At 68.0% G+C, this 55,881-nt stretch carries 50 protein-coding genes and 1 pseudogene (2 of these 51 running past the window's edge); 14 read left to right on the forward strand and 37 right to left on the reverse strand.

Features of this window, described 5'->3' with window-relative positions:
- From J2Y49_RS18145 to J2Y49_RS18195, 11 genes are all read right to left on the reverse strand, one after another.
- Window positions 1–1,314 carry the 5' portion of an FAD-binding oxidoreductase gene (locus J2Y49_RS18145; protein ID WP_310116276.1) on the reverse strand. 120 nt of this gene lie to the left of the window's left edge, so only the first 1,314 of its 1,434 coding nucleotides appear in the window; its start codon is at window positions 1,312–1,314; its stop codon lies beyond the left edge, outside the window.
- Between the two features lie 4 nt (window positions 1,315–1,318).
- A complete protein-coding gene (locus J2Y49_RS18150) occupies window positions 1,319–2,026 on the reverse strand; it encodes an ABC transporter ATP-binding protein (protein ID WP_149224188.1) in 708 nt (235 codons plus the stop codon).
- On the reverse strand, window positions 2,019–2,804 hold the full coding sequence (locus J2Y49_RS18155; RefSeq protein WP_310116277.1) for an ABC transporter ATP-binding protein: 786 nt from the start codon (window positions 2,802–2,804) through the stop codon (window positions 2,019–2,021). Before J2Y49_RS18155 ends, J2Y49_RS18150 begins: the two co-directional genes overlap by 8 nt.
- Entirely contained in the window at window positions 2,801–3,820 is a 1,020-nt protein-coding gene (locus J2Y49_RS18160) for a branched-chain amino acid ABC transporter permease (RefSeq protein ID WP_310116278.1), read from the reverse strand. The genes J2Y49_RS18155 and J2Y49_RS18160 overlap by 4 nt, the downstream gene beginning before the upstream one ends.
- Window positions 3,817–4,695: a branched-chain amino acid ABC transporter permease gene (locus tag J2Y49_RS18165; protein ID WP_310116279.1), complete on the reverse strand. Its 879-nt coding sequence runs from the start codon at window positions 4,693–4,695 to the stop codon at window positions 3,817–3,819. The genes J2Y49_RS18160 and J2Y49_RS18165 overlap by 4 nt, the downstream gene beginning before the upstream one ends.
- 162 nt (window positions 4,696–4,857) lie before the next feature.
- On the reverse strand, window positions 4,858–6,000 hold the full coding sequence (locus J2Y49_RS18170; RefSeq protein WP_310116280.1) for an ABC transporter substrate-binding protein: 1,143 nt from the start codon (window positions 5,998–6,000) through the stop codon (window positions 4,858–4,860).
- 90 nt (window positions 6,001–6,090) lie between these two features.
- Window positions 6,091–6,951: an isocitrate lyase/PEP mutase family protein gene (locus J2Y49_RS18175; RefSeq protein ID WP_310116281.1), complete on the reverse strand. Its 861-nt coding sequence runs from the start codon at window positions 6,949–6,951 to the stop codon at window positions 6,091–6,093.
- Entirely contained in the window at window positions 6,935–7,477 is a 543-nt protein-coding gene (locus tag J2Y49_RS18180; RefSeq protein WP_310116282.1) for a 3-isopropylmalate dehydratase, read from the reverse strand. The genes J2Y49_RS18175 and J2Y49_RS18180 overlap by 17 nt, the downstream gene beginning before the upstream one ends.
- A 29-nt stretch (window positions 7,478–7,506) precedes the next feature.
- Window positions 7,507–8,763, reverse strand: coding sequence for an aconitase family protein (locus J2Y49_RS18185; RefSeq protein WP_310116283.1), 1,257 nt, complete (start codon window positions 8,761–8,763; stop codon window positions 7,507–7,509).
- A 26-nt stretch (window positions 8,764–8,789) separates the two neighbouring features.
- Window positions 8,790–10,379 (reverse strand): FAD-binding oxidoreductase, encoded by a 1,590-nt coding sequence (locus tag J2Y49_RS18190; protein ID WP_310116284.1) that lies wholly within the window; start codon window positions 10,377–10,379, stop codon window positions 8,790–8,792.
- A 21-nt stretch (window positions 10,380–10,400) separates the two neighbouring features.
- Entirely contained in the window at window positions 10,401–11,297 is an 897-nt protein-coding gene (locus J2Y49_RS18195) for an MBL fold metallo-hydrolase (protein WP_310116285.1), read from the reverse strand.
- Between the two features lie 370 nt (window positions 11,298–11,667).
- Here J2Y49_RS18195 and J2Y49_RS18200 point away from each other — a divergent pair, with 370 nt between their 5' ends.
- Window positions 11,668–12,516: an IclR family transcriptional regulator gene (locus tag J2Y49_RS18200; protein ID WP_310116286.1), complete on the forward strand. Its 849-nt coding sequence runs from the start codon at window positions 11,668–11,670 to the stop codon at window positions 12,514–12,516.
- Between the two features lie 36 nt (window positions 12,517–12,552).
- Here the strand turns inward: J2Y49_RS18200 and J2Y49_RS18205 are convergent, their stop codons facing one another.
- Window positions 12,553–14,169: an alpha/beta hydrolase gene (locus J2Y49_RS18205; RefSeq protein WP_310116287.1), complete on the reverse strand. Its 1,617-nt coding sequence runs from the start codon at window positions 14,167–14,169 to the stop codon at window positions 12,553–12,555.
- Window positions 14,170–14,624: 455 nt separating this feature from the next.
- Between J2Y49_RS18205 and J2Y49_RS18210 the strand changes: the two genes are divergently transcribed.
- Window positions 14,625–16,232: a class I adenylate-forming enzyme family protein gene (locus J2Y49_RS18210; RefSeq protein ID WP_310116288.1), complete on the forward strand. Its 1,608-nt coding sequence runs from the start codon at window positions 14,625–14,627 to the stop codon at window positions 16,230–16,232.
- 7 nt (window positions 16,233–16,239) lie between these two features.
- Here J2Y49_RS18210 and J2Y49_RS18215 read toward each other — a convergent pair whose 3' ends face one another.
- The 6 genes from J2Y49_RS18215 to J2Y49_RS18240 form a co-directional block, all read right to left on the reverse strand.
- On the reverse strand, window positions 16,240–17,322 hold the full coding sequence (locus J2Y49_RS18215) for an alpha-hydroxy acid oxidase (RefSeq protein WP_310116289.1): 1,083 nt from the start codon (window positions 17,320–17,322) through the stop codon (window positions 16,240–16,242).
- Window positions 17,319–17,999 (reverse strand): tetratricopeptide repeat protein, encoded by a 681-nt coding sequence (locus tag J2Y49_RS18220; protein WP_310116290.1) that lies wholly within the window; start codon window positions 17,997–17,999, stop codon window positions 17,319–17,321. Before J2Y49_RS18220 ends, J2Y49_RS18215 begins: the two co-directional genes overlap by 4 nt.
- Window positions 17,999–18,685 carry a Fe2+-dependent dioxygenase gene (locus tag J2Y49_RS18225; RefSeq protein ID WP_310116291.1) on the reverse strand — a complete coding sequence of 229 codons (687 nt, stop codon included), beginning with the start codon at window positions 18,683–18,685 and terminating at the stop codon, window positions 17,999–18,001. The genes J2Y49_RS18220 and J2Y49_RS18225 overlap by 1 nt, the downstream gene beginning before the upstream one ends.
- A 111-nt stretch (window positions 18,686–18,796) precedes the next feature.
- A complete protein-coding gene (locus J2Y49_RS18230) occupies window positions 18,797–21,094 on the reverse strand; it encodes a TonB-dependent siderophore receptor (protein ID WP_310116292.1) in 2,298 nt (765 codons plus the stop codon).
- A 355-nt stretch (window positions 21,095–21,449) separates the two neighbouring features.
- Window positions 21,450–22,889 (reverse strand): glycosyl transferase family protein, encoded by a 1,440-nt coding sequence (locus J2Y49_RS18235; protein ID WP_310116293.1) that lies wholly within the window; start codon window positions 22,887–22,889, stop codon window positions 21,450–21,452.
- A 176-nt stretch (window positions 22,890–23,065) separates the two neighbouring features.
- Window positions 23,066–23,503 (reverse strand): EamA family transporter, encoded by a 438-nt coding sequence (locus J2Y49_RS18240; protein ID WP_310116294.1) that lies wholly within the window; start codon window positions 23,501–23,503, stop codon window positions 23,066–23,068.
- Window positions 23,504–23,800: 297 nt separating this feature from the next.
- Here J2Y49_RS18240 and J2Y49_RS18245 point away from each other — a divergent pair, with 297 nt between their 5' ends.
- From J2Y49_RS18245 to J2Y49_RS18260, 4 genes are read left to right on the forward strand one after another with little or no spacing between them, the layout of a single operon-like run.
- A complete protein-coding gene (locus tag J2Y49_RS18245; RefSeq protein WP_310116295.1) occupies window positions 23,801–24,754 on the forward strand; it encodes a siderophore ABC transporter substrate-binding protein in 954 nt (317 codons plus the stop codon).
- A 43-nt stretch (window positions 24,755–24,797) separates the two neighbouring features.
- Window positions 24,798–25,757 carry an ABC transporter permease gene (locus J2Y49_RS18250; protein ID WP_310116296.1) on the forward strand — a complete coding sequence of 320 codons (960 nt, stop codon included), beginning with the start codon at window positions 24,798–24,800 and terminating at the stop codon, window positions 25,755–25,757.
- Window positions 25,747–26,715 carry an iron chelate uptake ABC transporter family permease subunit gene (locus tag J2Y49_RS18255; RefSeq protein WP_310116297.1) on the forward strand — a complete coding sequence of 323 codons (969 nt, stop codon included), beginning with the start codon at window positions 25,747–25,749 and terminating at the stop codon, window positions 26,713–26,715. The genes J2Y49_RS18250 and J2Y49_RS18255 overlap by 11 nt, the downstream gene beginning before the upstream one ends.
- Entirely contained in the window at window positions 26,712–27,470 is a 759-nt protein-coding gene (locus tag J2Y49_RS18260; protein WP_310116298.1) for an ATP-binding cassette domain-containing protein, read from the forward strand. The genes J2Y49_RS18255 and J2Y49_RS18260 overlap by 4 nt, the downstream gene beginning before the upstream one ends.
- Window position 27,471: 1 nt before the next feature.
- Here J2Y49_RS18260 and J2Y49_RS18265 read toward each other — a convergent pair whose 3' ends face one another.
- A complete protein-coding gene (locus J2Y49_RS18265) occupies window positions 27,472–28,125 on the reverse strand; it encodes a DUF6655 family protein (protein WP_310116299.1) in 654 nt (217 codons plus the stop codon).
- Between the two features lie 370 nt (window positions 28,126–28,495).
- On the opposite strand from J2Y49_RS18265, the gene J2Y49_RS18270 reads away from it, so the two are divergent.
- Complete coding sequence (locus tag J2Y49_RS18270; RefSeq protein WP_310116300.1) at window positions 28,496–29,035, forward strand: sigma-70 family RNA polymerase sigma factor; 540 nt, start codon at window positions 28,496–28,498, stop codon at window positions 29,033–29,035.
- 84 nt (window positions 29,036–29,119) lie between these two features.
- A complete protein-coding gene (locus tag J2Y49_RS18275; protein WP_310116301.1) occupies window positions 29,120–30,124 on the forward strand; it encodes a FecR family protein in 1,005 nt (334 codons plus the stop codon).
- A gap of 12 nt (window positions 30,125–30,136) precedes the next feature.
- On the opposite strand, the gene J2Y49_RS18280 is transcribed toward J2Y49_RS18275, so the two are convergent.
- Together J2Y49_RS18280 and J2Y49_RS18285 are read right to left on the reverse strand one after the other, a co-directional pair.
- A complete protein-coding gene (locus tag J2Y49_RS18280; protein ID WP_310116302.1) occupies window positions 30,137–30,505 on the reverse strand; it encodes a helix-turn-helix transcriptional regulator in 369 nt (122 codons plus the stop codon).
- Entirely contained in the window at window positions 30,498–30,629 is a 132-nt protein-coding gene (locus J2Y49_RS18285) for a type II toxin-antitoxin system RelE/ParE family toxin (RefSeq protein ID WP_310116303.1), read from the reverse strand. The genes J2Y49_RS18280 and J2Y49_RS18285 overlap by 8 nt, the downstream gene beginning before the upstream one ends.
- Window positions 30,630–30,852: 223 nt before the next feature.
- Between J2Y49_RS18285 and J2Y49_RS18290 the strand changes: the two genes are divergently transcribed.
- Both J2Y49_RS18290 and J2Y49_RS18295 read left to right on the forward strand, forming a co-directional pair.
- Window positions 30,853–33,366 (forward strand): TonB-dependent siderophore receptor, encoded by a 2,514-nt coding sequence (locus J2Y49_RS18290; protein WP_310116304.1) that lies wholly within the window; start codon window positions 30,853–30,855, stop codon window positions 33,364–33,366.
- Window positions 33,367–33,392: 26 nt separating this feature from the next.
- A complete protein-coding gene (locus tag J2Y49_RS18295; RefSeq protein WP_310116305.1) occupies window positions 33,393–34,310 on the forward strand; it encodes an alpha/beta hydrolase-fold protein in 918 nt (305 codons plus the stop codon).
- A 9-nt stretch (window positions 34,311–34,319) separates the two neighbouring features.
- Here the strand turns inward: J2Y49_RS18295 and J2Y49_RS18300 are convergent, their stop codons facing one another.
- Window positions 34,320–34,892 carry a histidine phosphatase family protein gene (locus J2Y49_RS18300; RefSeq protein ID WP_310116306.1) on the reverse strand — a complete coding sequence of 191 codons (573 nt, stop codon included), beginning with the start codon at window positions 34,890–34,892 and terminating at the stop codon, window positions 34,320–34,322.
- A 101-nt stretch (window positions 34,893–34,993) separates the two neighbouring features.
- On the opposite strand from J2Y49_RS18300, the gene J2Y49_RS18305 reads away from it, so the two are divergent.
- From J2Y49_RS18305 to J2Y49_RS18315, 3 genes are all read left to right on the forward strand, one after another.
- Entirely contained in the window at window positions 34,994–35,377 is a 384-nt protein-coding gene (locus tag J2Y49_RS18305; protein WP_310116307.1) for a DUF6152 family protein, read from the forward strand.
- Window positions 35,377–35,880: a DUF6644 family protein gene (locus tag J2Y49_RS18310; protein WP_310116308.1), complete on the forward strand. Its 504-nt coding sequence runs from the start codon at window positions 35,377–35,379 to the stop codon at window positions 35,878–35,880. Before J2Y49_RS18305 ends, J2Y49_RS18310 begins: the two co-directional genes overlap by 1 nt.
- Before the next feature lie 93 nt (window positions 35,881–35,973).
- Entirely contained in the window at window positions 35,974–37,635 is a 1,662-nt protein-coding gene (locus tag J2Y49_RS18315) for a caspase family protein (protein ID WP_310116309.1), read from the forward strand.
- Window positions 37,636–37,729: 94 nt separating this feature from the next.
- Here J2Y49_RS18315 and J2Y49_RS18320 read toward each other — a convergent pair whose 3' ends face one another.
- From J2Y49_RS18320 to J2Y49_RS18385, 15 genes and pseudogenes are all read right to left on the reverse strand, one after another.
- Entirely contained in the window at window positions 37,730–37,975 is a 246-nt protein-coding gene (locus tag J2Y49_RS18320) for a hypothetical protein (RefSeq protein WP_310116310.1), read from the reverse strand.
- Window positions 37,976–38,021: 46 nt separating this feature from the next.
- On the reverse strand, window positions 38,022–39,029 hold the full coding sequence (gap, locus tag J2Y49_RS18325; protein ID WP_310116311.1) for a type I glyceraldehyde-3-phosphate dehydrogenase: 1,008 nt from the start codon (window positions 39,027–39,029) through the stop codon (window positions 38,022–38,024).
- A gap of 117 nt (window positions 39,030–39,146) precedes the next feature.
- Window positions 39,147–39,890: a phosphoglycerate kinase gene (gene pgk, locus J2Y49_RS18330; protein WP_310116312.1), complete on the reverse strand. Its 744-nt coding sequence runs from the start codon at window positions 39,888–39,890 to the stop codon at window positions 39,147–39,149.
- Window positions 39,891–39,997: 107 nt separating this feature from the next.
- Window positions 39,998–40,969, reverse strand: a complete 972-nt coding sequence (locus J2Y49_RS18335) for a DMT family transporter (protein WP_310116313.1) — start codon at window positions 40,967–40,969, stop codon at window positions 39,998–40,000.
- A gap of 224 nt (window positions 40,970–41,193) precedes the next feature.
- On the reverse strand, window positions 41,194–42,420 hold the full coding sequence (locus J2Y49_RS18340; RefSeq protein WP_310116314.1) for an acetate/propionate family kinase: 1,227 nt from the start codon (window positions 42,418–42,420) through the stop codon (window positions 41,194–41,196).
- Window positions 42,421–42,432: 12 nt separating this feature from the next.
- Window positions 42,433–43,875, reverse strand: a complete 1,443-nt coding sequence (locus J2Y49_RS18345; RefSeq protein ID WP_310116315.1) for a bifunctional enoyl-CoA hydratase/phosphate acetyltransferase — start codon at window positions 43,873–43,875, stop codon at window positions 42,433–42,435.
- A gap of 418 nt (window positions 43,876–44,293) precedes the next feature.
- The gene (eno, locus tag J2Y49_RS18350; protein ID WP_310116316.1) at window positions 44,294–45,571 is read right to left on the reverse strand and encodes a phosphopyruvate hydratase; all 1,278 of its coding nucleotides are present in this window, start codon (window positions 45,569–45,571) and stop codon (window positions 44,294–44,296) included.
- Between the two features lie 190 nt (window positions 45,572–45,761).
- Window positions 45,762–46,643, reverse strand: a complete 882-nt coding sequence (locus J2Y49_RS18355; protein ID WP_194913489.1) for a formate/nitrite transporter family protein — start codon at window positions 46,641–46,643, stop codon at window positions 45,762–45,764.
- A gap of 274 nt (window positions 46,644–46,917) precedes the next feature.
- Window positions 46,918–48,312: a diguanylate cyclase domain-containing protein gene (locus tag J2Y49_RS18360; protein ID WP_310116317.1), complete on the reverse strand. Its 1,395-nt coding sequence runs from the start codon at window positions 48,310–48,312 to the stop codon at window positions 46,918–46,920.
- 69 nt (window positions 48,313–48,381) lie between these two features.
- A pseudogene (locus tag J2Y49_RS32430) lies at window positions 48,382–48,573 on the reverse strand (hypothetical protein); the annotation flags it as partial.
- 203 nt (window positions 48,574–48,776) lie between these two features.
- Window positions 48,777–50,093 carry a four-carbon acid sugar kinase family protein gene (locus J2Y49_RS18365; protein WP_310116318.1) on the reverse strand — a complete coding sequence of 439 codons (1,317 nt, stop codon included), beginning with the start codon at window positions 50,091–50,093 and terminating at the stop codon, window positions 48,777–48,779.
- Window positions 50,094–50,098: 5 nt separating this feature from the next.
- On the reverse strand, window positions 50,099–51,379 hold the full coding sequence (locus J2Y49_RS18370) for a ribulose-bisphosphate carboxylase large subunit family protein (RefSeq protein WP_310116319.1): 1,281 nt from the start codon (window positions 51,377–51,379) through the stop codon (window positions 50,099–50,101).
- Between the two features lie 179 nt (window positions 51,380–51,558).
- Window positions 51,559–52,098 (reverse strand): VOC family protein, encoded by a 540-nt coding sequence (locus J2Y49_RS18375; protein WP_310116320.1) that lies wholly within the window; start codon window positions 52,096–52,098, stop codon window positions 51,559–51,561.
- A 44-nt stretch (window positions 52,099–52,142) separates the two neighbouring features.
- The gene (locus J2Y49_RS18380; RefSeq protein WP_310116321.1) at window positions 52,143–54,041 is read right to left on the reverse strand and encodes a TRAP transporter large permease subunit; all 1,899 of its coding nucleotides are present in this window, start codon (window positions 54,039–54,041) and stop codon (window positions 52,143–52,145) included.
- A 51-nt stretch (window positions 54,042–54,092) separates the two neighbouring features.
- Window positions 54,093–55,133 (reverse strand): TRAP transporter substrate-binding protein, encoded by a 1,041-nt coding sequence (locus J2Y49_RS18385; RefSeq protein ID WP_310116322.1) that lies wholly within the window; start codon window positions 55,131–55,133, stop codon window positions 54,093–54,095.
- Between the two features lie 155 nt (window positions 55,134–55,288).
- Here J2Y49_RS18385 and J2Y49_RS18390 point away from each other — a divergent pair, with 155 nt between their 5' ends.
- On the forward strand, window positions 55,289–55,881 hold the 5' portion of the coding sequence (locus J2Y49_RS18390; protein WP_310116323.1) for a LacI family DNA-binding transcriptional regulator. It continues 484 nt past the right edge of the window; the window shows 593 of its 1,077 coding nt (coding positions 1–593); the start codon lies at window positions 55,289–55,291; its stop codon lies off the right edge, out of view.

Below are 55,881 nucleotides of genomic sequence, written 5' to 3' on the forward strand. Positions count from 1 at the left end.
GCGCACGCTCTGGCCGATGCCATGCTCGGCGCTGATGGTGCCGTCGAGGTCAATGGCGACGCGGTGTACGGCGGCACTGACGGCATGGCCGGTGACTTCCAGCGGTTGACTTTCCGTCCGCGCGCTGTCCGGCAGGATGACGACCAGATGGATGTTGCCGTCGCCGATATGGCCGACCGCCACCACGCGGGCATCCGGCCGCAGCGCCTCGACGGCGGCGGTGGCGCGGGCGACGAAATCGGGGATGCGGGCGACCGGCACCGCCGTGTCGTGGCCGATGACGATGCCGCTCTTGCGATTGGCCTCCGACACGCTGTGGCGCAGCTTCCACAGGGCGTCCGCCTGGGCATGGCTGCGGGCGACGGTCGCGTCGGCGACGCTGCCGTCCTCCAGCCCTTCGGCCAGCAGGTCCTCCAGCGCGGCGGCTAGGTCCAGGCCGGCCATGGGATCGGTGACCTCGGCCAGCAGATACCAGGGCATGGCGGTGGCGAGCGGCCGGACTGTGCCTGGAACATGGGCGAGCACGGCGGCGAGCTGCGCTTCCGACAGGATTTCCGCCGTGGTCACCCGGTCGCCCAGCGTCCCGCGCATCCGGGCGAACACCCGCAGCGCCGCCTCCAGCGAGGGCAGGGCAAGGAAGGCGGTGGCGACGCTGCGCGGGCGCGGGAACAGTTTCAGCGTCGCCGCGGTGACGATGCCCAGCGTTCCTTCCGCGCCGATGAACAGATGCTTCAGGGCATAGCCGGTGTTGTCCTTGCGCAGCGCGCGCAGGCCGTTCCACAGCGTGCCGTCGGGCAGCACCACCTCCAGCCCGAGCACAAGGTCGCGCATCGGGCCATAGCGCAGGACGGCGGTGCCGCCGGCATTGGTGGCGATGGTACCGCCGATCTGGCAACTGCCCTCGCTGCCCAGGCTCATCGGGAACAGCCGGTCGGCCTGTTCTGCGGCGGCCTGGACGGCGGCCAGCGTGCAGCCGGCCTCCACCGTCAGGCTGTCACCGATGGAATCGACCGCACGGATGCGGTTGAGGCGCGACAGGCAGAGCACGAGGCTGCGGCCGGAGGCGTCGGGAATGGCGCCGCCGACCACGCCGGTGTTGCCGCCCTGCGGCACCAGCGGCGTGCCGGTGTCGGCACACAGCCGGACGATGGCCGCCACCTGCGCCGCGTCGGCCGGGCGGACGACGCCAAGCGCTTCACCGCGGTAGCGGCCGCGCCAGTCCGCCAGGAAGGGCGCGGTGTCGGCCGGGTCCGACAGGACATGCGCCGGCCCGACGATGGCGCGCGCCCGCTCCAGGACATCGCTGCTCGCCATGCCCTCACAGCCCCAGATAGGCGGTCTTGATGCGCGGGTCGGCCAGAAGGGTCTGGGCCGCGTCCTCCATCACCACCCGGCCGGTTTCCAGCACATAGGCGCGGTCGGCCAGACGCAGGGCCAGATCGACCCGCTGTTCGACCAGCAGGACGGTGATGCCGGATTTGTGCAGGCTTTTGATCGTGTCGGCCAGCGTGTCGACGATGATCGGCGCCAGACCCAGCGTCGGTTCGTCCAGCATCAGGCATTTCGGGTTGGCCATCAGGCCGCGCCCGAAGGCGACTAGCTGCTGCTGGCCGCCGCTCATGGTGCCGGCGCGCTGGGTGCGGCGTTCGGCCAGGATGGGGAACAGCTCGTAGACCCAGCGCAGCCGCTCGGCGAAGCCCATGCTGCCGGGCCGGCCGCGCAGGGCGCCCAGTTCCAGATGCTCCAGCACCGTCATGTCGGGAAAAAGCTGGCGGCCTTCCGGCACATGGACCAGCCCGCGTTCGATCACCTGATGCGGCGCCATGCGGTCGATGCGCTCGCCGTCGAAGGTGATCGTCCCGCCGCTCGGCCGCAGCAGGGCGGAGATCGCCTTCAGCGTCGTCGTCTTGCCGGCGCCGTTGGAGCCGACCAGCGTGACCAGTTCCCCTTCCTCCACGGTCAGGGAGACGTTGTGGACCGCCTCGCGGTGGCCGTAGCTGACCTTCAGACCTTCGACCTTAAGCATCGACCGGCTCCCGTCCCAGATACACTCGGATCACTTCAGGGTCGTTCAGAACCTTGGCCGGCGGCCCTTCGGCGATCTTCACCCCATGGTCCAGCACCACCAGCCGGTCGCAGACGCTGGCGACCACGCGCATGTGGTGCTCCACCAGCAGCACGGTGACGCCGCGGGCGCGGATGCGGCGGATCATCTCGACCAGCCGCTGGCCTTCCTCCGGGTTCATGCCGGCGGCAGGCTCGTCGAGCAGAAGCAGGCGCGGCTCGGCGGCCAGCGCGATGGCGATCTCCAGCCGGCGCTGCTCGCCGTAGGACATGGAGTCGGCCAGGGTGTCGGCGCGATGGTCGAGATCGCAGAAGGCCAGGATCTCCAAGGCCTTGCGCCGCAGTTCCGCCTCTTCCCGGCGATAGGCGGCGTTGCGCAGGATCGCGGCACCCCAGCCGGCCCGCGTGGTGCGGTATGCGGCGCTGCGCACATTGTCGAGCGCGGTCAGGCTGGGGAACAGGCTGGTGATCTGGAAGGTGCGCGACACGCCGCGCTGGCCCATGACGTGCGACGGCGCCCCGGTGCAGTCGGTGCCGTCGAAGCGGACACTGCCCGACGAGGGCGGCAGCGAGCCGCCCAGCATGTTGAACAGCGTCGTCTTGCCGGCGCCGTTCGGTCCGATCAGCCCGACCACCTCGCCGGCCTGCACCGACATCGAAACGTCGCGCACCGCGGTCAGGCCGCCGAAGATGCGGGTCAGGTTGCTGACGGACAGGATCTCTTGAGCCGCGGGGTTCATTTCGCACCTCCTTCGGCGCTTGGCAAACCGGTGGGGGGCAAACCGGTGGGGGCCGCCGGCTGGGTGTTCTCCGACTTGTGGCTGTTGCGCCAGCGCTGCCACAGGCTGACCAGACCGCCCGGCAGGAAGACGACGGTGCCGGTGAGCAGGGCCGCAAAGATGACCATGCGCAGCGGGCCGGCGACGCGCAGCGATTCCAGCAGGCCGATATAGACCAGCGCCCCCAGGATCGGTCCCAGGATGGTGCCGCGCCCGCCGATGATCACGACGATGATGAGGGCGGCGACATTGTGGACGCCCATGATGTCGGGGGTGATGACGCGGATGTAGTGGGCGTAGATGGCGCCGCCGATGCCGGCGATGGCGGTGGCGGCGACGAAGCCCAGCAGCTTCGTATGGAAGACGTTGATGCCGAGCGAGGCGGCGAGCGGCGCGTTCTCCCGCACCGCCAGGAAGGCGCGGCCGGTGCGGCTGCTGACCAGCGCATGGCAGAGATAGGCCGTCGCCAGCACCAGGGCCAGCACCAGGTAATAGGTCTCGCGCGCGGCGGTGAAGGTGAGCGGGCCGATCGCCATCGGCGGGATGTCGGTGATGCCCATCGGGCCGCGCGTCAGGTCCACCCAATGATTGGTGATGGTGAACAGGATGGCGCCGAAGCCCAGCGTCAGGATGGCGAACTGCGGCCCGACCACCCGCAGAGCGGCATAGCCGATCACCAGCCCGAACGACGCCGCCACCAACCCGGCCAGCGGCAGCCCCAGCAGCGGCGGCAGGCCGAACTGGGTGGAAAGGATGGCGGAGGTGTAGGCGCCGACGCCGACGAAGGCGGCATGGCCGAAGGTGAGTTCGCCCAGATACCCGATGACGATGTTGAGGCTGAGCGCCAGCAGCGCATACAGCATCCACAGCACCAGCAGATGTTCCAGATAGGCGTTGCCGGACAGGAAGGGCAGGACGGCCAGCGCCGCCACGCCGCCTGCAATCGCCAGGGTCTGGCCGTGGGAGTTGGTGTTCATCGCAGACCCCTTGCCGTGCTGAACAGGCCGTTGGGGCGCCACAGCAGGACCGCGATGATCATCGCGTAGCCGATCGCCTCCATGAAGCCGAGGGAGATGTAGCCGCCGCCCAGCGATTCGATGACGCCCAGCAGCAGGCCGGCGAACAGGGCGCCGGTGACGCTGCCCAGACCGCCCATGATGACCACGATGAAGCCCTTCAGAACCGCCCAGTTGCCGATGGTCGGGAAGATCATCACGGTGGGGCCGACCAGGGCGCCCGACAGCGCCGCCAGCCCGCAGGCCAGCGCGAAGGTGTAGGCATGGACCAGCTTGATGTTGATGCCGGTCAGTGCCGCGCCGTTCGGATTCTGCGCCGTCGCCCGCATCATCTTGCCGAAGCGCGAATAGCGGATGAACAGGTAGACCGCGATCAGCGCCACCACCGCGGCGGCGAAGACCAGCACGCGCTGCTGGGTCAGCGTCACCGTGCCGATGTCCAGCACCTCGTCGGCGAAGGGGCTCTCGACATATTTCGGATCGGCGCCGAACAGCAGCTCGCCGCCGTTGGCGATCAGCAAGGCAAGCCCCAGGCTGGACAGCAGGATGGTGAATTCATGGTCGCGCCGCAGCGGCCAGAAGATCAGCCTGTTGGCGGCGATGCCGAGCCCCGCCACCACCACCGCCGAGATGGCCGCAGCCGCGATGTAGTCGAGCCCGAGCAGGGTGCCGACGAAATAAGTGATGTAGGCGCCGAGCATGTAGAACTCGCCATGGGCGAAGTTGACGATGCGCAGCACCCCGAAGACCAGCGTCAGCCCGGTGGCGATGAGCACATAGGCCATCCCGTTGACCAGGCCGTTCGCGATCTGCTGGGCGAAGACGGTGAAATCCATATCGAATCTTCCTGTCGGGGGGCAGTTGTTCCCTCTCCCCCCTGGGGAGAGGGTTAGGGTGAGGGGGGAGCGTGGCGGCCCGTCACCGAGAATCCACCCTATGCATCCCCCTCACCCCGACCCTCTCCCCGGGGAGGAGAGGGAGACCCTCGTGGCAGCCCCTCAGTCCCGGACGCTGACGATCTGCTTCTTCTGGATCTGCACCAGATGGATCGCCTGGTTCGCCTGGCCCTTGTCGGAGAAGCGCAGGTTGCCCATCACCGTCGGCACTTCCTGCGACTTCAGGGCGGCTGCGATCTTGTCATAGGCGCGCGGGTCGCCGCCGGCGGCATCGACGCCGAAGGCCAGGGTCTGGACCGCCTGGGCGCCGAGGGCGGCGATGAAGGACGGCTCGTTCTTGTAGGACTTGCGGTACTGCTCCAGCCACGGCTTCAGCGACGGGGCGCTGCCGTCCTCGGTGAAGGGCGAGGCCGAATAGACCTGCTCCAGCGAGTTGCCGGACAGCTCGACCAGCTTCGGGTTCATGTTGCCGGCCGACGCGATGACCTTGCCGCGATAGCCGGTCTGCTTGATCTGCCGGTAGATGGTGGCGCCCTGCGAGGTGTTGATCGCCGCGACATAGATCGCGTCGGCGTTCAGCGACTTCAGCTTGGTCAGCGCGGTGGTGAAGTCCGTGTCGGTGCGGTTGTAGAACTCGTGCCCCTTCACCTCGATGCCGCAGCCGGTCAGCAGCTTGGTGTAGTTGTCCAGCTCCAGCCGGCCCCAGTCGTCGTTGACGTTCATGAAGGCGATCGACTTCGGCTTGATGCGCTCGCAGATCGCCTTGGAATAGAACTCCGACATCATCGCTGAGGTGGCGTTCAGGCGGAACAGGTACTTGTGCCCTTCCTCCGTCACCTTCGGGTGCTGCGAGCTGGTCATGACGGTGATGATCTTGTCGCGCGTCACTTCCTTCATCGACAGGGCGACGGCGCTGAACCAGCCGCCGACGATCATGTCGACGTTGTCCTGTTCCATCGCCCGCTTGGCGGCGCTGACGCCGTCCTCGGGGGAGCCCTTGTCGTCGTAGGTCAGCAGTTCCAGCTTGCGGCCGCCGGCGACGCCGCCCTTGGCGTTGATGACCGCGACCATCGCCTGCGCGCCTTCCAGGCCGAGCTGGCCTTCGAAGGCGCCGGTGCCGCTCATCGGGCCGATCAGGGCGATGCGGACCGGGGGCTGCTGCGCCTGGGCGCCGGTGGTGCCGGCGACGGGGATGGTCAGGGCCAGGGCCGCCGCGGCGGCAAGGAGAGTGCGCCTACCGAACATGGGGTTCCTCCGTGGATTGGTCGTCTTTTGCTTGGGCGTCTTTTGATTTGCCCTTGGATCCGGCGGGTGGTGCGCGCCGGCAAAGGATCGTCAGGCGGTCTTCAGGTAGCGCTTCTGCAGCTCCTCGATCTGCGGGAAGCCGATGAAGTCGATGAACTCGTTGTGGCCGGTGACCGGGCGCGGCAGGCCGCTGGTGGAGCGGCGTTCCGCAAGCGCGGCCAGATTCTCCTTCAGCGCCGAGGCGACGGTCATCAGCGGCACCAGCGCGTAGGTCGCCATGCCGGCCACCTCCTCGACCTCGTCGGCCGACAGCTTTTCCAGCCAGCCGAGCAGCTGCAGCGACAGCGGCACGCCGACCGCCTCGCGCATGGCGCGCAAGCCGTCGATATCCTTGAAACACTTGCTGATCGGCTGGATCATGTCGGCACCGGCGGCGACATAGGCGCGCCCGCGCTCCATCGCGGCGGCCGGATCGACCACGTCGGTGCGGGCGATGATCAGCATGTTGGGATCGCGCCGGGCCTCGACCGCCGCCTGGATCTTGGCGACGCCCTCGTCCATCGGGATCACCTCGACCCCGCCGACGCAGATCGGGCAGCGCTTAGGCGCGACCTGATCCTCCATGATGACGGCGGAGACGCCCGACGCCTCGAACTCGCGGATGGTGCGCATCACGTTGATGGCGTTGCCGTATCCGGTGTCGATGTCGGCGATGACCGGGACCTTGACCGCCGACACCACGTTGCGGACCACGGTCAGGTTTTCCGACATGGTGTACAGCTCGGCATCCGGCTGGCCGAGGAAGGAGGCGGAGACGCCGAAGCCCGAGGTCATCAGCGCATCGAAGCCGGCCGCTTCAATGAAGCGGGCGGACAGGGCATCGTAGGCGCCGGCCGACCAGACGGTCTTCTGCGCCAGCACGCGGTTGCGGAATTCAGGTCCCCGAGACATGGGCATGGTCCTTTTGTTCGCGTTGCTGGGCCGCCTGCCGCTTCAGGAAGGGGACGAGGCCGCCGGCCTCGATCATCTCGGCATCCGCCTGCGGCAGCGGCTCATAGGGAATTTCGGTGCCTTGGCTGTGGTTGCGGACCACGCCGGCCGCCCAATCCACTTCGATCTCGTCCCAGCGCCGGACGAAGCCGAGGATTCCGGGGCAGCTGACCTGCGGGAAGCCCATGCTGACCTCCCCACGCCAATAGCCGGGAGAGAAGGACTCCGCGATCACCCCGGTGATGCCGAGATGGCGCATCGCCTTCATCGGCGGGTAATGCGGGTGGCCGTAGCCGAAATTGTCCGCACCGACCAGCAGGTCGCCCGGCCGCACCGATTTGGCGAAGTCGGGGTCGTAGCTCTGCATGGCGAGCTGCGCCAGTTCGGCTACGTCGGTGATCTTGATGTTCTTCACGCCGACGATCTGGTCGACGTCGAAGTTCACCTCGTCGAAGATGAAGGCGACGCGGCCCCGCATGATTGGCATTTGCAAGCTGGGTTGGGCCATGGCGGCTCTCACAGGTAGGGGCGCGGATCGGCGATCCGGCCCTCGATGGCGGAGGCGGCGACCACCGCGGCGTTGCACAGGTAGATCTCGGAATCCGGGCTGCCCATCCGTCCGCGGACGTTCAGCGTGCCGGTCGACACCGCGCGCTGGCCCGCCGTCATCGTCGCGATGCGGCCGAAGCAGTAATCGCAGCTGGGCGAGGAGACGAAGGCCCCGGCCTCCACCAGCGTGGACACCAGCCCTTCGCGCGCCGCCGCCGCCATCAATTCCTGGCTGGTCGGCACGATGTGCAGAGAGACGCCGGTCTTCACCCGCCGGCCGTCCAGCACCTTGGCCGCCGCCCGCAGATCCTCCAGCCGGCCCGACGCACAGGAGCCGAGATAGCCGGCATTGATCTCCAGCCCGAGGAACTCGGTCAGGTCGCGCGTGTCGGCCGGAGTCGGGGGCACGACGACGATCGGCTCCAGATCCGACAGATCGATGTCGTGAACGGCGGAATAGCGCGCGTCCGGATCGCTCGATACCGGCTCCAGCTTCTTCCGGGCGCGCGGCAGGGCGTAGTCGAGCCGGACGGGATCGGGGTTGACGATGGCGGTCAGCGCGCCGGTGAACATGGCGAGCCCGGTGATGGTCTGCAGCCCCTCCGTCGACATCGCCGCCACTGACGGCCCGCCGAGTTCCAGAACCTGGAAGCGGCAGGAGCTCGGCCCCAGCCGGCGCACCAGATGGTGGAAGACGTCGCGCGCCATCACGCCGGGCCGCAGAGAACCGCGCAGGTTCACCCGCACGGTGTCGGGCACGCGGATCGACACGGTGTCGCTGACGAAGGCTTCCATCACGTTGCGGCGCAGACCGATGGCGAGCGTGCCGAAGGTGCCGAGCTGGCTGACATGACCATCGAAATGGACGACGAAGGCGCCCGGCGTGGCATAGCCGACCTCCGCCGCCACCTGATGGCCGATGCCATGGCGTTCGAACAGCGGCACATCGTTCTCCGCGCACCAGTTGCGGGTGTTGATGTGAAGCTCTTCCTCCTTGGCGGTGGCGGTCGGCACCATGTGGTCGATGAAAATGCCGAAGCGTTCCGGCTCGGCCACCCGCTCGATGCCGAAATCCTCCTTCATCGTCTTGAAATAGACGTCGGTGTAGCCGGGGAAGTCGTAGGCCAGCACGAAGTCCGGCTTTGCCTTGATGTCCTGTCCGGCGCGGACAGCGGGCAGCCCCGCCGCGCGCGCCAGGATCTTCTCGGTGATGGTGTAGCCCATGGCGTGGATCTCTCCGCTCCCGTCCGTCAGCCGCCGAGGCCGAGGGAGCCGGGATTCATCAGCCCCTGCGGATCGACGGCGCGCTTGACGCCCTCCAGCAGCGACCAGGTTTCGGGGGTCATGATCTCGCGGAACGGATAGTCGCGGGCGACCTGCCAGCTGACGCCGCCCAGGCTGCAATACAGTTCCTGCGTCGCGCGGCGCAGTTCGGCCACCGCATTGCGCGCCTGCGGGTTGGCCGGGCGGTCGCGCCAGGGCTTTACCACGTCCTCGCCCAGGCTGGCGGCGTGCAGCGGCGTGATCTCGTCGTTCCAGTAGAAGGCCGGCTCCAGGAAGAAGTCGTTGCCGACCGTCATGGTCATCACCGAATAGATGATGCCGTGCTGTTCCATGAAGCCGCGCTTCTCCGCGAAGAAGGCGTCGTTGGCGGCGACCACCTTGTCGGCATCGCCCAGCGGGAAGATGGCGTGGATCGGAACCCAGCGCTGGCCCTCGCGCCCCAGCATGCCGCGCACCGGCCCGAAGGGCTTGGAGCGCATGACCTTCGGCACGCTGTTCTCGATTTCCTTGCCGTGGCGGGCACCGATCTCGCGCACGGTCTGCATCGCCTCGCGCAGTTGAGCTTCGCTGCGCCCCTCGACCACCAGATGGAGGGTGAAGTTGTGGTCCTTGAGGAAGGCGGTGCCGGCGGTGGCGACGCTCAACGCCTCCTTGGCGCCCTGGAACAGCGACTTACCGGCCTTCGCCACGTTGCCCAGAGTCTTCAGCCCGTCCGACAGCTTGTTGACGCTGGCCGAATGCTCGACCTTGGTGCGGTCGATGCCGAAGCCTTCCGACACGCAGCGCGCCCGCGCCATCTCCACCTGGGCGGCGGCCATCGCCTGCATGGTGGCGAAGCCGAAGGACAGGAAATCGCTGTGTTCCGGCCGGCGGTGGAGGCGCAGCGTCGCCGCCACCTTGAAGCCCATGGCGCCGTTGTCGCCCAGGAACAGGCCGGTCAGGTCGGGACCACCGGAGCGGGTGAAGGGCTTGGTCCCGACGCGCCCGCCCGATCCGGTGGTGACGACGCGCCCGTCGGCCAGCACCACGGTGACGCCCAGCACGCTTTCCGCCACGGTGCCGTGCAGGGCGGAACCGAAGAAGGCGCTGTTCTGCGACAGGGCGCCGCCGATGGTGGCGTTGATGCCCGACAGCGGCCCCCAATAGCCGGTGCGTAGGCCGGTGCCCTCCAGCGCCTCGTTCAGCGCGGCCCAGGTGCAGCCGGTCTCCACCGTCACATAAAGGCTGTCGGTGTTGAGTTCGATGACGCGGTTCAGCCGGCGGCTGTCGATGACGACCGAATCCGGCCGCTTGGGCAGATAGCCCTTGGTGTAGGACATGCCGCCGCCGCGCGGCACCACCGCCACGCCGGCGTCATGGGCGGCGCGGATGGCGGCGGCGACCTGATCGCGGTCGCGCGGCAGGGCGATGGCGAGGGGCGGAATGCCCGGCTGCCAGAACACGTCGTTGGCGTAGAAGTTGCGGCTCTTCTCGTCATCCAGCAGGCCGTCGGCGCCGAGTGCGGCGCGCAGGGCGTCAAGCAGGGTGGCCGTGCCTTCGAGGGCGGCGATGCTCATGGAATGTCCCTCTGGGTATGGTCAGGCAGCGTCGGTGAGCGGCTCGAACCGGAAATCCTCGGCCGTCCGGCGCACATAGCCGGTGTGGGGAGCGCCGAAATGGGCGGGGAACACCAGGGCGTTGCGGTCGGCGGCATGGTCCAGCAGCCGGCGGCGGGTCGCCACGGCCTGCGCCTGGTCCTCGCAGAAGCGGCTGTTCCAGTCGGGGCGGCACACCTGCATCGGCTGGTGCAGGCAATCGCCGGTGAAGTAGGCGGCGTGGTGGCCGGACTCCAGGCGGACGAACATCTGCCCGGCGGTGTGGCCGGGGGCCAATTCGACCGACAGCCCGTCGAGGATGCGGTCGCCGTCCTCGATCAGGTCGACCTGTCCGGCTTCCCACACCGGCATGACGCTGTCCTCCATCACCGGGCCGTTGCCGGGCATGCCGACCAGACCGCCTTCGGGGCTGCGCCAGTGCTTGAACTCTTGCGCGCCGTAGATGTAGCGGGCGTTCGGGAAGGTCGGGACCCAGCGCCCATCGACCAGCTGCGTGTTCCAGCCGACATGGTCGATGTGCAGATGGGTGTTGATGACCAGCGTCACGTCCTCCGGCCGCACGCCGGCATCGGCGAGGTGGCGCAGATAGGGCTTGTCCAGCATGTGGAAGCGCTCGAAGCCCGGCGTGTGGCGTTCCTTGTGGTTGCCGCAGCCGGTGTCGACCAGGATCACATGGCGGTCGGTGCGGATCAGCCAGCTGTGCATGCTCGACATCAGGCGCCGCGACGCCGGGTCGAGGAAATTCGGTTCGGCCAGATCGGGGTTCCGGGTCAGGATCGCCTCGTCATAGGCTGGAAACAGGAAGCCGGGGTCGAAACCCGGCGTCAGCATTTCCTCGATCCGCGTGACCGTGAACGCACCCAGGGCGATGGTTTGCATTGTCCTCCCCTCGTGCAGGGTGCCGGCGGCCGGGTCTCGAAACACTGAAAGACCGCGGCGGGCCGGAGCATGGGGCGCCGGCCATCTGCCGGGGCGATGGCGGCGCGCTTGTTCTGTTTGTTCGCTAAGGAAACCATTTGCGCTCTACAGTGTCAACAGGCAAAAATGGTGTCACTGTTTGACACGGGCGGTCGACTGCGTCAGGGATGGTGGAAAGGGGTTGCGCAACCGCGCGGGCACCTTCAATGCTACCGGCGCACTGCACCTGTGACGGGATCAGCGCGACTGCGCCGCCATCCACCGGCTGTGCCGGACACCGGGGCTTCCGCCTGGCATCGGGGCACGCGACATCCATAAGGGGCTTGAACGTATGGACACCGAACAGGACGACAACCAGGGCGCGGAAAAGAACGGCCTCAGCGTTCGCGCCGTGTCGCGCGCTCTGGCCGTGCTGCGCAGCTTCTATCAGGAAGGGCCGACGCTGACCCTGACCGAGGTCGCGAGCGCCGCGAAGCTCGACAAGGGGACGGCGCGGCGCATCTTGCTGACGCTGGTGCAGGACGGCTTCGCCGCCTTCGATGCGCAGAGCCAGAAATACAGCCTGGGTCTGGAGATCCTGAAGCTGGCGGGGGCGGTGCCGGAACGCCGCGACCTGCGCCAGATCGCCTCCACCATCCTGTCGCGGCTGGCGAAAACCACCGGCAGCACCGTGTTCCTGTCGGTCTACCATGACGGATCGGCGGTGTGCCTGGACCAGTTCCACAGCGACCGCTCGGTGGAGGTGCGCTGGTGGATCGTCGGCGGGCAGTTGCCGATGAATTGCGGCGCGGCCCCGCGCGTGCTGCTGGCCTATCTGCCGGAGGCGGAGGTCGAACGGGTGCTGGCGCGCGGGACCACCCGCCTAACCCCCCACACCACCACCGATCCCCGCCAACTGGCGAAGGAACTGGAGGGGGTGCGGGAGCGCGGATGGTCGATGGCGGTCGACGACGTGATCGAGGGGCTGGCCGCCATCGCGATGCCGTTGTTCGACCCGGACGGACGGCTGATCGCGGCGGTCAGCCTGACCGGCCTGACCCCCCACATCGTCCGCAACGGCCAGCCCAATTTCCTGGACGACATGCGCGGCGCGGTGCGGGAGATCTCGTCCAACCTCTATTCGCTGTCGGCCCCGCCGCTGCACCGGGCTGCCCGCGCGCAATCCGTGCTCGGGGGGTGATGGCGGGGCCGATGGCGGTTGGGGTGCTGTGTCGCTCTATGCTACCGGGTGCGAATTGGCGGCAGAGTCGCCACGCAGGAAGGCGGCGTAGCGGGCGATGGTCGCGGCCACGGCGTCCGCCGCTTGGCCGGGATACCAGACCGTGGCCGGGGTCGGCGTGACCTCCGTGCCCGCCGGCGCCAGTTGCTTTGCCTCGGCCAGCCCTTCGACCAGCATGTCGGCAGGACCGGCGCAGATCAGCGCCGGCCGGGTCAGGAGCGGCAGGCGGGCACGGGTGTCATAGTGGAAGGCGGCGCGGTAGGAGCGGTCGTAATGGGCGCCGCTCGCCAGCAGGCCCATGGTCCAATCATGCAGCACCGCCGCGTCGGGAACGCCGATGGCGCGGGCGGCGGCACGCTCCTGCCTGTACCACGGCCAGAACAGGAACATGTCGCGCCGCATGTTCCAGGCCTGGAGCAGGTGCAGGCCCCAGCGGTCGGCGACCAGCGGCGGGAAATAGTGGGTCAGGATGTCGGCGCTGAAGTCGGGCGGAATCAGCACCGGCGCCTCCAGCACCGCGCGGCCGACGCGATCGGGATGGCGGACCGTCAGTTCCAGCGCCACCAGCGCGCCCGTGTGGGTGCCCCACAGATCGAAGCGGTCGAGGCCGAGCGCATCGGCAACCGCCAGCGCATCCTCGGCCAGCATGCCGATATCGACCGCGCGGTCGGGCTTGTCGGACTCGCCGTTGCCGAGATAGTCGGGGGCGATGACTTCCCATCCCGGCGCCAGCCCGTGCAGCAGCGGCAGCAGCGGCTTCGAGGATCCGGGGGCCGATTGCAGTGCCAGCAGCGGCCGGCCGCGGCCGGCCCGGCGCAGATGGACGCGGCCCTGCGGCGTGTCGGCATAATCGTGCCAGACCCGCAGCGGATCGGAGAAGGGCTGCGTCGGCGGCAAGGCTTTGGCATCGGGCCGGCCTGACACCATGGCCGACAGGGCTTTGGCCGCCACGTCGAAGTCTTCGACACAGACGATGCCGGCCCGGTCGGTGAGTTTCGGCATGGCGTCGAGGCACAGGTTCCACAGCGCCTCATAACGATGAGGCGCTGCCGAGGCGGTGCGCAGCATCGCGTCCAGTGCGGCGGAGTCGGGCAGGGGGGCGCCCTGTGCGGCCGGATGACGGGCGTCGCGCGGCTCCAGAACATGGGCATCGCGCAGATGCGCCCACAGCACGGCCAGGTGGGTGCCGTCGTCGCGCGCAGCCAGCGGGGCGGGCGTCAGGCGGCGTTGCGTCCAGCCTTCGGCGGCCGCAGCATCGGCGAGCAGGATCGCATCGGGGCGCCAGTTCGATTCGCTGTTCTGCAGCGCGACGGCCAACGGTGCCGCAAGGTCGAAGACGAGCAGGGGGCAGGGGGGAAGGCGCAGCGCGCCAGCGGCCTCCGCGATGACGCGCGCCAAGCCGGTGGTGTCCTCCGCCCACACGCCGCTCGACCCGCCGGTTCCCGGCAGATCGACCGCGGTGACGGTCCAGCCCGGCAGGTCGCGGGCCAACTGGTCGGCGCGGGTGGAGGCGGCGGCGATCAGGCCGGGCAGCACCAGCAGGTCGGGGCCGGACCCGCTGCGCCAGACGCGCAGCTGGCCTTGTCCGATGGTCACGTAATGGGGTGTCGACATGGATGTCCTCCCGGTCGGCAGGCGGCGAATGCCTGCATTTCTTGGTGCGAAGGGGATGGGAGTGCCGCGGGGGCCGCTGCCGGCAATTTGTTGCCATCGCGGACTGTGCCGCTGTTTGACACTCAGTTCATAGAATGACATAGTCTGACGAAGATCGACAAGGGCGGTGCCGGTTCATGGAGGGTTGCAGCACGTAGGTCTGATCGGCTGCTGAAGCCCCTCTCCCCTTGCGGGAGAGGGGTTGGGGTGAGGGGATGCAAACTTGAACTTGCACCGGCCTTGCGGCCGGCCACCCCTCATCCCAACCCTTCTCCCGCAAGGGGAGAAGGGCTTCCGTGAAGGAAAGCGGCTGCTCCGGCGCTAGGCGCGGTAACCCTGCTCTTCATGCGCGGAGTTCCGCGGCTGCGGCACCGGCCCGTTCTTGGAATCCAACGAAATTGTCAGGGAGGAACGGCATGGCCTGGCCGGAAGGAACGGGCATTCCCAAACGGCGCGAGCTGCTTTTCGGCACGCGTCTCGTACCATGCTACAGCGAACGTCCGGCGACCATCGACGCCATGTTCCGCGACGCCGTGTCCCGCCGGCCCGATGGCGAGGCCTTGGTGGATGGCGAACGGCGCTACAGCTATGCCCAGCTTGACGGATTGGTGACGCGGGCTGTTGCCGGGCTGGCGGCGCGGGGGGTAAGGCCGGGCGAGCGCATGGCCCTGGTGATGAGCAACCGGGCGGAATTCCTGATCGCGCTGCTGGCGGCGGCGCGGGCCGGCATCGTCGCGGTACCGATCAGCGCGCGCGAACAGCGGCCGGGCATCGCCGGGATCCTGAACGATTGCGACGCCTCCGTCATGGTCCATGACGCCGCACTCGCCGACCGCATGCCCACCGCCGAAGAGGTGCCGTCACTGGCCCTGCGGCTGTCGGCCGGCGGTGCGGTGGAGGGCTGCCGGCCGTTCGAGGAGTTGCTGGAAGCCGACATCCCGCTTCCAAGCCCGGCGGCGGAGCAGGGCGAGGAGGACACCGCCGTCATTCTCTACACCTCCGGGACCACGGGGAAGCCGAAGGGCGCGCTGCTGGCCCATGTGAACATCATCCACTCCGCCATGCATTTCGAGGAATGCTGGGATTATCGCGAGGGAGAGCGGGCGGTGCTGGCGGTGCCGGCCTCGCATGTCACCGGGCTGGTCGCCGTGGTGATGGCGATGATCCGGGGCGCCGGCTGCACGGTGATGATGCCGGCCTTCGACGTCGCCGGCTTCCTGGAACTGGCGAGCCGGGAGCGCATGACCACCACCGTGCTGGTCCCGGCGATGTACAATCTCTGCCTGCTGCGCGCCGATTTCAGCCGCTACGACCTGTCGTCCTGGCGGATCGGCGGCTTCGGCGGCGCGCCGATGCCGGAAGCGACGGTGGAGGCGATGGCGGAGCGGCTGCCCGACCTGCATCTGCTGAACGCCTACGGTTCCACCGAATGCGCCACCATCATCAGCGTGGTCCCCATCGGCCACACCCGCGCCTGCCTGGATTCGGTCGGCATGTGCGTGCCCTGCGGTGACCTGCGCATCATCGACGAACAGGGCCGCGAATGCCCGCCGGGGGTGAGCGGGGAGGTGTGGATCCGCGGGCCGATGACCATCCGCGGCTATTGGAACCGCGAGGATGCCACGCGCGACAGCTTCGTCGACGGCTATTGGCGGTCGGGCGACATCGGGGCGCTGGATGCGCAGGGCTATCTGCGGCTCTACGACCGCAAGAACGACGTCATCAACCGCGGCGGCCACAAGATCTACAGTGTGGAGGTCGAAAACCTGCTGGTTCGCCATGCCGACGTGGTGGAGGCGGCGGTGGTCGCCCATCCCGATCCGGTGCTGGGCGAGAAGATCCACGTCTTCGTCATCTCCAAGTCCGGCAAGCTGACCGAAGAGCAGGTGCGCGACTTCTGCCGGGCCAATCTCGCCGACTACAAGGTGCCCGACTATGTGACCCTGCTGGGCGACGCGCTGCCGCGCAACGCCAACGGCAAGGTGACCAAGCGCGTGCTGCGCGATCAGGTCACCGCGGCGTAAGCCCTGCTCAGGAGGACGGGTGGATCACCGAGCGGTCGATCTCGGCCAGGGTCGCGCGGCCGGTCAGCGCCATCGCGACCTCCAGCTCGGTCTGGAGCAGGGTCAGCATGTGGGCCACGCCGGCCAGCCCACCGACCGCCAGCGCGTGCAGCACCGGCTGGCCGACCAGCACGGCATCGGCGCCGAGGGCCAGCGCCTTCAGGATGTCGGTGCCGCGGCGGATGCCGCCGTCCATCAGCACCGGCAGGCGGCGGGCGGCCTTGGCGGCGACCGCCGGCAGCGCGTCGATGGTGGCGGGCAGGGTGTCCAGCGTCCTGCCGCCATGGTTGGAGACGATGAGGCCGCCGGCCCCCGCCGATATGGCAGGATCCACGTCGTCGGGGTTGAGGATGCCCTTGAGCAGGACGGGCAGGGCGGTTTCTCCGCACAGCCACGCCACCGTCTCCCAGGTCGGGGCGGCGTGGAGCATGCCCTGGAACACCGGACTGCCGGGCCGGGCCGGCCTGAAGCCGTCGGGGGCGAGGCCGGCGAGGTTGACCGGCGCGATAGTGGGCGGCAGGCGGAAGCCGGCGCGCTGTTCCATGTTGCGCATGCCGTTGACCGGCGCATCCACCGTCAGGACCAGGGCGCGGCACCCGGCATCCTCCGCCCGCCGCAGCAGGGTCAGCGTGTCCTCCCGCCGTGGCTGGGTGTAGAGCTGGAACCACAGCGGTGCCGAAGCCCGCCGGGCGATCTCGTCGATGCGCACGCTGGCCTGGGTGCTGACGGTCATCCAGCTGCGCGTCAGGCCGGCGGCCTCCACCGTCGCCAACTCGCCGTCGGGATGGACCAGCTTGTGATAGGCCATCGGCGCCAGGATGATCGGGTAATCGAGCGTCTCGCCGAACAGGCTTGAGCTTGCGGTGGCGTTGGACAGGTCGCGCAGCACACGCGGCATCAGGCGCAGGCGGTCGAAGGCCTCGCGGTTGGCGCGCTGGGTGATGCCGTCCGCCCCGGCGCCGCCGATATAGGCGCGGGTGGCCGGATCGACGCGATCGTTGAAGTGGCGTTCATAGTCGAACAGCGAAACAGTGTCGGGCGGAACGCTCATCGGCGGCTTTCCTGCGGGGAGCCGGGGTCGGCGAGTGCCGCGGCTTGCGCGGCCAACGCCTGGATCCGCGGGTCGGGGTGCGGCGCCAGTGCCGTGGCCATGCTGCGGTAGAAGTCGGGGAAGCCGCTGTCGAGCGCAAGGCGGAACCAGCGCAGCGCCTCGCCGCACAGGCCGTCGAGCAGAAGCATGCGGGCATAATTGAAGCGGCCCCAGCAGTCGCCGCCCTCCGCCGCCGCCTTGAACAGGGCGCGGGCCGCTGCATCATCGGCGGGCACCGCGCGGCCGCTCTCGTGGAACAGGCCCAGCATGTTCAGCGCCTTGGCGTTCCCCTTGGCGGCGGAAGCGGCGTAGAGGCGGTAGGCGGCCTCGTCATCGGCGGGAATGCCGACGCCGCGGCAATGGAGATCGGCCAGATTGAACAGCGCCCAGCCGTCGCCGAGATCGGCGGCCTTGCGGTAATGGGCGGCGGCCTGGGCCGGATCGGCGGGAACGCCCCAGCCATGTTCAAGGCAGCGGCCCAGCATGTTGATGGCGCGCGCGTCACCGCCGCGCGCGGCGCTGCGGAACCAGCCATAGGCCTGTTCGCCCTCACCGCGGTCGAGGCAGGACTGTCCGAGCGCCAACAGCGTGTCCGCAACGCTCAACCCCGGCATATCAGCCCGCGCACGCTCCGCCATCACACCTCCGCCCAGCGGCGCAGCAGGTTGTGGTAGTGGTTGACCAGCGACAGCACGGCGTGGTGGCCGTCGCCCAGTTCCTGCCGCAGCTCGATGATCGCCATGTCGAGGTCGTAGAGCATGGCGCGCAGCCCGTCGTCGCGCACCATCGACTGGGTGAAGAAGAAGGAGGCCCAGCGGGAGCCGCGCGTCACCGGGCTGACCTGATGCAGGCTGCTGGACGGATAGACCACGGCGTGGCCGGCCGGCAGCTTGACCGATTTGGTGCCGTAGGTGTCCTCGACGATCAGCTCGCCGCCGTCGTAATCCTCGGGATCGCTGAGGAAGATGGTGGTCGAAACGTCGGCCCGCATGCGCATCCCGCCGGTGCCGGGGATGGCGCGGATGCTGTTGTCGACATGATAGCCGTAGGTCATCGTCCGGTCATAACGGTTGAACATCGGCGGCAGGACCCGGAGCGGCAGGACGGCGGAATTGAAGGCCGGGCTGCGGGCGAGCGCGCGCAGGATGACGACGCCGAGTTCCCGCGCGGTCTCGCTTTCCTCGGGGATCTGCAGGTTGTGCTTGGCGCCGGCGGCCTGATCGCCCGCGGTGACGCGCCCGTCGACCCAGGGCGAGGCTTCCAGCACCGCACGGCACTGCGCGACCTCGTCCGCGGTGAGGATGTCGGGGATCTGCAGGAGCACGTGAGAAGGTCCTTGTGATGGGGTGAAGGGGGAAGCACCGCGTGTGGTTTCGAGAATCCTCGCCGCGCGTCCCCCTCACCCTAACCCTCTCCCCGGGGGGAGAGGGAACTTTCAGAACGTCAGCCCCGTCGTCAGCATGACGGTGCGGCCGGAGGCCGGGACCGCGCGGACGGCGTTGAAGGCCGAGCTGTAGTTGCGATGGTCGGTCAGGTTGTAGCCGTTCAGGGCCACGGAGACGTTGCGGTATTCGTAGGACACCACCGCATCGGTCGAGAAGGTGTGGGGAACGCGGGCGGTGTTGGCGCTGTCCGACCAGTATTCCGACGCCACCTGCAGGCCGCCGCCGACCGTGAACTTGCCGGGGATGCCGGCATTGAACTCGTAGGTCGTCCACAGGCTTGCATTGTGCTTCGGCACGTTGGGGGCCACCTTGCCGACCAGCGCCGGGTTGGTGCGGGACTCCGTCACCTTGCCGTTCAGGTAGGCGTAGTTGGTGTAGATGTTCCAGTGCTCCGTCACCTTGCCGCTGATGCTGGCCTCGAAGCCGCGGACCCGGACGCCGAGACCGGATTCGGAGAAGCCGTCGGTGACGGTGCCGGTGGCGGGATCGACCGAGTAGGTGTTCGACTTCTCGGCCTGGAAGATGGCGCCGCTGACGCCCAGGCGGCCGTTCAGGAAATCGGCCTTGCCGCCGATCTCGTACAGGTCGGTCTGCTCCGGATCGAAGCTGCGGGCGCCGTTCGGCGTCTCCGCCGTGCCGTTGGTGACCGCCGCGGCGATGTCGGTGCCGATCGGCTTGTAGGAGCGCGAGTAGGAGACATAGACCGACGAATCCGGGGTCGGTTCATAGATCAGGCTGACCGACGGGCTCCAGGTGCGATCCGATGCCGAACCGCCGGCGATCGCCGGATCGGCGGCGCTGAAGCTGGTGCGGAAATAGTCCCAGCGCAGGCCGCCCTGGACCGACAGCGTGTCGAACAGCCACACGCGGTCGGTGACGAACAGCCCGGCGTTGGTCACGCTGGCTTCGCGCCCGCCGGCCGCCGGATAGAGGATGGCGGTGTTCGCGGCGTAGCTGTGCGACGGGCTGCGAACGGTCTGGGTGTTGGTGCGGTTGACCCAGCTGCCGGATTCGCGCTTGTCGCGCTGATGGCTGACGTCCAGCCCGCCGTTCAGCGAGTGGCGCATGCCGAACAGTTCGCCGTTCACCTTGGCGCCGGTGACGTTCTGGACGCCGAAGCCCTGCTGCTTGAAGGCCATGCCGCCGCCGGCGCCATAGGTCAGCGCCGGGTTGCGGCCGGCCAGGAACTGGGTGGCGGCGGCACCGGTGAGCGACGCCGGGTTGGTGGCGGCGAAATTGCGCTCGTAATGGCTGAAGCGGGAGTCGTTGTAGACCGACAGCGCCTTGTTCACCTCATGCGCGAAGGTCGAGGTGAGGATATGGTTCTCGGTGTCGTCGCGGTCGAGGTTGCGGACGTAGGAGGTCGAGCGGTCCAGGCCGAACTCCCCGGCGGGACGGAAGATGCCGTCGCGGCCCTGCACCATCGGCTGGCCCATGTCGGGCGTCTTCTCGCCCTTCAGGTAGGCGTAGTTCAGGTGCCAGGTGGTCGGCGTGCCCAGGCCCAGGCCCAGGTCGGCGGCGATGCCGCGCCGGTCGGCTTCCACCTCGTCGCGGTCGGCGACGTTCTGGGTGTGGTAGAGGCCGTTCACCCGCAGCGCCGCGGTGTCGCCGAGCGGCTGGTTGATGTCCACCGTGGTGCGGTAGGTCGGGCCAGTGCCGACCGACTGGTCGATCTGGACCTTCGGCTGCAGCGACGCCTTCTTGGTGCCCTGGTTGATCACGCCGCCGGAGTTGCCGACACCGAAGCCGTTGCCCGATGGGCCTTTGAAGACCTGCACCGTCTCGGTGTTGAAGACGTCGTGGGTGTAGACGCCGAAGTCCTTCAGGCCGTCGGTGTAGATGTCGCCGCGGGCGGTCAGGCCGCGGATGCGGAACTGGTCGCCGTTCTGGCCGCCGTTGCCTTCACCGGTCGAGATGGTGATGCCCGGCACGTTGCGCAGGGTCTGTTCCAGCGAGGTGGCGCGCTGCTGCTCGATGATCTCCTGTGGCACGACGTTGACGACGCGCGGCGTGTCCTTGACCGTCTCCGGCAGGCGGGAAACGCCGGTGGGGGCGGCGTTGACGTTGCCGGTTTCCGGCGCCACCGCATCGACCTTGATCGAATCGAGCTGGAGGGCGTCGGTGGAGGAGCGCTGCGGCGTCGGACCCGTCCCCGGAGCGCCCGTTCCCGTGCCGGCCGTCTGCGCATCGGCCGTCGCCGGCAGGGCGAAGGTCATGGCCAGGCTGGCGGTGGCGGCCGCACCGGCCAGAAGGGGTCTCAGTCCGTTGGGGGACGTGGTCTGTCGCATCAAGCTCTCCCGAAATGCGCCGAGGTGATCGGACGATCGCTGGACCGCCTTCTACCAATGGGATAGCTGCCTCCTACAACAGACGAAATTCAGAATCATTCTAAATTGCAAAATCGCCAACCTACCAAAGCGGGTGCGGATGAGATTCTCTGCGCCACAAGGGCGTGGAGAGGCACCCGGCACCCATGAGGGAACGCTGCCGGGGGAGGTTTATGTTTCCCTTTCATGTCAGTGCCTTAGGATTGACTGATGCGGCGATTCCGGTGTCCTGGAGCGACGGCGGTGGACGCCGGATTCAGCCATGTTGCTGAAATATCACGCCGTTAATAAGAATGATTTGCATCCGCATCGCGGCTCAGCGTGATTGACGTTGCTTCCACAGATAGTCCGCCTTGGCCATTGCCTCATCGAACCCGCCGCCGTCGCCGGGCAGCGAAAACAGGGCGAAGGCCGCGGTGCCGACGATGATCCGCTCTGCCCGCGCATCGCGCATCGCACCGGTCCACACACCTTGCCAGTATTCCAGGCTGGTGCCGCGCGGCCGGGGCGTGGCCGGCGGCTCCGCCATGCGGGAGGGGAGGGCGAGGTCGTTCGGCTCGCCGTCGATCAGGCGATGGATGGTGGCCGGGCGGAAGGGCGTGTATTGGGCGACGTCGCGCACGCTGCCCAGCACGGAGATATGAGACAAGCCCAGCAGGCGCGCGGTGTCGCGATGCAGTTCGCGGTGCGACGGCTTGGTCACGCCCAGCAGGCTGGTGCGCCCGCCCGCCGGCCTCAGCAGATGGACCGCCTCCAGGGCTACGTTGCGGAATTGGGTCAGCCGATGCAGGCCGATCAGCCGATGGATCTGGGGGGCGAGCGCCGTCAGCGGAACATAGGCGATCCGCTGTGTCGCCAGAGCGGCGCCGATGTCGTCCACGGTCGAGCAGACCGGGATCCCGAGCGCGGCGGCCACCACCTCGTACCGCCCGGCGGCGGGGCCGCTGCCGGTGTTGCCGTGCAGAAGGACGCGGTGCCCGGCCTGCGCCACCAGCTTGGCGGCGTGAAAGAACCAGGGCGGATTGTGGTAGTTGGGCGAGGTGAAACAGGGCCAGTCGAGGTCGGCTTCAAGCCGGGATGCCGGTCCGGAGGCGTGCGTCCCGCCAAAGCGGCCTTCGAACCGGGCGGCGACATGACCCTGCATCGCCCGCACGAAGCCGGCGAGTTCCGGCGCGGTGGCGCCGCGTACGCGCATCATGCCGAACAGCGCGCCGGTCTGGATCGGGTCCGCCTCGCCGGCCAGGACGATGGCCATCGCCTCTTCCGCTTCCTCCATGGTCAGCGGGCGGCCATGGCCGCCGCCGGCAATGCCGAGAACGCCGATGTTCCGGGCCAGCCGGTCATGGGGGGAACTGCTCTCGCCGACCCGATCGAGATTGGCGGCCACCTCCGCCGGGGAGGGCTGGCCGTCCAGCAGGTTGGCCGGCCGCGTCGCCAGCGGCGGGACCGGAACGGAGGACGGGACGTTCCATCCAGGATCGAAGGGCTCGTCCTGCCGGCTGGCGACCGTCGGCTGGAACAGCTCGTCGATGGCCGCCGCCAATGCCTGCACCTTCGGCCGCAGCGCCTCGGCGAAGGGGGTGGGGACGAGGCCCCGGCCGGAGCGGACGAACAGCGGATCGCCGAACTCCTCCCGCATCTGGCCGAGCAGTCGGCTGAGCGCCGGCGTCTGCATGTCCAGCTGACGGGCGGCCAGCGTGACGTTCCGCTTCGACAGAAGGGCGTCCAGCGCCACGATCATACGCCCGCGCGTCAATTTGTCGCTCGCTTGGCCCGCTCCCCGGCGGGATTCGAGCCGGTCCGCAGGCGCGGGGGGACGATCGCTCATGGTGCCCATATGGTGCTCTCTCCGATCCCTTGGTCAGGCTGGGGTCCCTTGCAGTTTGACGATAATGATACGCAGTCGCGAATCGGCGCAAGCCGTTGCGGTGTTTACTTGAAGGCCAGCAGGATCACTCCGGCGGCGATCAGGACGACGCCGAGCCAATTCGGCGCCGACAGCTTTTCACCGAGGAACATGACGCCGAACAGGGCGACCAGCACCACGCTGAGCTTGTCGACGGGCGCCACCTGCGAGGCGGGACCGAGCTTCAGCGCACGGAAATAGCAGAGCCAGGATGCCCCGGTGGCAAGGCCCGACAGGACCAGGAACAGCCAGGTCTTTCCCGACACGGCCGAGGGCGACAGCGACTGGCCCGACGAGACGACGATGCCGATCAGCATCAGGAAGATGACGGCGGTCCGGATCAGCGTCGCCATGTCGGAGCCGACGCCCTCCACCCCGACCTTGGCGAAGATGGCGGTCAGCGCCGCGAAGCAGGCCGACAACAGGGCCCACAGCATCCAGGACGGAAACAGGCCATCGGTCATTCTCTTGATTTCCTTCCTCTTTCCCACGGCGGTCGCAAAGGCGCAGGTGGCACCCGAGGCATGGAGCCTGCAACGGATGCGGTGGTTCCGGGAAGCCGGCTCGCCGCCGCGTGGCCGCCATCCGCGCTGCGTCGGATCGCCCCAGGCGGAAGTTTTTGCAAGTGAGAATTAGAGTCGTTAGCATGTGCCATCGGACCGGTCCGGGGGGCGCACCGGTCCTGCCTGCCCGCCCGGACCTGTCCTGCGCCCGTCGGCGTCCGCAGGTTCGGCGCATTCCGGATAATTTTGGGAGTTGTGATGACCATCGTGACGCGCCGCAGGGATCTGTTGACGGCAGGTCTGGCGATTGGGGTTTCCGGCTTGGCGCCCTTCCTGATGCCGCGTGCGGCCTTCGGCCAGACCGCCGCCGCCGGCACCATCCGCCATTCCCAGGGCGAGACGAAGCTGCCCAAGGCGGTCAACAAGGTGCTGTGCTTCGACATGGCGTCGCTCGACACGCTGGATGCGCTGGGCGTTCCGGTGGCGGGCGTGCCGACCCAGTCGAAGCCGGCTTACCTCGCCAAGTATGACGGCCCCGGCTATGCCAGGATCGGCACGCTGTTCGATCCGGACTACGAGGCGGTGAACGCCGCCCAGCCCGACCTGATCGTCGTCGGCGGCCGGTCCGCCCCGAAATACGCCGAGCTGTCGGCCATCGCCCCCACCATCGACCTGACGGTGAAGCCGGAGCGCTTCTTCGACAGCGCGCTGGAGAATGCCGACATCCTGGGCCGCATCTTCGGCAAGGGCGCCGAGGTGAAGGCACGTGCCGACAAGCTGCGCGCATCGGTGGCCGAGGTGAAGTCGATCGCCGCCGGGGCGGGCAAGGGCCTGCTGATTCTGACCACCGGCGGCAAGATCAGCGCCTATGGTCCGGGGTCGCGCTTCGGCGTGCTCCACACCGAATATGGCGTGGTGCCGGCGGCCGAGAAGCTCGACACCTCCAACCACGGGCAGGCGGTCAACTTCGAGTTCATCCTGCAGACCAATCCGGACTGGCTGTTCGTGCTCGACCGCGATTCCGCCATCGGGCGGGAGGGCCAGTCGGCAAAGCAGTTGCTGGACAACGACATCGTGCGCCGGACCACCGCATGGCGGAAGGGGCAGGTGGTCTATCTGAACGCGGCGAACTGGTACCTGATCGGCGGCGGGCTGAATGCCATGCAGCAGGATGCCGACGACATCAAGGCGGCCCTGACGGGAAAGGCGTGACGATGCCCGCCTTCGCTATCGCTTCCGGTGGTGGGTCGCCGGCATGAGGGGGCTTGTCCTGGCTGCCGCCGGCGTCACCGCGCTGGCGGCGGCCAGCCTGTTCGTCGGCGTCAGCGACGTGACGATCGGCGCTCTGCTGGGCGGAGCCTCGGACGAGGCGACGCAGGTGCTGCTGGCCAGCCGCATCCCGCGCACGCTTGCCCTGGTCCTGGCCGGGGCCGGCATGGCGGTGTCGGGCCTGATCCTGCAGATGCTCGCCCGCAACAAGTTCGTGGAGCCGTCCACCGCCGGGACAGCGGAATCGGCGGTGTTCGGCATGCTGATGGTGACGCTGCTGGCGCCGGAAACGCCGATGCTGGGCCGGATGCTGGTGGCGGGCGCCTGCGCGCTGGCCGGAACCGCCCTGTTCCTGGGCATTTTGCGGCGGATGCCGCTGCGCTCGCCGCTGATCGTGCCGCTGGTCGGCATCATGCTGGGGGCGGTCATCACCGCCTCGACGGAGTTCGTCGCCTACCGCTTCGACATGCTGCAGTCGGTGCGGGCATGGGAGACCGGCGATTTTTCCGGCGTGCTGCGCGGGCGCTACGAACTGCTGTGGATCGGCGCCGTGCTGACCGCCGTCGCCTATGCCGCGGCGGACCGCTTCACCGTCGCCGGACTGGGGGAGGATTTCACCACCAACCTGGGCCTGAACCACCGGCGCGTGGTATCGCTTGGGCTGGTCATCGTGTCGCTGGTGACGGCGGCGGTGATCGCCACCTGCGGCATGATCCCGTTCCTGGGCCTGATCGTGCCCAATCTGATCAGCCTGATGCGCGGCGACAACATGCGCCGCTCGTTGCCCTGGGTGGCGCTGTTCGGCGCCGGACTGGTGCTGGCCTGCGACATCGCCGGCCGGCTGGTGATCCGCCCCTACGAGATCCCCATCGGCACGACCATGGGCATCGTCGGCAGCGCGATCTTCCTTTACCTGCTGCTGCGGAAGAACCGCCATGCCGTCTGATCGCCGTTCGCTGCCTCCGACCGTCCTGATCGCAGGCCTGGGCGGGCTGGCGGCCGCGTCCATCGTCCTGTTCATGACCGTCGGCGCGAAGGGAAGCTGGAGCTTCATCCTGACCTTCCGCGGCACCAAGGTCGCGGCGATGGTGCTGGTCGGCTGGGCCATCGCCATGTCGACCGTGCTGTTCCAGACCATCACCAACAACCGGATCCTGACCCCGTCGATCATGGGGTTCGACGCGCTGTACCGGCTGATCCAGACGGTTCTGGTGTTCCAACTGGGATCCGCGGCGGTGGCGGCCTTCGACCCGCGCCTGCGCTTCGGGATCGAGGTCGCGGCGATGGTGGCCTTTTCCTGGCTGCTCTATCGCTGGCTGTTCTCGGGAAGCCTGCGCGGGCTTCACCTGCTGATGCTGGTCGGCATCGTCTTCGGCGTGCTGTTCCGCAGCCTCACCAGCTTCCTGTACCGGGTGATCGACCCCAACGAGTTCCTGGTGGTGCAGGACCGGATGTTCGCCAGCTTCAACCGGTTGGACAGCCAGCTTCTGGCGGTCTCGGCGCTGGTGGTGCTGGCGGTGTCGGTGGTGGTGTGGCGCAAGGCCGGCGTGCTGGACGTTCTGGCGCTGGGACGCGACGCCGCCATCAACCTGGGCGTCGATCACCGGCGCGAGGTGATGCGGGTGCTGGTGATGGTGTCGGTGCTGGTCGCCGTCTCCACCGCGCTGGTCGGCCCGGTCACATTCTTCGGCCTGCTGGTCGCCAACCTGGCCTATCTGCTGGTGGATACGCATCGGCACCGTCTGATCCTGCCGGTGGCGGCGCTGGTCGCCATCCTGGTCCTGATGAGCGGCCAACTCGTCCTGGAACGGCTGCTGGGCTTCAACGGAGCGCTCAGCATCGTCATCGAGTTCCTGGGCGGAATCGTCTTCCTGATCATCCTTGTGCGGAGAGCGGCCCGATGATCGAGGTCCGGAATGCCAGCAAGTCCTATGGCGAAACCCTGGTGGTGGACGACGTGTCGATCACGCTGCCGGCCGGCGGCGTGATCTCGCTGATCGGGGCGAACGGAGCGGGGAAATCGACCCTGCTGTCGATGATCAGCCGCCTGCTGCCGGTGCCCGCCGGCACGGTGACGGTGGAGGGCATGGACGTCGCGACGACGCCCGGCGACGTGCTGGCGCGGCACCTGTCGATCCTGCGGCAGGACAACCAGATGACCGCGCGTCTGACCGTGCGCGACCTGATCGCCTTCGGCCGCTATCCCCACAGCAAGGGGCGGTTGACGGTGGAGGACCAGGGCCATATCGAGCGGGTGATTCGCTATCTGGAACTGGAGGCGGTCGCCCACCGCTTCCTGGACGAGCTGTCGGGCGGGCAGCGCCAGCGCGCCTTCATCGCCATGGTGCTGTGCCAGGACACCGACTATGTCCTGCTGGACGAACCGCTGAACAATCTGGACGTCAAGCACGCGGTGGCGATGATGAAGCTGTTCCGCCGCACCGCCGACGAGTTCCGCAAGACCATCATCCTGGTGCTGCACGACATCAACTTCGCCTCCTGCTATTCGGACCGGATCGTGGCGATGCGCAACGGCCGCATCGCCCATCAGGGTCCGCCGGAGGACATCATCACCCCCTGCGTCATCCGCGACGTCTATGGCGTGGAGGCCGACATCCACGAGATCGACGGCAAGCGCGTGGCGCTGTACTTCCGTTAGCTCAATCGTCCCAGGGCTTCGGATCCGGGCGGGTGTCGGGCGGCAGCAGGTCGTTGGTGTCCCAGCTCAGCATCAGCAGCAGCACCCATTCCGCCCGGTTGGAGAAGCCGTATTGCGGCCCGCTGGAGGAGACCAGCGAACCGGTGTTCTTGTCGTAGGCGGTGGCGGCGATCTTGGCGACGCCCTGCGTCAGCTCCTTCTTGAACAGCGAGATCTCCGGGGTGGAGGAGGTGCCGCTGACCGGCATCGGGATGTCGATGCTGGGAATGCCGAGAAGCGAGCTTTCGCTGTCCACCGACAGGGCGCCGACCCGCAGTTCCACGACGGTGGCGGCGGTGTCGCGCGTCTGGGCCATGGCGGCGCCGTGGCGCAGCAGGGCGTCGCGGACGGCGAAGACGGCGTATTTGGTGTCGTAGCCTTCGACGCCGCTGGCATCGACATAGACGCTGCCCTTCACCGCCAGCCGGCCGGCCAGACGCTCCGCCGCCTGGTCCGCGGCGGTGGAGATCAGAAGCTGTTCGGTGGCGGAGCGGGCAGGCGTGGTGACATGCGCGGTCGAGCATCCGGCGAGACCAAACCCAACGGCGGCGAATAGTATGGGGACGATGGTCCGATATAGACGGCGCCATGCCCTATCGAGGCTTAGTCCTGGCATGTGAAATGAAACTGTCCGCTTGCCGAACATCGAGCTTTTCCTGGCCTTTATCATCGGTGCTCGCACTGGTTGCAGGACGGCACCTGAAGCGGCCTATCCAGACCGACGCGTCCGCTTCGGTCAATGGCGCAGATGTTCAGGTCGGGCGCTATGCGCTTGGAGCAAGCCGACGGACCCGACCTTGCGCGAAGGTCAGAGACCTATGGAAATCGGCGCGATTTGCGCAGCGCCGATATTGATAATCATTCGCACTCCTGCTATCAGCGACGGACGGGCTTTTCCCGTTCCCACCCTCAGGCTTCCTGAACCCGGCCCCAACCCATTCTGGACGGACATGGCATCCAATCGGGCTTCCGATCGGACTTCGGATATGGCCTCCCACATGCGCCGCCTGCTGGTCGATGGCCTGTTCCGGCAGCACAATTCAGGTCTGCTGCGCTTCCTCGTCCGCCGGCTGGGCTGCAAGGAAAGTGCTGCCGATGCCGCGCAGGAGGTCTATCTGCGCCTGATGCGCTTTGCCGGAGCCGGACCGATCAACCATGAGACGTCCTACCTGTATGCCGCCGCCGCCAACGTCGCGTCCGACCTTGCCCGCGCCCGCCGGGCGGAGGAGCAGTGCGCGGCCGGCGACCTGCCGGATTGCCTGCCCGACCCGGCCGGCGCGGCCGAGACGGCGCGGCCGGACGATGCCGCCGCCGCTCGCCAGCGGGTGCGCTTGATGCAAGCGGTGGTGGACGAACTGCCGCCGCGCTGCCGCGAAGTGTTCCTGCTCAACAAGGTCGACGGGCTGAGCCATGGCGAGATTGCGAATCGCCTTGGAATTTCGCGCAACATGGTGGAAAAGCACATCATCAAGGCGCTGCTGCATTGCCGGCAGAGGCTGGGCGACGGCACAGGCGACCAACCGTAGGGGTACTCCGTCCTTGGGCGTCAGGGAAGGGGCGCCTTTCCAGGTCCAATACGGTATGGGTCCAGCGAGCGTCAGGAACAGGCGATGACCTCCGATCATAAATGCGCATCGGGAACCGCACCGGATACTCTCACCGAAGAGGCGGCGCGGCGTCTCGTACGCCTGCAGTCCGACGCGGTGACGGACGCCGAACGCCGCGATACCGAGGCGTGGCTCGCCGCCAGTCCGCAGCACCGCGCGGCCTTCGACGGCCTGCGCGCCGTATGGAGCGCGCTGGACAGGATACCCGACCCGTGTCCGGCGGCGTCCGTTGTGCCAATGCGCCGGAACCGCCCCGCCCGTTCCTCCCTCAGCCGCCGTTTCGCCCCGCTGGCTTTGCTGGCTGCGAGCGTTGCCATTGCTGCGGTCTTCGGTCCCGCAACGCTGGACCGCCTGGGCAGCGACCACAGCACCGCGGCAGGGGAGCGGCGCACCGTGACGCTTGCCGACGGATCGCAAGTCCAGCTCAACACCGACAGCGCCATCGCGGTGGATTTCAGCGGTCCGAGCCGCCGCGTGACCCTTCGCCGGGGCGAGGCCTTTTTCACGGTCACGTCCGACCGCAGTCGTCCCTTCGAGGTGACGGCGATGGGCGCGGTCACCCGCGTGGTCGGCACGCGCTTCGCCGTGCGCCGGATGGACGGCTCCACCCGCGTGGCGGTGGAGGAGGGTACGGTCGAAGTCCACTGCCCCGCCGGCATGGCGTCGGTGGAGGACGGCGTCCGCCTGACCGCGGGTGAGACCGTGCGTTATGAGCAGGGCGCCTGCCCAGTGCGCGAGACCGGACTGAACGTCGCCCGTCTGACGGCATGGCGCGACGGCCGCGTCGTCTTCGACGACCGCAGCCTCAGCGAGGTGGTGGGGGAGTTGAACCGCTACCGGCCGGGTCCCATCGTCCTGCTCGATTCCAAGCTGGGCGAAAGGCGGGTCACCGGCGTCTTCGATGTCCGCGATCCCGACCGCGCCCTGTCCGCCATCGAACAGGTACTGCCCGTCCGCGTCCACCGCATCGCCGGCTACTTCGCCGTCCTGACCGGGCGGGAGGGGTGAGCGGACTCGCGATCAGGTGATGTCGTCGAGGTCGACACGCAGTGCATCGGCGATCCGCTTCAACACGTCTACCGCGCCGATCCGGGAACCCGCCTCGATCTGGGACACGTATGCCTGCTTCAACCCGGCGGCGGCGCCCAACTGGGCTTGTGTCAGGCCCCTGTATTCCCGGAACACCTTCACTGGATGCTCGCCACCAAGCAGACGGTCGGCCACATCCGCAGGATAGGTTTCCGGCTTTGCGGCCTGATAGGCATCAAAGGCACGAAGGCCGATCGCTTCGTCAGCGGCTTCCAGAAGCCGTTCGTATTCTGCGATCGGCAGCACCGCGAAAGCGGGCCGGCCCTGGTCGTCCCTGATGATCTGAGCGGGGTTAGTCATAAATGTCTCCTCTCGGGCCGATCTCGATAACGATCAGGACCAGAACGCCGGCTTCTATCGTATAGATCACCCGCCAGTCTTCGACGCGAAGCCGATAGCCGTCGCGGCCCTTCAACTTCTTCACATTGCGTGCCTTTGCCGGATCGGCAGCAATGACGGTTCCCAGCGAAATGTGACTTTCGAGCGCTCCTCGAATTGCCCACCGGCAGGCTTCGTGAGAATAATTCGCAAAATCGTCAAAACGGACGTCAGGGGTTTCGCGGCTCAGCCGGTCTTATCGGTCAGGAGGATCCCGGCTTGGCCTTGGCAACGGGCGGCGGGATCGATCGAAAAGCGACGAGACGACGATGGCGAGCGACATTCGGACGGCGGCGGGCAAGGGCCTGCATCCGCTGCGACATTCCCTGCGGCATTACCTTCCCGGCAAGACCCTGCGCGTCCTGCTGCTGGCGACCATGGCCGGCGTGGCGATGGGCAGCGGGGCGGCTTACGCCCAGCCGGGCGCGGTGAGCGATGCACGCCAGTACGACATCCCGGCGCAGCCGCTGTCCTCCGCGCTGACCGACTTCGCCAGCAAGGCGGGCATCCAGCTTCTCTACAGCTCCGACATGGCGGCGAACCTGCGGTCGCCGGGGGTCAGCGGGCGGCTTTCGGTGGATCAGGCCCTGCCGAAGTTGCTGCAGGGGACCGGCCTGACCTGGCGCTACACCGATGCCGGCACGGTGACGCTGCTGCCGACCCCAGCGGTTTCCGGCGATGCGGGCAGCGCCATCCAGTTGCCGGAGGTCAATGTCCAGGCCACCGCGTGGCGGAGCTGGCAACCGGTGGACGGCTATGTCGCGGGGGTGACCACCACTGGCACCAAGACCGACACGCCGCTGATCGAATCGCCGCAGTCGGTCAGCGTGGTGACGCGCGACCAGATGGACGACCAGGGATCGCAGACGGTGTCGCAGACCCTGCGCTACACCCCCGGCGTCCTGGCGGAGGTGCGGCCCAGCGCCCGCTACGACAGCGTGTTCGTGCGCGGCTTCGGCGGGCAGGGCGCCGGTGCGGCCTATGTCAACTTCCTGGACGGACTGCGGCAACAGCGCAGCATCTCCTACGCCATCCCCACCGTCGATCCCTGGCTGCTGGAGCGCATCGAGATCCTGCGCGGTCCGGCCTCCGTCCTCTACGGGCAGGCGGGTTCGGGCGGCATCGTCAATCTGGTCAGCCGGCGCCCGACCGAAACCGACACGCACGAGGTGCGGGTGGAGGCCGGCAGCAACAACCGGCTGCAGACCATGTTCGATACCGGCGGCAAGCTGACGGAGGATGGGCAGTTCCTGTACCGCCTGACCGGCATCGGCCGCAAATCGGGAACGCAGTTCGACGATGTGGACGACGACCGCATCGCCATCGCGCCGGCCATCACCTGGAAGCCGACGTCCGACACCAGCCTGACCGTGCTCGCCAGCTATCAGCGCGACCCGGAGGGTGGATTCTACAACTTCGCGCCTGCCGTGGGCACCGTGCTGCCGAACCGCAACGGCAAGCTCGGTTCCGGCTTCTATGCCGGCGATCCGGCCTACGACAACTACACGCGCAATTCGGCGTCCATCGGCTACCAGTTCGAACACCGGCTGAGCGACGTGTGGACCCTGCGGCAGAACGCCCGCTACAACCACGTCAACTCGTCCTTCAACGCCATCTCCTTCTCGTCGCTGCAGGCCAACCAGCGCACGGCCAACCGGTCGATCAGCGACGTCAACGACATGGCCAACACGGTGGCCATCGACAATCAGGCGCAGGCCACGGTGATGACCGGGCCGGTCGACCACACGCTGCTGTTCGGCACCGATTGGTCGCGCGGCTTCGCCCGCCGCGATCTGGGCCAGTTCACCGGCGTGACCGTGCCGACGATGGACATCTTCAACCCGGTCTACGGCTACAGCTATCCCACCGCGCGCAGCGTGCAGACCACGCGCCAGATCCAGACGCAGCTGGGCTTCTATGCGCAGGATCAGGTCGCCTACGAGAATTGGCGCCTGACCGTCGGCCTGCGCCACGACCGCGCCGACAGCGAGACGACGGTCCTGACCTCCAACAACAGCCGGACCAGTCAGTCGGACAACGCCTTCACTTGGCGGGCCGGGCTGCTCTACCTGTTCGACAACGGCATCACGCCTTACGTCAATTACTCGACCAGCTTCCTGCCGAACTCCGGCAGCTATTCGCCGGCGCGCGGCGGCAGCGCCTTCAGCCCGACCAAGGGCGAGCAGTATGAGGCCGGCGTCAAGTATCAGCCACCGGGCATGAACAGCTTCATCCAGCTGGCTGGCTATTCCATCCGCCAGCGCGACGTGCTGACCGTCGATCCGCTGAACAATCTCTACAGCGTCCAGACCGGCGAGATCCGCTCCCGCGGCATCGAACTGGAAGGGCGGGCGAGCCTGACCAGCAGCCTGGACCTGATCGGCGCCTACAGCTACATCGACGCCGAGGTGACGAAGTCCAACACGGCCGGGGTCGCCGGCAACCGCGTGCCGCAGGTGCCGCATCACATGGCGAGCGGCTGGGTCAACTACCGCTTCCAGAGCGGCCCGCTCGCCGGGCTGGAACTGGGCGGCGGCGTCCGCTATGTCGGTCCGACCGCCGGCAACGACGTGAACAGCTTCGAGGTGCCGGGCTACACGCTGGCCGATGCGGCGATCCGCTACGACCTGGGCGCCCTGAAGACGGAGTTGACGGGAGCGGAGCTGACGCTGAACGTCACCAACCTGTTCGACAAGGAGTTCGTGTCCAGCTGTTCCAGCGCCACCGCCTGCTTCTTCGGCGACCGGCGGCTGGTGCTGGCGGGGGTGCGCTACAAATGGTGAGTGATCGGATGCTGAATGATAGGACGATGACGCGGCGCGGCCTGATCGGCGCGTCGATTGCGACGGCTGCCGCGGCTGCCGACCTGATGCTGTGCGGTCCCGTCGCCGCCGGGGAGCCCGTGGCGGTGACGCTGCCCCGCACGGTGCAGTGGGACATGACTGCCGGCGGCGACCCGGCCCGGCCATACCGCATCTTCGCCTCCTGGCCGGAAACCGCGCCGCCGCCGGAAGGCTGGCCAGTGCTGTATCTGCTGGACGGCAACAGCATCTTCGGCACGGCGACCGAGGCGATGCGGGTGGTCGGCGGGCATGGCGCTGCGGTGGGCATCCCGCCGGCCCTGGTGATCGCCATCGGCTACCCGACGGATAAAGCGTTCGACATGCCCCGGCGCGGACGGGACTATACGCCGCCGGCCGCCGGAGCGCCGGCCGGGTCCGGCGGGGCCGACGCCTTCCTGGACTTCATCGAAGGCGAACTGAAGCCGGAGGTGGAGCGGCGCTTCCGCGTCGACCGCAGCCGCCAGACCCTGTTCGGCCATTCCTATGGCGGGCTGTTCGTTCTGCATGCGCTGTTCACGCGCTGCGAGGCGTTCCAGCGCTTCGTCGCCGCCAGCCCGTCGATCTGGTGGCAGGACCGCGCCATCCTGGAGGAGGAACGCCGCTTCACCGACGCCCTTCCGCCGGCCGCCGCCACGCGCAGCCTGCTGGTGACTGTCGGCGAGAACGAGTTGCAGGCCCCGCCCGGCGAGCCGCCCGACCCGGCGCGCGAGGAGCGGCGGCGCAAGGCGCGGATGGAGGACAACGCGCGCGAACTGGCGGAGCGGCTGGCGGCGCTGGGCCCGCGCGGGCCGGCAGTGAGCTTCGTGTCCTTCGCGGGCGAGAACCATGGCTCCGTCATTCCGGCGGCGGTCAGCCGCGCGGTGGCCGTGGCGCTCCGGCGTTAGCGGGAGCCCTCAGCGGGTCGGCAGGCGGTCGAGCTGGTCGGGGTTGGGGGTGCCGTTCGCCCGCAGCAGGACCGCCTCGCCCGATGCCGGGAAGATGCCGGTCAGTGCGGTGACGGTGACCTGATGCGTCACCAGCACGACCGGCTGGCCGTCGCGCGGCAGGTCGGCCAGGAACTGGCGCAGTTCGGTGATCTTGTCCTTTTCCTCTTCCGGCCGGCGGATGAAGGAGTTGAGGGCGGACATCTCAGTCACCGGGCCGAGCTCCAGCAGCCGCGCGGTCTCCAGGCAGCGGCACCATTGGCTGGACAGCACGCGGGCCTTGGCGATGCCGAGCTGCCGCAGCCGCTCGCCGATACGCTTGGCCTGGGCGCGGCCGTCGTCGCTGAGGTTGCGCTGGGTCGCGCAGTCGTCCAGCGTGAATCCGGGCGGGTCGCCGGTGCCCGGAGCCTCCGCATGGCGCATCAGCACGAGGAGACCGGCGGTCTCCACCGCGGCGGCCGGGAGTGGGCCGGCCAGGGCGGCAAGCAGCGCGGCGGCAAGAGCCATCAGGGTGCGGCGGGGAACGCGCGTCGATATGGGCATCGGCATCTCCGTTGGCGGTGCGGCTCTCCGCCATCCCCTTGCCGGGACGGCGGCCCACCCCATGTGTGGCGAGGATGCCTGATGAGAGGGAGTGCGTCACCATGGTCCGCAGCCGCCTGCTCAACACACGATCCCGTATCTTTGTTGCCGCAAGCGTCGCAGCCGCTACGGCGGCGGTGGCGCTGCCGGCGCTCGCCCATCATGGCTGGGGCGGCTATGATTCCGACAAGACGCTGACCCTGACCGGCACGGTGGAGCAGTTCGCCTTCAGCAACCCCCACGCCATGCTGAACCTGCAATCGGACGGCAAGCTGTGGCACGTGGTGCTGGCGCCGCCCGGCCGCATGACCGCGCGCGGCCTGCCGGACGGGACGATCAAACCCGGCCAGACGGTGACCGTCGTCGGCTATGCCCACAAGTCCGAACCGGCGGAACTGCGGGCGGAGCGCATCACCGCCGGCGGCAAGACGGCCGAGCTGCGCTGATGGACCACAGCCTGGGCCCGACCGGACCCGGCTGGCTGGTGGCGCTGGAGACCTCCGGCCTGGGCGAGGCGCTGCGCGGATCGCTCTGGCTCTACCCGCTGGTCGAGGTGCTGCACATCCTGGGGCTGGCCTTGCTGGTCGGGGGGATCGCGGCCTTCGATCTGCGGCTGATGGGCCTGCACGCCCGCCTGCCGGCCGAGGCGCTGTCTCGCCTGCTGCTGCCGGTGGCGGTCGTCGGCTTCGTCCTGGCGGTGCCGACCGGAATGCTGCTGTTCATCAGCGAGGCCACCGCGCTGGCCGGCAATCCGGCCTTCCTCGTCAAGATGGGGCTTCTGGTCGCCGCGCTTGCCAACATCGCGCTGTTCCATCGCGGTGCCGGACGCCGGATCCTCGATTGGGGTGGGGGAGGGCGGCCACCGCCGGCGGCGCGCGTGGCCGGCGCGGCCTCGCTGCTGCTGTGGGTCGCGGTTCTGGCGGCCGGGCGGCTGATCGCCTACGTTTAGGGGGAGCCGCATAGCCCCTTCGGGGTATCGCCGGCCTTGCATGCGCAGGCGTTGCCTAGGCAGAGTGGCGCGACGCTTCCGATCCGAAGGATAATGGCTGTGAGCACCCTGGGACGCACCCCCGCGCTGGCCTTGTCGCTGGCCCTGTCCCTCTTCGTCTGGGTGTCCGGGCCATGCTGGGCGGCGGGAACGGAACGGCGGGTGGCGCTGATCCTGGGCAACAGCGCCTATCAGCATGCGCCCCGGCTGCCCAACCCGATCAACGACGCCAAGGCGATGGCCGAATCCCTCCGCGCGGCCGGGTTCGAGTTGGTCGGTGGGGCGCCGCAAATCGATCTGGACCGGGCAGGCACCGAGCGGGTGATCCGGAGTTTCGGCGCCAGGCTGGCCGGGGCGGATGTCGGGCTGTTCTTCTATGCCGGGCACGGCATGCAGGCGCGCGGTACCAATTACCTGCTGCCGGTCTCCGCCAATCTGGAGAAGGAGTCGGACGTCCGCTATGAGCTGATCGACATCGCCATGGTGCTGGACGAGATGGCGCTGGCGGAAAGCCGGATGAACATCGTCATCCTGGACGCCTGCCGCAACAATCCCTTCGGTGGACGGGGCCTGCGCGCGGCGTCGCCAGGGCTGGCGCAGATGCAGGCGCCGGCCGGCACGATCATCGCCTATGCGACGCAGCCGGGCGCGGTGGCGGCCGACGGTACCGGCTCGAACAGCCCCTATACGGAAGCCTTGTCGAAAGCCCTGCTGAAGCCGGGGGAGACGGTCTTCGACGTCTTCAACGATGTCGGCATCACGGTCAAGCGCAACACCGGCGGCGTCCAGCAGCCCTGGGTGTCGGCCTCCCCCATCGAGGGGCGCTTCTATTTCCTGGGACCGACGACGGTGGTGACCCAGCCGCCGGCCGAGGCGCCCCCTGCCGCGGGAGCCGCCGCCGGAGCCGACAAGGAAACGCTGTTCTGGGACAGCATCAAGGGCAGTTCCAACCGCGGGCTGTTCGAAGCCTATCTGAAGCAATTCCCGCAGGGCACCTTCACGGCGATCGCCGAGGCGCGGGTCGCCGAACTCGGCGGGACGGCGAATGCTGCCGCCACGGGGGAACGGGCGCCGGTCTCGGTCGCCGCCCTGGCCGCTCCGCCGGTTCCTGCGCCCGCCCCGGCCCCAGCCGCTCCCGCCGCCCGGCCGGTCGATGTCGAGACGATCCCCTATCTCAGCGGCAAGTCGCGGGCGGCTCTGGCCGTGTATCCCGACCTGCCGTCGCCCAAGGCCCTGGCGATCTCGACCAAGGGGAACTACGCCTACTTCACGAACAAGTCGAACAGCCGGACCGCGGACGACGTCAGGCGCAGCGCCCTGCAATATTGCCAGTACAGGGCCGAGGAGCCCTGCACCCTCTACGCCGTCGACGACGGGGTGATGATGGACGGCAAGCGCTTCGTACCGATGCCGGTGGAGATCCTGGGCTCCGGCTCCTTCGATCCGGCACGCGTCCCCTTCGTCAGCGACCGCACGCGCAAGGTCGGCATGGTCAACTACCAGCGCAATCCCGGGCATAAGGCTCTTGCCCTGACGCTGACCGGCCGCTGGGCATCGGTGTGGGACCGCGACAGCGAGGAGGAGGCCGGCACGGCGGCAATGGAGAAATGCGAGCAGGCCGGCGGCAAGGAGGAGTGCATGCTGTACGCCGTGAATGACGAGATCGTCCTGGACGATCCGCCCGAGGAGGAGACGGCCGACGACGAGGAGGAGTGATCCGACATCCCAATAAGCGGTGTCGGGAAACGGAACGGGCCGGCACCTTGAAAGGTACCGGCCCGTTTCGCATTACGGTCCTGATGCAATCCCGTCAGCGGTCGCCCAGATCATGCTCGATCTCGACGACCAGCCGTTCGGCGCATTGCAGGGCGCGCTGGCGATCCTCGTCGGTCATGCCCTGCATGGGATCGGATTGCGCCGGGAAGGACTCCGACCGGCAGAGCCGGCGACCGGATGCGCAGACCATCACTTCGTACTGGCGGCTGTCCTCGTTGAACAGGCACTCGGACTCGAAGCCTTTGGCGTCGGTTTCGGCCCACATGATCGTCTTGCTCATCGTCCGGCTCCTTTGGTCTGGGTCGGTATTCTTGGTTCCGCCCGGCTTACTTGGCGTTCGCCATCGCGACGGCGGTATCGGCCATGCGGTTGGAGAAGCCCCACTCGTTATCATACCACGCCATGACGCGCACGAAATTGCCGTCGATGACCTTGGTCTCGTTCAGCGCGAAGGTCGAGCTGTGCGGGTCGTGGTTGAAGTCAGTGGACACCAGTTCCTCGTCATAGGCGCCCAGCACGCCCTTCAGCGGGCCGTTGGCGGCCTCACTGATCGCCTTGGTGATCTCTTCGACCGAGGTGGCGCGCTTGGCGGTGAACTTGAAGTCGACGACCGACACGTTCGGCGTGGGCACGCGCATGGCGGTGCCGTCCAGCTTGCCCTTCAGTTCCGGCAGCACCTTGCCGACGGCCTTGGCCGCACCGGTGGAGGTCGGGATCATGTTCAGGGCCGCCGCGCGGGCGCGGTGCAGGTCCTTGTGGTTGGTGTCGACGATCCGCTGGTCACCCGTGTAGGAGTGGATCGTGGTCATGAAGCCCTTCTCGATGCCCACCAGATTGTGGAGGACATGGGCGACGGGCGCCAGGCAGTTGGTGGTGCACGACGCGTTGGAGACGATTCGGTGCTCGGCCGTCAGCTTGTCGTGGTTGACGCCGTAGACGACGGTGATGTCCTCGTCGGTGGCCGGGGCGGAGATCAGCACCTTCTCGGCGCCGGCTTCCAGATGCTTGGCGGCATCGGCGCGCTTGGTGAAGATGCCCGAGCATTCCATGGCGATCTGGACGCCCAGATCCTTCCACGGCAGCTTGGCCGGGTCACGCTCCTGCACGACCTTGATGGAGTGGCCGTTGACGATCAGAACGCCGTCGCCCGTCTCGATGGTGCCGGGGAAGCGGCCGTGGACGCTGTCGTACTTCAGCAGGTGCGCATTGGCCTTCAGATCGGCCAGGTCGTTGATCGCCACGACCTCGACGTCCTTGCGGCCGCTCTCGTAGATGGCGCGCAGAACCAGACGGCCGATGCGGCCAAAACCGTTGATCGCTACCCGTACAGCCATGATCGTGCTCCAGTCGTTCCGTTGCGGTCTCGTGCCGGTAGGGGCGGAGACTCGTTTTAACCGGGGAAGGCGGGTTTCGGCCCGCCGGGGGTGCAATTTTAAGGCGTGGACCGGCCGTCAGGCCGGGACCGCGCGAGGAGAGGCGATGTCCAGCCAGGCGGGCAGGGCATCGCGGGTGGTCAGCTCGCTGAAGCGGCCGTCCACCCCTGCTGCGGCCAGAGCCGCGATGGTGTCGTCACCGGCCGCCACCGAGCGCAGGCCGGCGTCGCGGGTGCGACGGGCGATGAACCAGGCCAGCGCGTTGGTGCCGCCGTCGAAGGGGGCGATCTCATAGACGCCGAGCGGGCCGGTCCAGACGACCGTTCCGGCGGTCTCGACGCAGCCGATCAGCCGGGCCGCCGTCGCCGGACCGATGTCGAGGACCATGTCCTCCGGACCGATGGCGGCGCAGGATACGACTCGGTCTTCGGCCCCCTCCCGCGCTTCGGTCGCCACCACCACGTCCACCGGCAGCAGCATCTCGCACCGGCAGGTTTTCGCCTTGTCCAGGAGCTTGCGGGCCCCGCCGATCAGCTCGTGGTCGCACAGCGAGGCCCCCATGTCGGTGCCGGCCGCGGCCAGGAAGCTGTTGGCGATGCCGCCGCCGAGCGCCAGCACGTCGACCCGCGTCATGAGCCGTGCCAGAAGGTCCAGCTTGGCGGACAGGCCGGTGCCGCCGACGATGGCGCAGACCCGACTGGATGTGGCAAAGGGCGTCGGACGGGTGGTGATCGGTCCCTCATCGGTCCGTCCACCCTGGATCAGTTGCATCCGGCCGGTCAGGCGGGGAGCCGGATTGCCCTGGACATCGATCGTAACCATGATGCCTGTCCTTTCCTTGGAACTCAAGTATATTAATATATCAGTAGTCGGCGCAAGGACAATCCGCTTCGAGGCGGGGGCATGCCACTTTGCCGCAATGAATCGGCTCACGCGGTCCGGACCGGGCCGGCGCTTTGGGCTTGCGTCTTCGGACATGAGTCCACCGGCGGGACGGGAGCCGCGGCACGGCGGGTCTCGCGGTACAGGATCAGTAGGCCGCTGGCGATGACGATGGCGGCGCCGATCATCACATGGGCGGCCGGCACGTCACCCCAGACCAACCAGCCGAGGATCGTCGCATAGATCAGGCTGGCGTAGCTGAAGGGGCCGACCACCACGGCGCGCGCCAGCGAATAGGCCCGCGTGCTGAAATACTGGGCGCCGCCGCCAGCGATCCCCATGCCCGCCATCAGCGTCAGCGCATGCGCATCCGGCGTGATCCAGTCGAATGGAAGGGCGAGCGCGCTCAGTGCCGTGGAGATGACGGTGAAGTAGAACACCGTGGTCACCGGCTTTTCCGTCCGTCCCAGCTGGCGCATGGCGATCATCGCTAGGGCGTAGCAGACGGCTGCGGTCAGGGCGACGATGGCGCCGCGGTCGATCATGTCGGGACCGGGCTGCACCATGATCAGCACCCCGGCGAATCCGACCACCACCGCACCCCAGCGGAAGGCGCCGACCTTCTCGCCCAGCAGCGGAACCGACAGGGCGGTCAGGAACAGCGGGGCGGAGTAGGAGATCGCCACCGCATTGGCGAGCGGCATCAGGTGATAGGCCCAGAACAGCAGGACCATGGAGGCGAGGCCGATGACGGCCCGCCACAGATGCCCCTGCCAATGGGTGGTGTGCAGGCAGCTCCGCCCGCCCGCCGCGACCACCATGGCCACCGCCGGCAGAAGGGCGAACAGGTTGCGGAAGAAGGTGACCTCCCCCAGCGGATAGCTTTCCGCCAGGATCTTGGCCAGCGCGTTCATGATGGTCATCAGGACCATTGCCAGCAGCATCGACAGGATGCCGAGCCGGACATTTTCAGCCGGGCGTGCGGCGGGAGCGGCGGAGCTTGTGGGGACCTGTTCCATGATGCCTTTCCCTGCCGGCGAACCGTTCGCCCCGGAGGAGCCCCTCTCCCCTTGCGGGAGAGGGGTTGGGGTGAGGGGGGGCGAACATTGATTGTTCCACCGGCCATCGGCCGGCTGCACCCCTCATCCCAACCCTTCTCCCACTAGGGGAGAAGGGCATCCGAAATGCGAGGCGGCTGCTTGAACAACGAACGCGATGGCCCTGGTGGTAACGTGAACGCCCGTTACGCCGCCCGGCTCAGCGCCTCGGCGGCGATGACGCCCAGCGTGTGGCGGGCGATCATCCGTTCCTCGTCGGTCGGGATGATGAACACCGGCACCCGGCTGTCCTGGGCGGAGATGCGCGTCGCCTTGGCCCGGTTGGCAGCGGCGTCGATCGACACGCCGAGCCAGCCCAGCTTCTCCGCCACCCGCGACCGCACCAGCGTGGAGTTCTCGCCCACGCCCGCGGTGAACACCACCGCGTCAAGCCCGCCCATCGAGCCGGCCAGCGCCGCCACCTGCTTGGCGACGTTGTGGCAGAACAGTTCGACCGCCTCGGCAGCCGCCGGAAGGTCGGAGTTCTCCAGGTCGCGCATGTCGTTGGAGATGCCTGACACGCCCAGCATGCCCGACTTGTGGTAGAGCAGCTTCTCCAGCTCGTCGGCGCCGTAGCCCTTCTCGCGCATCAGGTAGATCAGCACGCCGGGATCGATCGCGCCCGGCCGGGTGCCCATCGGCAGGCCGTCCAGCGCGGTGAAGCCCATGGTGGTGTCGACGCTGTGCCCGGCGCGCATGGCGCACAGGCTGGCGCCGCTGCCGAGATGGCAGACCACGACGTGGGCGTCGGCCAGCTCCGGCGCCACCTGCGGCAGACGGTGGGCGATGTACTCGTAGCTCAGGCCGTGGAAGCCGTAGCGGCGGATGCCCTCCGCCGTCAGTTCGCGCGGGATGGCGAAGGTCTGCGACTGCCAGGGCTGGGTCTGGTGGAAGGCGGTGTCGAAGCAGGCCACCTGCGGCAGCGACGGATAGACCTGGGCCAGCGCCCGCATGGCGGCGATGTTGTGCGGCTCGTGCAGCGGGGCGAGCGGGATCAGCTCCTCCAACTGGTCGAGCACGGTCGGGGTGACGCGCACGGGTGCCGAGAAGCGGGTGCCGCCATGAACGACGCGATGGCCGGCGGCCACCAGCGTGGCGCCCTTCAGCGTGTCGCCGATCCAGTCGAGCAGATGGTGGAGCAGCTCCGGACGGCCCGGATTCTCACCGGCGGCCCAGCTGTGGTCGGCGATCTTGTGGCGGGCGGCGTCCTTCGCCTCGAAGCGGGGAGCCGTGCCGATGCCGGAGATCTGGCCGGTGACGACCGGCTCCAGCTCCGCCGCGCTGCCGCCCTGGAAGACGGAGAACTTCAGGCTGGAGGAGCCGGCGTTGATGACGAGGCAGGCGTCGCTGCCGGAATTGGAATGTGCAGCCATGACGAAAGCGTCCTATTCGGCGGCCAGCGCGAGCTTGGGCTGGCGTTGAGCGGCGGCGACCAGCGAGGCGACGGCGCAGGAGGCGAGGCGTGCCCGCACATTGTCGGCGCGGCTGGTGAGGATGACCGGCACCTTGGCGCCCAGCACGATGCCGGCGAGGTCGGCGTTGGCCAGGAAGGACAGCTGCTTGACCAGCATGTTGCCGGCTTCCAGGTCGGGAGCGAGCAGGATGTCCGGCTGTCCGGCGACCGGGGAGACGATGCCCTTCGTGCGGGCGGCCTCGGCGGAAATGGCGTTGTCGAAGGCCAGCGGGCCATCCAGGATGCCGCCGGTGATCTGGCCGCGGTCGGCCATCTTGCACAGGGCGGCAGCTTCCAGCGTGGTGTTGATCTTCGGGTTGATCGTCTCGACCGCCGACAGGATGGCGACGCGCGGGGTGGCGACGCCCAAAACCTTGGCCAGGTCGATGGCGTTCTGGACGATGTGGACCTTGTCCTCCAGCGTCGGATAGATGTTGATCGCCGCGTCGGTGATCAGCAACGTCTTGGAGTAAGTCGGGACATTCATCAGGAAGACGTGGCTGATCCGACTGGCGGTGCGCAGGCCGGTCTCCTTCTTCACCACCTCGCCCATCAGCTCGTCGGTGTGCAGGCTGCCCTTCATCACCGCTTCTGCCTCGCCGGTGCGGGCCAGCGCCACGGCTGCTGCCGCGGCGGCGCGGCTGTGGGCGGCGTCGACGATGCGGTAGCGGGCGATGTCGAGCCCGCCTGCCGCGGCGACCTTGCGGATGAGGGCTTCCGGCCCGACGAGGATCGGCTCGATCAGGCCGGCCTGGGCGGCCTCGACCGCACCCTGGAGGGAACTGGCGTCGCAGGGATAGGCCACGGCGGTGACGACCGGCGGCAGCTCGTCGCACTTGGCGAGCAGCGCGTCGTGCTTGTCGTGGCGGATCATCTGGATCTGCGGCAGCTCATGCGCCGGGCGGATGACCTTCTGGGTGGGGGCGACGACCTCGGCGGTGCCCAGTACGACGACTTCGCCATCCTGGTTGGTGCAGACGCAGTCGAAGACGACGATGTTCTTGGCCGGGCGCTTTTCGATGACGGTGACGGTGGCGGTGACGATATCGCCGAGGCCGACCGGGCGGCGGAACTGCAGGCTCTGGCCGGCATAGAGCGACCCGGCGCCGGGCAGGTAGGTGCCGAGCACGCCGGAGATCAGCGAGCCCGACCACATGCCCGGGCCGATCACCTTCTGGAAGCGGCTGTCGGCCGCGAATTTCGGGTCCAGATGGGCCGGGTTGATGTTGCCCGACACGGTCGCGAACAACTCCACATCCATCAGCGTCAGCTGGCGGGAAAGGCTGGCCGTCTGGCCGATCTGAATCTCGTCGAAGGTCACATTCTCGACCACGGCGCCGATGCCGTTGCCGAACGCTTCACCACTGGCACGCATTTTTGAACACTCCGGTTGACCGGGTCGATCGAGCGGCCCGTTTTAAGGCTCGACAGGGCGGCGCCTGGAAAATCGGAAACGTTCCGCTGCCGGCTTGTGCCGGCTTTCTGCGCCGCGCGGGAACCATAGATATATTAGTATATTAAATGTGCATTGCAACATAGAACCAACGGAAAACCCCGGCCCTTGACACTATGCCGCAGTTCTGTGGTGCGGCTGGGCGGGGAACCCCCCTTCCCCCGGGGAGAGAGTCGGGGGAAGGGGGCAGAAGGGCGAGCAATCTCAGCGATAACGACGCTCGCCGCCCGTCCTGGAAGTCCCTTTGGGCGCGGCCCTTCCGATCCTTGTCGCTTCTCCGGGGGCGGGAGAGAGCGGGGCGGGGCGGTCGCGGGGCAGGGGGCCTCCGGATCTCTGGAAATCAAGCCTTCAGGATGCCGCGGCCGGCGTAGCGGGCGGCGACACCCAGCTGCTCCTCGATGCGGATCAGCTGGTTGTACTTGGCGAGGCGGTCCGAACGGCTCAGCGAGCCGGTCTTGATCTGGCCGCAGTTGGTGGCGACCGCCAGATCGGCGATGGTGCTGTCCTCGGTCTCGCCAGAGCGGTGCGACAGCACGGCGGAGTAGCCGGCCTTGTGCGCCATATCGACCGCTTCCAGCGTCTCCGACAGGGTGCCGATCTGGTTGACCTTCACCAGGATCGAGTTTGCGACACATTGGCGGATGCCCTGGGCCAGACGCTTGGGGTTGGTGACGAACAGGTCGTCGCCGACCAACTGCACCTTAGAGCCGATGGCGTCGGTCAGCGCCTTCCAGCCTTCCCAATCGTCCTCGGCCATGCCATCCTCGATCGAGATGATCGGGAAGCGGCCGACCAGATCGGACCAGTAGGCGACCATCTGCTCCGGCGACAGCGACTTGCCTTCACCGGCCAGTTCGTACTTGCCGTTCTTGAAGAATTCGGTCGAGGCGGCGTCGATGGCGAGCATGACGTCGTCGCCCGGCTTGTAGCCGGCGGCCTCGATGGCCTTCATGACGAAGCCGAGCGCCTCGTCGGTGGAGCCGATGTTGGGGGCGAAGCCGCCCTCGTCGCCGACATTGGTGTTGTGGCCGGCGTCCTTCAGCTTCTTCTTCAGCGACTGGAAGATCTCGGAGCCCATGCGGATGGCGTCGGCGCCGGTTTCGGCACCCACCGGCATGATCATGAATTCCTGGATGTCGATCGGGTTGTCGGCATGGGCGCCGCCGTTGATGATGTTCATCATCGGCACCGGCAGCAGCGAGGCGAAGGCGCCGCCGACATAGCGGTAGAGCGGCAGGCCGGCATCCTCGGCTGCGGCGCGGGCGACCGCCAGCGACACGCCCAGGATGGCGTTGGCGCCGAGCCGGCCCTTGTTCTCGGTGCCGTCGATCTCGATCATGGTCATGTCGAGCACGCGCTGGTCGGCGGCATCCATGCCGATCAGGGCCTTGGCGAGTTCGCCGTTGACCGCCTGCACGGCCCTCAGCACGCCCTTGCCGCCGAAGCGGGACTTGTCGCCGTCGCGCAGTTCGACGGCCTCATGGGCGCCGGTGGAGGCGCCCGACGGCACAGCGGCGCGGCCGAAGGCACCGGTTTCGAGGGTCACGTCGACCTCGACGGTGGGGTTGCCGCGGCTGTCCAGGATTTCGCGGGCGCGGATTTCGGTGATGGCGCTCATGGGAAGGGATGTCCCGTATCTTGAAGGGTTGTTCGGTAGGGCCGATAGCCGCGTTGATTTCGACCGTCATTCCCGCGGAAGGCGGGACTCCAGGGCATGCGGAGGGAAGCCGGCGAGGCGGCCTGGATCCCCGCTTTCGCGGGGATGACGGATTGGAGAAAGGGGAAGAGGAGAGGAGCTACGCCGCCGCTCAGCGCAGCTTGGGGCGGCGGTAGATGAACCAGTAGACCGCACCCACCATGACCGCACCGCCGATCCAGTTGCCGATGGTGACCGCGGCGAGGTTGACCAGATAATGGCCGACCGGGATGGAGGGGGCGGAGCGGCCGAGGTCGGCCCAGAAGCTGTCCGGCGCACCCCATTCGATCAGTAGGCCGAGCGGGACGAAGTACATGTTGGCGACGCAGTGCTCGAAACCGGCGGCGACGAAGGCGGCGACCGGGAAGGTGATCGCCAGGATCTTGTCGCCGACGCTGCGCGCGCCCAATGCCAGCCAGACGGCGAGGCAGACCAGCACGTTGCAGAGGATGCCGAGGAAGAAGGCCTGGCTTGTCGGCAGGGAGCTTTTGGCCACCGCGAAATACAGCGCCGATGCGCCGACCGCGCCGTGCCCAAAGGTGTATTGCCCCGACAGGAAAACCAGCAGCGCCGTGCCGGCGGCGCCGACGAAGTTGCCGATCCACACCGTGGTCCACACCCGCATCATCTCGCGGGCATGCAGCCGGCCGCTTGCCCAGGCCATCACCATCAGCGCGTCGCCGGTGAACAGCTGCGCGCCGCCGACGATCACCAGGATCAGGCCCATGGAGAAGACCAATCCGCCCAGCAGCCGCGTCACGCCGTAGGGCATCATGCCTTCCGCCCCCGACATGGTGACGGTGGCGAACAGGCCGCCCAGCGCGATGAAGGCGCCGGCCAGCACGGCCAGGGCGAACAGGGTGGGGGTGTCGTAATGTGCCTTCTTGACGCCGAGGTTTTCGGCGGCGAGAGCGATGGCGTCGGGCATCAGTGCGTCGAGAGTCTGCGGAGTGGGCTGGCTCCAGCCCCCCACGTCCTTGCTGTCCATGTTCATCGGTCGATGTCCTCGCTGCCGCGCATCGGTGCAGGCCCGTCGGCGGGAAGCGGTTCCGGACCCTGCCGGTTTTCGCTCCCGTCTTGTAGCTTTACTACATACTCCTGTCGGGGCAGCCCGTGCAAGCGTGCCCCCTGGGTAATTCGGTCGCAGGGGGCACACAGGCGGCAGGTTGGAAAACAAGGGTTTTCCAGGAAAAATGGCCGATACTTGCTTCGGTTGCGGTTCTGTAGTGTTGCTACATCATGACTGGAGGGCGGCAGGCGCGCGCGGTTCAGCGCCGCGGATCGCAGACGGCATAGCGGCCCCGCCCGGCATGCTTGGCACGGTAGAGCGCGTTGTCCGCCGCCTTCACGAGGGACTGGGCGTCGTCGGCATCCCGCGGGTACAGCGCGATGCCGATGCTGGCGCCGACCGCCACGCGCTCGCCGCCGAGCGTGATCTCCGCCGACAGGGCGCGGATCAGCTTGCCGGCGATCCGCTCCGCATCGGCGGGCGAGCCGATTCCCTCCAGCAGGACGGTGAACTCGTCACCGCCGATGCGTGCGACAAGGTCGGAGCCGCGCAGGCATCCCGACAGCCGATCCGCCGTCACCCGCAGTACCTGGTCGCCCGCGCCGTGGCCCAGCCGGTCGTTCACCGGCTTGAAGCCGTCCAGATCGATGAACAGCAAGGCCAGCGGCTGGCCGATGCGGCGCGACCGTTCAAGTTCGGATTCGGTGCGGGCGAAGAACAGCCGGCGGTTCGGCAGGCCGGTCAGCGGATCGTGGTTGGCGAGATGGTCCTTTTCCGCTTCGCTGCGCCGAAGCATTTCCTCCATGGCGCGCCGGTCGGTGACGTCGCGGGAAATGCCGACGACGCCGAGAACGGTCCCTTCGCGGTCGCGGCAGACGGTCTTGACGGTTTCCATCAGCCGCTGCCGGCCGTCGGGGTAGACGAACCATTCCTCGTTGCGCGCCATTCCCTGTTCCATGGCGCGCAGATCCCCCTGCCGGCGACGCTCCGCCGCTTCGGCGTCGACCAGATCGGCATCCCGCAGCCGGTCGTCGGGATTCGGCCGCCAGCCGACATAATCGAGGGCTGCGAGGTTGTAGTTGAGGTAGACACCGTCCCGGTCCTTGAAGAAGACGATGTCCGGCATCGAATCGATCAGGCTTTGCAGAACCGCACGCTCGTGGTGCAGAGCCTCCAGCGTGGTGCGATGATCGGTCACATCCTCCATCAGCCAGACCTCGCCGCCCCTGGTCAGATAGGCGAAGAAGCGGATCCAGCGCCTGTTGCCGTTCTTGCCGGTGATCTCAAGGTCGGTCAGGACCGACGCTTCGGCCAGCCGTGCGGCGTCGTAGCGGCCGCGGATCTCACGGTCATGGCCGGGGTAAGCCGCGGAGAACCATGCGTCCATGCTGGGCAGGTCTTCCTGCCGGTAGCCGGTCAGCCGCTCCGCCGCCTGATTGATGAAGATCCGCTCGTCCTCGACATAGGCCGCCGCCATCGGCAGATGTTCCACCATCCGCGACAGGTGCAGCGCGGCGGGCGGCGCTCCTTCGGCCGGACGCGGCCTGCCATGCACGAGCATCGCCGTCCGCCCGTCGGTCAGATGGATACCGGTGCAGTCGCAGGACAGGGTGGCCGGGCCGGACGCAGACGCAACGCTCCAGCGCTCGCTCACGCTGGCGCCGTTCGAAAGCAGCAGGGCGTATTCGGGAAGCCGCTGCCGGACCGCCTCCGGCAGGATGCAATCCGCATTCGAGGGGAGTTCATTCGGCGACCGCAATCCCCAAAGGGTGCAGGCCGCGCCATTCGCCCAGAGGGCGTGGCCGGTCCGCAGATCGGCGACCCATATCGGGTCGGCGATCAGGGTAAGTGCTGCAAAATCATTCGTTGACCAATGTTGGCCGGACGTATGGTTGATGCAGGCTGCAGCGCCCATGTTGGAGTACGTCCAAGATGATAATTGTAAGCATTTTATCAGACCGAAACGTTAATTTCATACGAACGCAACACATCGAACTCTCCGAATTGCGCGGAGAGGTTGGGCAATTCATTTGGACGCTTAAGCACTTTTATGCTGCGCTTTAGGAAATGAAAGATTGACAGCGGTGCCCCCCGACCGACCGTCCAACCGGGGTTGGATCAGCCAAGCAGCCGTTCGAACAGGTCGTCGCCGCCCATCTGGCCGCCCTTCAGCATCAACTCCAGCCCGTCCGCCGCGGGATCGTCGGCATGGGTGCGGCTTACGGCGACGCCGGGTGCCAGGGTGCAGCGGTAGGACAGCCCCCAGCAGCCGAGCGCCCGCACCGCGAGACTCGACGTGTCGCCGCCGGCGATGCCGACCCGGCGCAGGGGCACGGCGCGCAGCACCGCCGCGACGAATGCCGCCGTGACCGCCGCGACTCGGGCGGCGCGGGTGGTGTCGGCGGTTCCCGGCTCGGCCGGCGCGGTCCAGACCAGCGTGTGGCGTCCGTCGCGCAAGGATGCGGCGACCTCTCCCAACAGGCGTTCGGCATAGGCGGGATCGTCGCACAGGGCGGCGGCATCGGCCTGGATGCGGCGATATGAGTGTGCCGCTTCGATCTGCCGGCGGGTCACCGGCGACAGGCTGCCGGCCATCAGGAAGACCGGGGCCGACGCCGCGGCGAGAGGCGTCTCTTCGATGACTGCGGGCGGGGATTGGGCGTCCCAATGGGCGGTCAGGGCCTGGGCGACGCTGCTCGGCCCCACCGCCAGCAGCGGCTGGCGCAGGGCATGGTTCCAGATCAGCCGGCCGACGGCGGCAAGATCGGTGCTGCGGGATACGTCCAGAAGCAGGGCCGATGGATGTTCCGCCAGCAGCCGCTCCAACCGGATTTCGAGCGCCGCGTCGTCCAGGCAGTAATCCGGGTAGTGCAGCGCCGCCATCCCGTCCATCCCCTGTGCCGCGAGGTGACGGCGCAGGTCGGCCTCCGCCATCGGGGTGACGGGGTGGACGCTCATGGTCGGATGGCGGTCGATGCGATGGACCGTGCCGCCGGTACCGGCCGCGGCGAACAGTGTGCTGAACAGGCAGTAGCGCCCGATGTTCGGCTGCCCGCCCACGACCGGGCGGAAGCGGTTGGGAAAATGCGGGGCCAGGGTGCGCACCGCCTCCCCGAGGCTGCCGATGGTGGGCGCACTGTCGAAGGTGGAGCAGCATTTGTAATGCATCACCGGCACGCCCAAAGCCGCGAAGAAGCCGCCGACCGGCTCCAGCTCCGCCCGCATCGCGTCGGGTGGCATGCTGCGGGCCGCCCCGGCGATGCCGACGGCGTCGAGCGGGCCTCCGGCGTCTTTCCGGGCGGCTCCCAGCCGGGCGACGTCCGGCACGTCGAGGAACAGCAATGCCCGCCGCCCGGCCTTCGCCAGGGCGGCCAGCGTGTCGGTCGCCCCGGTGAAGTCGTCGCCGTACCAGCCGAGCTTCGGGATCGCCGGCATGCCGTTCAGCCCTTCTTTCCGAAGAAGTCCAGCGCCCGGCGCAGCTCCGGCAGCTCCAAAGCCGCCTCGTCGAGGCTGCGCCCGGCGCGGACGGCGTCCCAGGCTTGCCGGATACTCAGCACGCCGGCCGCCGGCCCGTCGGGATGGGCCATGATGCCGCCGCCGGACATGAACAGCAGGTCGGCCCTGCCCACCGCCTCCCAGGTGACGGGAACCGTGCCGGCCCATTGGCCGGAGGAGAAGGCGGGCATGACGGCGTCGGCGGCATCGGATGCATCCGCCGCCAGCGGCGCCAGACATGCACGGGCGCCGTCGATCACCTCGGCGTCCGGTTGGGCGAATTTGCCGTTCAGCCCGTGGACATGCATGTGGTCCACGCCGGCCAGCCGCCACAGCGCCTGATAAGCGTCGAAGCCGATGCCCAGCAGCGGATGGCGTGACAGGGCGCCGAAGCCGTTGCGGTGGCCGTGCAGCACCAGCCCGCTGTGCCGGCGCAGGGTCTGGACCGCCGAATAGCCGCACCAGTTCAGGCTGACCATGATGCAGGACCCGCCTTCGCGCTCCACCAGATCGGCGTGGCGGCGCATGGCGTCGGTCTCGTCGGTGATGTTGAAGGCGACCATCACATGCTTGCCGGTGCGGTCCTGGTGGCGGCGCACCCGGTCCATCACCGCGGGGATGCGCCGGGCCAGCGGCGCATGGGCCGGGTCGGCGCAGATCTCGTCGTCCTTGATGAAGTCCAGCCCGGCGGCGCACAGCGTACCGACCAGTTCGCCGGTCTCCTCGGCCGACAGCCCGACATTCGGCTTGATGATGGAGCCGACCAGCGGCCCGTCCTGCACCCCGGTCAGCCGGCGCGTGCCGGCGACGCCGTGGCGGGGCAGGTCGAACCGGGCGCGGTAGGCCTGCGGAATGCGCAGGGATTCCAGCCGGAGGCCGGTCACCTCGCCCAGGTCGTACAGGTTGCCGGCGACCGTGGCGGCCAGCGTAGGCAGGTTGGCGCCGATGTTGGCGGTGGGGAAGGAGATGGTGATGCGGGCGCGCTGCCAGGGGCCGGGTGTGCGCTGACGCTCCAGCCATGTATTCGGCAGGGCGGGGGCTTCCGCAGCGTCGAGCTTCTCCACCGATTCGACGATGGCGCGGGCACGGGCGCGCAGGTCGTCGGTCTCGCCATGGACGCGGGTGAAGGTGCCGCAGGACTGCTCGCCCGCCATCACCTCCGCCACCTTGGCCGGGGCAAGGGGGGTTTCGATCAGGTATGTGGCTTCGATGCGGTCGGCGTGCATGGGCTTGGCCTTGTTCGGTCGCATGGAGGGGCGGTGGCTTACGAATGCCCCCACCTAACCTCCCCCGCTGGGCGGGGGAGGGACTGCCGCCGCTTTCCCGCTTCAGCACTCGTCCCCTCCTCCGCCCAGCGGGGGAGGGTTAGGGTGGGGGTTTAACTTCGCGGGGGCAAAACGCCCCCTTAAAGCTTGCTCAAATCCGGGAACGGCCGCACCGGATCGGACCCGTCCCAGCCCGTCGACGCCTCGCGGATCAGGTCGAACATCCTGCCCTTCGGGCCGGCGACCTCCGATAGCTCGATCACCGTGCCGGGGTGGTATTCGGTGTCGAAATAGACGAAACGGCCCTTCTCGCCGACCTCGCCGCTCATCACCGGCTTGAAGCCCTGGCCGAGCAGCCGCTCCAGGTCGGCGTCGTAATCCTCGGTCCAGTAGGCGACATGCTGCAGGCCCGTGTTCCCGGCCTGCAGGAAGTCGCGGTACATCGACGGCGCGTCGTTGCGGGTCTGGATCAGTTCCATCTGCAGCGGACCGGAATTGGCTAGCGCCACCGAGTTGTGAACCTCATAGGATTCGCCGCGGTAGGTGTAGTTCCGGATCGGAACCCGCTCGTTGTAGAACCAGGGGCCGATGCCGAGCGTGCGGCTCCAATAGTCCATGGCAGCCTCGATGTCGCGCACGACGTAGCCAGCCTGACGGATCTGGCCGAAGAATCGGCTCATAGAAGGAACTCCGGATAAGGGGGGATCGAGTAAGGCCGGCGGCTTCAGCGAGCCAGGAAACCGGTCGAAATCCAGGGGATGGCGGCGACGATCACCAAACCGACCAGCAGCGCGCCGACATAGCCCCAGATGTGTTTCAGGCCTTCGTCGGGGTTCACCTTGCTGATGGCGCAGGCACCGTAATAGCCGACGCCGAAGGGCGGGGCGAACAGGCCGATGCCCATGGCGAAGATGACGACCATCGCGTAGTGGACCTCATGCACCCCCGCCGCGCGGGCGATGGGGAACAGCAGCGGGCCGAACAGCACGATGGCGGGGATGCCCTCAAGAACGCTGCCCAGGATGATGAAGGCGACGATGGAGATGGCGAGGAAGCCGTAGGCGCCGCCGGGGATGCCGGCCATGAAACGGGCGAGGTCGGACGAGAAGCCGGACTGGGTCAGGCCCCAGGCCATCGAGGTGGCGCAGCCGACGATGAAGATGATGGCCCCGGTCAGCGACGCCGTTTCGATCAACATCGGCTTCAGCCGGCCCCAGTCGAACTGGCGGTAGATCAGCAGTCCGACGACGGTGGAATAGGCGATGCCGATGGTCGACACCTCGGTCGCCGTCGCGATGCCCTCGACCACCGCGGCGCGGATGACGAAGGGCAGCAGGATGGCGGGCAGCGCCACCATGGCGAGCCGGGCGATCTCGCGGCCGGGAGTGCGCTCGACATGGCTCAGATCCTCATGCCGGTAGCGCCGCCAGACGACGAAGCACAGGCAGGCGCCCAGCACAACGCCCGGCAGCATGCCGCCGGTGAAGAGTGCGGCGATCGACACGCCGGTGACCGAGCCGATGGTGATCAGCACGATGCTGGGCGGAATGGTCTCGGTCTGCGCGCCGGTGGCGGACAGCAGCGCCACCAGATCGCCCGGAGGGGCGCCGCGCTTCTTCATTTCCGGGAACAGGACGGGCGCGATGGCCGCCATGTCGGCGATCTTCGAGCCGGAGATGCCCGACACCAGATACATCGCGCCGATCAGCACATAGGACAGGCCGCCGCGGACATGGCCCAGAAGGCTGGCCAGGAACTGGATCATGGCGCGGGCCATGCCGGTCATCTCGATCAGCAGGCCGAGGAAGACGAAGAGCGGCACCGCCAGCAGGATCAGGTGGCTCATCCCCTCGTCCAGCCGTCCGACCATCACCAGCAGCGGCGTGGAGGTGGTCAGCGCCAGATAGGCGAAGGTGGCGAGCGCGAAGGAGAAGGCGATGGGCACACCGGCGAAGACGTTGGCGGCGACCAGCCCGACGAAGAAGATGATGAGGTTCAACTGTCCCAGCGGCTTCAGCACCGGACCGGCGACCCAGAAGCCGGCGACGATGGCGCCCGTCACCAGCGCCGCCGCCAGGACGGTCAGCGGCCGGGCGACCCGCAGCAGGCGGAACAGCGCCGCCACCAGCATCAGCCCCAGCCCGACCGGCAGGGCCGAGGCACGCCAGGCGTTGGACACCTCCATCGCCGGGGTGGTGATGAACTGTTCCTCGATCGCGTAATCGACCGCGTGGTAGAGCACCAGCGCCAGGAAGGCGATTGGGGCGGTGATGGCGATGCATTCCAGCAGGCTGCGCGTCTGCGGGCCGACGCGGCTGACCAGACCGGTCATCCGCATATGCTCGCCCCGGCGCAACGCCACCACGGCGCCCAGCATCGACAGCCAGAGGAACAGGATCGAGGCCAGTTCATCCGACCAGACCAGCGGGGTGTGGAACAGGTAGCGGGCGACGACGCCGGCCAGCAGGACGACGATCTCGACCAGCACCAGAAGCCCCGCCGCCATCTCCACCCCGACCGACAGGCCATGGTCGATCTTGCGGAGCAGCGAAGAGGCACCGCCGGTGCCTAAACTGCCGGGTGTTTCCGCAAAGCCGTGGATCGGTTCGGACAGGTGGGACATGGTGGGGGGTTCCTTCATGATGGGAGGACCGGAGAGGGCAGGGGTGGCGGATCAGGCAAGCTTGCCGACCGCTTCCTCCAGCAGGCCCCAGGCCTCATCCCCGAAACGGCCCTTCCATTCGCCGTAGAAGCCGGACTCGCGCAGCTTGGCGCGGAAGCTGTCGGGCGACGGCTGGTTGAAGGCCAGCCCCTTCGATTCCAGATCGGTCTTCACCGACTGGTTCAGCGCCTTGATGTCGCCGCGCTGGGCCATGCCGGCGTCGTTGATGGCGTTGGCGACGACGGTCTGCATGTCCGGCGGCAGGCCCTTCCAGGCGCGGCCGTTGGCGATGAACCAGAAGCCGTCCCAGATGTGGTTCGACAGGGAGCAGTATTTCTGCACCTCGTACAGCTTGGCGACCTGGATGATCGGCAGCGGGTTCTCCTGCGCGTCGACGATCCGGGTCTGCAGCGAGGAATAGACCTCGCTGAACTGCAGGCTGGTGGGGGCGGCGCCCAGGCCCTTGAACATGGCGATGCTGAGCGGGCTGACCGGAACGCGGATCTTCAGGCCGCCCATGTCGGCGGCCGAGCCGATGGCCTTGTCGCCGCTGGTCATCTGGCGGAAGCCGTTGTCCCACATCTTTTCGAAGGCGTGGAGGCCGACCTTGGAGATGGCGTTGCGGACATGGGCGCCCAGCTTGCCGTCCATCGCCTTCCACACCTGATCGTAGTCGGAGAAGGCGAAGCCGACCGCGTTGATGGCGGCGACCGGAACCAGCGTGGCGATCACCAGGGCCGACGGCGTGAAGAAGGTCAGGCCGCCGCTGCGCACCTGGCTCAGCATGTCGGTATCGCCACCGAGCTGGTTGTTGGGGAAAATCCTGACCTCGACCCGGCCGTTCGACTCCTTGGCGATGCGCTCCGCCGCCTCATGGGCGCGGACGTTCAGCGGATGGGTCAGCGGCAGGTTGTTGCCGTATTTCAGTTCGAACTCGGCGGCGCGCGCGATGTGCGGCATGCCGATGACGGCACCGGCGGCACCAATGGCAGGGAGGGCCGCGGGGGCGGTGGCGAAGGCCTTCAGCATGGTGCGGCGGGTCAGACTGGTCATGTTCGATCCTCCCATAAGGTTCCGGCCGACATTGCTGCTTCCGGCCTTGCGTTTCTGATGTGATCTGATGTCAATTGATGATTGTTGGGTGGACGGTAGGTCCAGGGCCGACAAGTGTCAAACGCGAATGATGATGGTTTTTGATGGTTTCGCCGATGGATGATGCGGACACCAAGGGATTCCAGCGCGGACTGCCGCGGGTGGTTGACATCGCGCAGGCCGCAGGCGTGTCGACCGCAACGGTCGACCGCGTTCTGAACCACCGGCCGGGCGTACGCGCCGCCACGGTGCAGCGGGTGCTGAAGGCCGCGGCGGAGCTGGACTATCTGCCGGAATCCGAACTGCATGCGGCAGCGGTGCAGAAGCCGATGCGGCTGTCCTTCCTGCTGCCGGCCGGAAACAACCGCTTCCTGACCGGGCTGGGCGAGATGATCCGGCGGGCCGACGCCATGCTGGCCCCGCATGGGGTGAAGGCGCAGGTCGAGTTCATCAAGAGCTTCAATCCGGAACTGCTGGCCCGCAGCCTGTTCCAGCATGGCCGCAAGGCCGACGGCGTCGCCTTCATGGCGCTGGAGCATCCGGCGGTGCGCGAGGCGGTGGACGCGCTGGCGGAGCGCAACGTGCCGGCGGTGACGCTGATCTCCGACATCTTGAACTGCCGCCGGGCCGGCTATGTCGGGCTGGACAACCGGGCGGCGGGGCGGACGGCCGGCTACCTGATCGCTCGATTCCTGGGCAAGCGGCCGGC

The sequence above is a fragment of the Azospirillum sp. BE72 genome, assembly GCF_031455875.1.
GTDB lineage: Bacteria > Pseudomonadota > Alphaproteobacteria > Azospirillales > Azospirillaceae > Azospirillum.

What these genes read in the sequence shown, in the direction of transcription:
- J2Y49_RS18150 (WP_149224188.1), bottom strand. Translation starts at nt 2,026, where the DNA reads ATGCTTAAGGTCGAAGGTCTGAAGGTCAGCTACGGCCACCGCGAGGCG.
- J2Y49_RS18155 (WP_310116277.1), bottom strand. Translation starts at nt 2,804, where the DNA reads ATGAACCCCGCGGCTCAAGAGATCCTGTCCGTCAGCAACCTGACCCGC.
- J2Y49_RS18160 (WP_310116278.1), bottom strand. Translation starts at nt 3,820, where the DNA reads ATGAACACCAACTCCCACGGCCAGACCCTGGCGATTGCAGGCGGCGTG.
- J2Y49_RS18165 (WP_310116279.1), bottom strand. Translation starts at nt 4,695, where the DNA reads ATGGATTTCACCGTCTTCGCCCAGCAGATCGCGAACGGCCTGGTCAAC.
- J2Y49_RS18170 (WP_310116280.1), bottom strand. Translation starts at nt 6,000, where the DNA reads ATGTTCGGTAGGCGCACTCTCCTTGCCGCCGCGGCGGCCCTGGCCCTG.
- J2Y49_RS18175 (WP_310116281.1), bottom strand. Translation starts at nt 6,951, where the DNA reads ATGTCTCGGGGACCTGAATTCCGCAACCGCGTGCTGGCGCAGAAGACC.
- J2Y49_RS18180 (WP_310116282.1), bottom strand. Translation starts at nt 7,477, where the DNA reads ATGCCAATCATGCGGGGCCGCGTCGCCTTCATCTTCGACGAGGTGAAC.
- J2Y49_RS18185 (WP_310116283.1), bottom strand. Translation starts at nt 8,763, where the DNA reads ATGGGCTACACCATCACCGAGAAGATCCTGGCGCGCGCGGCGGGGCTG.
- J2Y49_RS18190 (WP_310116284.1), bottom strand. Translation starts at nt 10,379, where the DNA reads ATGAGCATCGCCGCCCTCGAAGGCACGGCCACCCTGCTTGACGCCCTG.
- J2Y49_RS18195 (WP_310116285.1), bottom strand. Translation starts at nt 11,297, where the DNA reads ATGCAAACCATCGCCCTGGGTGCGTTCACGGTCACGCGGATCGAGGAA.
- J2Y49_RS18200 (WP_310116286.1), top strand. Translation starts at nt 11,668, where the DNA reads ATGGACACCGAACAGGACGACAACCAGGGCGCGGAAAAGAACGGCCTC.
- J2Y49_RS18205 (WP_310116287.1), bottom strand. Translation starts at nt 14,169, where the DNA reads ATGTCGACACCCCATTACGTGACCATCGGACAAGGCCAGCTGCGCGTC.
- J2Y49_RS18210 (WP_310116288.1), top strand. Translation starts at nt 14,625, where the DNA reads ATGGCCTGGCCGGAAGGAACGGGCATTCCCAAACGGCGCGAGCTGCTT.
- J2Y49_RS18215 (WP_310116289.1), bottom strand. Translation starts at nt 17,322, where the DNA reads ATGAGCGTTCCGCCCGACACTGTTTCGCTGTTCGACTATGAACGCCAC.
- J2Y49_RS18220 (WP_310116290.1), bottom strand. Translation starts at nt 17,999, where the DNA reads ATGGCGGAGCGTGCGCGGGCTGATATGCCGGGGTTGAGCGTTGCGGAC.
- J2Y49_RS18230 (WP_310116292.1), bottom strand. Translation starts at nt 21,094, where the DNA reads ATGCGACAGACCACGTCCCCCAACGGACTGAGACCCCTTCTGGCCGGT.
- J2Y49_RS18240 (WP_310116294.1), bottom strand. Translation starts at nt 23,503, where the DNA reads ATGACCGATGGCCTGTTTCCGTCCTGGATGCTGTGGGCCCTGTTGTCG.
- J2Y49_RS18245 (WP_310116295.1), top strand. Translation starts at nt 23,801, where the DNA reads ATGACCATCGTGACGCGCCGCAGGGATCTGTTGACGGCAGGTCTGGCG.
- J2Y49_RS18250 (WP_310116296.1), top strand. Translation starts at nt 24,798, where the DNA reads ATGAGGGGGCTTGTCCTGGCTGCCGCCGGCGTCACCGCGCTGGCGGCG.
- J2Y49_RS18255 (WP_310116297.1), top strand. Translation starts at nt 25,747, where the DNA reads ATGCCGTCTGATCGCCGTTCGCTGCCTCCGACCGTCCTGATCGCAGGC.
- J2Y49_RS18260 (WP_310116298.1), top strand. Translation starts at nt 26,712, where the DNA reads ATGATCGAGGTCCGGAATGCCAGCAAGTCCTATGGCGAAACCCTGGTG.
- J2Y49_RS18265 (WP_310116299.1), bottom strand. Translation starts at nt 28,125, where the DNA reads ATGCCAGGACTAAGCCTCGATAGGGCATGGCGCCGTCTATATCGGACC.
- J2Y49_RS18270 (WP_310116300.1), top strand. Translation starts at nt 28,496, where the DNA reads ATGGCCTCCCACATGCGCCGCCTGCTGGTCGATGGCCTGTTCCGGCAG.
- J2Y49_RS18275 (WP_310116301.1), top strand. Translation starts at nt 29,120, where the DNA reads ATGACCTCCGATCATAAATGCGCATCGGGAACCGCACCGGATACTCTC.
- J2Y49_RS18280 (WP_310116302.1), bottom strand. Translation starts at nt 30,505, where the DNA reads ATGACTAACCCCGCTCAGATCATCAGGGACGACCAGGGCCGGCCCGCT.
- J2Y49_RS18290 (WP_310116304.1), top strand. Translation starts at nt 30,853, where the DNA reads ATGGCGAGCGACATTCGGACGGCGGCGGGCAAGGGCCTGCATCCGCTG.
- J2Y49_RS18295 (WP_310116305.1), top strand. Translation starts at nt 33,393, where the DNA reads ATGACGCGGCGCGGCCTGATCGGCGCGTCGATTGCGACGGCTGCCGCG.
- J2Y49_RS18300 (WP_310116306.1), bottom strand. Translation starts at nt 34,892, where the DNA reads ATGCCCATATCGACGCGCGTTCCCCGCCGCACCCTGATGGCTCTTGCC.
- J2Y49_RS18305 (WP_310116307.1), top strand. Translation starts at nt 34,994, where the DNA reads ATGGTCCGCAGCCGCCTGCTCAACACACGATCCCGTATCTTTGTTGCC.
- J2Y49_RS18310 (WP_310116308.1), top strand. Translation starts at nt 35,377, where the DNA reads ATGGACCACAGCCTGGGCCCGACCGGACCCGGCTGGCTGGTGGCGCTG.
- J2Y49_RS18315 (WP_310116309.1), top strand. Translation starts at nt 35,974, where the DNA reads ATGGCTGTGAGCACCCTGGGACGCACCCCCGCGCTGGCCTTGTCGCTG.
- J2Y49_RS18320 (WP_310116310.1), bottom strand. Translation starts at nt 37,975, where the DNA reads ATGAGCAAGACGATCATGTGGGCCGAAACCGACGCCAAAGGCTTCGAG.
- gap (WP_310116311.1), bottom strand. Translation starts at nt 39,029, where the DNA reads ATGGCTGTACGGGTAGCGATCAACGGTTTTGGCCGCATCGGCCGTCTG.
- pgk (WP_310116312.1), bottom strand. Translation starts at nt 39,890, where the DNA reads ATGGTTACGATCGATGTCCAGGGCAATCCGGCTCCCCGCCTGACCGGC.
- J2Y49_RS18335 (WP_310116313.1), bottom strand. Translation starts at nt 40,969, where the DNA reads ATGGAACAGGTCCCCACAAGCTCCGCCGCTCCCGCCGCACGCCCGGCT.
- J2Y49_RS18340 (WP_310116314.1), bottom strand. Translation starts at nt 42,420, where the DNA reads ATGGCTGCACATTCCAATTCCGGCAGCGACGCCTGCCTCGTCATCAAC.
- J2Y49_RS18345 (WP_310116315.1), bottom strand. Translation starts at nt 43,875, where the DNA reads ATGCGTGCCAGTGGTGAAGCGTTCGGCAACGGCATCGGCGCCGTGGTC.
- eno (WP_310116316.1), bottom strand. Translation starts at nt 45,571, where the DNA reads ATGAGCGCCATCACCGAAATCCGCGCCCGCGAAATCCTGGACAGCCGC.
- J2Y49_RS18355 (WP_194913489.1), bottom strand. Translation starts at nt 46,643, where the DNA reads ATGAACATGGACAGCAAGGACGTGGGGGGCTGGAGCCAGCCCACTCCG.
- J2Y49_RS18365 (WP_310116318.1), bottom strand. Translation starts at nt 50,093, where the DNA reads ATGCCGGCGATCCCGAAGCTCGGCTGGTACGGCGACGACTTCACCGGG.
- J2Y49_RS18370 (WP_310116319.1), bottom strand. Translation starts at nt 51,379, where the DNA reads ATGCACGCCGACCGCATCGAAGCCACATACCTGATCGAAACCCCCCTT.
- J2Y49_RS18375 (WP_310116320.1), bottom strand. Translation starts at nt 52,098, where the DNA reads ATGAGCCGATTCTTCGGCCAGATCCGTCAGGCTGGCTACGTCGTGCGC.
- J2Y49_RS18380 (WP_310116321.1), bottom strand. Translation starts at nt 54,041, where the DNA reads ATGTCCCACCTGTCCGAACCGATCCACGGCTTTGCGGAAACACCCGGC.
- J2Y49_RS18385 (WP_310116322.1), bottom strand. Translation starts at nt 55,133, where the DNA reads ATGACCAGTCTGACCCGCCGCACCATGCTGAAGGCCTTCGCCACCGCC.